The sequence below is a fragment of the Streptomyces sp. NPDC046203 genome (genome assembly GCF_040646255.1).
In the GTDB taxonomy this organism is placed as follows: Bacteria; Actinomycetota; Actinomycetes; order Streptomycetales; family Streptomycetaceae; genus Streptomyces.
On the sequence record NZ_JBEYZX010000045.1, the window covers coordinates 1 to 56,000 of the forward strand.

The window sequence follows — 56,000 nt, forward strand, 5'->3', positions numbered from 1 at the left end:
TGACGACCATGGCCGCCGAGGCGAGCAGGGCGGCGGCGCGGACGGTGGTACGGCGGGGCGAGGACTGCAGGCGGTTCACGCGGGCTCCTTCGCTGTGAAGCGTGGGGGGTGAGTGGGGGGTGGTGCGTGGTGCTGGTGCGTCGGAAGCGTGCCAGCAGACCGATCGGATTGACAGGTATGCAACAAGAATTTGACCTGCACTTATCCGAAGGGCGACCAAGTCGGTCCGTTATGCGGGGAGCTGACCGCCCTGAGGGTGCCCCCGAGGGGAGACACGAGGGTCTCCCCTCAGGGGCGGCGCGGGGGACGTACGCGGGGGACGCACGCGAGGGGCGCGGGAGGGAACTCGGCGGAGGGCGCGGGGAGTACGTACGTGAAGGACGTACGCCAGGGACGTACGCGCCGCCGCGTCAGGACACGCGCAGCGTGGCCATCATGCCCATCGCGGCGTGGTCGAACATGTGGCAGTGGTACAGGTATTGCCCCCGGTAGCCGGTGAAGGTCGCCTGGATCTTGACCGTTTCCCCGGCCCCCACCCGCACGGTGTCCTTCAGGCCGTACTCCGGCCCCGAGGTCACCGGCGTCCCGTTCCGCTCGATCACCCTGAACTGCACCAGGTGCACATGGAAGTTGTGGTTGCCCGGGCCGGGGTTGGTGACGGTCCAGACCTCGGTGGCCCCGTACGCGATCTCGGTGTCGATCCGGCCGTGTTCGTACGCGAGGCCGTTGATGGTGGCCACGCCGCCGCCCATCGCCAGCGTGAAGGACCGGTTGACCGTGGCCGCCGGCAGCGCCGGCAGGGTGCGCAGGGTGCTCGGCACCACGCTGGTGTCGGCCGCCGTGCGGTCGACCCGGAACTGGAGCACCTTGCTGATCTGGTCGATCAGACCGCCGGTCCCCTCGTTGCGGAGCTCCAGGGTCGTCCCGACCGCGTACTTCGAGAAGTCGACGACGATGTCGGCGCGTTCGCCCGGGGAGATCACCACCTGGTTGACGGTGACCGGGGCGGGGAGCAGTCCGCCGTCCGAGCCGATCTGCTGGAAGGTCGCGCCGTCCGACAGGGCGAGCGTGAAGAACCGCGTGTTCGCCGTGTTGCAGAGCCGGAAGCGGTACTTGCGCGCGGCGACGTTGAGATACGGCCACGCCTTGCCGTTGGCGAGGATGACGTTACGGCTCTGGTCGCCCATCTGGTAGACGAGTTGGGCCTGGTCGTCGAAGTGGGCGTCGCGCAGCTGGATCGGCACGTCGTACGCGCCGCTCGGCAGGTTCAGGCTCTGCTCGACGTCGTCGGTGAGCAGATACGTGCCGGCCAGACCTCGGAAGGCGCTCTCCGACTCGGCGTGGTGCGCGTGGTCGTGGAACCACAGGTTGGCGTGCGGCTGGGAGTTCGGGTACGTGTACGTCTTGCTGCCGCCGTTCGGCGGGATGAGCACCATCGGGTCGCCGTCGTTGTCCGCCGACACGTGCGCGCCGTGCAGATGGACGGAGATGCCCACGGGCAGGTTGTTGGTCTGGTCCACCACGGTGCGGACACCACTCCTGGCCTTGAGAACCGGCCCGGGGAAGCTGCCGTTGAAGGTCCAGACCCGGGTGAGCGCGCCCGGCAGGACCTCCTTGTCCGCCTCCTGGATGGTCAGGGCGTAGCAGTCCATCATCATCGGCATGGACATGTACGGCGTGGCCGTCGGAGCCAGCGGCATGGCCTGCGTGAACTTCGGTACGGAGGCCGGGTCCAGGTCCGTCACGGCGGACGCGCCGCGCGCACCGGCCGCACCGGTCGCACCGGCCGGGCTTGCCGTGGCCGAGCCCGCGGTGGCCGGGATCAGCAGGCCGGCGGCCCCGACCGCGCTGGTCGCCATGCCCGTCTTGAGCATGCTGCGCCGAGTTATCACGTAATCCCCCATAACGATCCCGGGATTGACCCCCGGAAATCCTGCGTGACCAAGAAACCGGCCGTCGGAATCGGGCCGGAACACGGCCATGATTCTTCGTCGGTTCCCGGGTCCGCTTCAACGTGCGGGGAAGTCAGAGAGCGGTGCAATTCCGCAGACCGCGCGGGCTTTCCGTGTGATTTCCGCAAGAGAATGTCAAGATTCCGTCGGGGTGGCCCGAGGGGGTCGCGACGGCGCCGGATTCCGCACGGCCGGTCGTCGTACAGGGGTTGTACGGGGGGCGCGCGGAGGTCGTACGGGATCGCGCGGCCGTCGCCGTGCCGTGGGCCGTCGCCGTGCCGTGGGCGTGCCGCCGGGGATCCGATCCGGCAGGACCCGGCCGGGCCCGCCAGGGTACGGGGAGCCCGGCGGACTACGGCGAGGCCGGGACGCGCTACTCCCTTATGGGCGCGGGCGGTTCGGCCCGCAGCGCTGCGAGCGACGGAAAACGGTGCAGTCGCGGTTCGGCCCCGGACGCGGACCCCGACGCGGAGCCGGATTCCGACTCGGGGCCGGGGCTGGTTCCGGGGGCCGGCTCCGTGCCCGTCCCAAGGGTGCGCAGGGCGACCGCGCCGTGATGGCGCGGACCGCAGAGCAGGTCGCGCACGGCCCAGCCCGCCGGATGGCGGCCGGACTCGCGGACGGGGTCGCCGCCGAGGTCGTCCAGGGCCAGGTCGCGGCCGAGGCCGGTCCCGAGGCCCTTGAGGTACGCCTCCTTGCGCGCCCAGATCCGGCCGAGGGCGGCGGCACGGGGCTCCCCCTCGGGCTCGGCCTCGATCTCGGCCCGCTCCCTCGGATGCAGCACGCTCACCAGGTCGCGCACGGACGCGGGGGTGGGGCGGTGTTCGACGTCCGCGCCGACGGGGACGGGCGCGGTCGCGACGAGGACGAGCCCGGGGGTGTGGGACAGGGAGAAGTGCAGCGGGGGCGGTCCGGGGGTGGCGAGGACCGGGCGGCCGTGCGGCGCGCCGCAGCACGGGCAGGGTTCGCGGCCGAAGACCAGATCGGCGGGGCGCGCGCCGAGCAGCCCGGCGAGGAGGGTGCGCAGGGCGAGGTGCGCCACCGTGTAGAGGTGCCGGTCGACGGGCCGACGGAACGCGGCGGCCCGCTCGCGCTCATGGGCGTCGAGCGGGGTGAGGTCGGCGGCACCGGGGGCGGATTCCTCGGTGACGTCCAGGAGCCAGGCGTCGGCCCGCATCGGTGGTGTCCTTCCCGGGGTGGGATCGCAAGAGGGGCTGGAGAGCGCGGAGTCGGAGGGGTGGCCGGGCAGGTGAAGGTCAAGTCACCGTTGGTTCCGGCCGCTTGACCGGTCAGCCGTCGCCGAGCCTGAACCCCACGCCGCGCACGGTCACGATCCAGTCCGGACAGCCCAGTTTGCCGCGCAGGCTGCTCACATGGGTGTCCACGGTCCGCCGTGACCAGGAGTCGCCCCAGATCTGCTGCATGAGCCGCTTGCGGGGAACGACGTTCCCCGGGTCGGAGGCAAGCAGATGCAGGATGTCGAACTCCTTGCGAGTAACGTCGATGTGTCTGCCGTCGAGGCTGACCTCGCGCGCGCCGACGTCGATGCGCAGCGCACCGCGCGCGATGACCCCCGTACAGCGCGGGCGGGGTCTGGCCCGGCGCATGACGGCCTGGGCGCGCGCCACGAGTTCACGGAACCCGTATGGCTTGACCAGATAGTCGTCGGCACCCGCCTGGAGGCCGAGCACCCGGTCCAGTTCGGAACCATGGGTGCTGAGCGCGATGAACGGGGTGTCGCCGGCGGCGCGGATCAGCCGGCAGACCTCCAGCCCGTCGATGTCGGGCAGTTCGAGGTCGATGAGGACGAGATCCATGTCGCCGTACGCCCGGAGCGCGGCGCCCCCGGTCTCGACGCGGCTCACCTGGTGGCCGCACCGGCGCAGGCCCGCCACGAGCGGCTCCGCGTGCGCGAGGTCGCTGTCCACCACCAGGATCCGCCAGACATCGCCACCTGCCGCGGAAAAGACGCCCGTCACATCGAGAGGTGCGGGACTATCCGGCACGCGCTGAATCATCTTCCCCCCATGGACAACTGACCGAGAGCCTAAAAACCACCCCTCGGCTATGTCAAAGGTGCCTTCCGCATGTGACTTTGGCATATTCGCCGATGTTTATCGCCACCGGATCGTACAATGCGCGATCCCCGGATAGGCGGGCGGGGAATTGGTCCGGACCGGGGCCCGCCGCGCCACCGCGGACCCTGATCGACACCTGCCGACACCCATAGACGCCCGCCGACGAGGGCCGGGGGTACGCGCCTCCGGACCGCTCCCCTGTCAAGCGCTGCGCTTGCGCGGCGCGGCCTTCCCCGACGGCTCCTTCTTCGCCGCACTCTTCTTCGAAGTCTGTTTCTTCGCAGTGGACTTGGTGCTCTTCTCCGTCGCCTTGGACGACGAGGCCGAGGCGCCCGATGTCGACTTACGGGCCGGCGCCGCCGTCGCCTTCTTCGCCGTCCTGGCCGTGGACTTCTTCGCTCCGGTCTCCTTGGGTGTGGCCCGGGAACGAGAGCCGGGACGGGGACTGGACCGGGAGCCGGACCGGGAGCCGGACCGCGTGGATACCGCCGTACGACCCGACTCCCCTCCCCTCGGCCGGAGTTCGGTCACCTCGGCGGGCTCACCCCGGGACTCCCTGGCCGCGCGGACACTGCTTTCCAGGGCGGCCATGAGATCGATCACCTTGCCGCCGCCGGGCGTCTCGGGCTCCGGCGGGGCGACCCCCTCGCCGCCGGCCGCCTTCGCGGCGATCATCTCCTCCACGGCCTCGCGGTAGTCGTCGTGCAGGGAGTCGATGTCGACCTCGCCGAGGGTGGCCATCAGGGCGTCCGCCAGGTCGAGTTCGGCCTCGCGCACGGACACCTCGGTCTCGGGCGCGACGCCCTCCGGGGCGCGGATCTCGTCCGGCCAGAGCAGTCCGTGCATGGCGATCACATCGTCGACCACCCGCAGCATGCCGAGGCGCTCCCGGCCGCGCAGCGCGTACTTCGCGACCGCCACCTTCTCGCTCCGCTTCAGCGCCTCGCGCAGCAGGATGTACGGCTTGGCGGCCGGCACGCCGTTGGCGGAGAGGTAGTACGCGGCGTCCATCTGGAGCGGGTCGATGTCACCGGCCGGCACGAAGGCCACGATCTCGATCGTCTTCGCCGTCGGCAGCGGCAGCGCGGCCAGGTCCTCGTCGGTGATCGGGATCATGGTGCCGTCGGCGTCCTCGTATGCCTTGCCGATGTCGGCCTGGACGACCTCCTCGCCGTCCAGCTCGCACACCTTCTTGTAGCGGATGCGGCCGCCGTCGGCGGCGTGGATCTGACGGAAGGAGACGGACCTGCTCTCGGTCGCGTTGACCAGCTTGATCGGGATGCTGACCAGGCCGAAGGATATGGCCCCGTTCCAGATCGATCGCACGATCCATCCCCTTTCCCATCCACCTCGTCGCAATTGCGTCAAAGATTCCGATTCCATGCGATTCTCATCGTATGACGCCGGTCACAGAGGTGGCGGGGCGGCGCCTTTCCCTCAGCAACCTGGACAAGGTCCTCCACCCGGCCACCGGCACCACCAAAGGGGAGCTGCTGCACTACTACGCCGTCGTCGAGGCCGCGATCCTGCCGCATCTGCGGGACCGGCCGGTGTCCTTCCTGCGCTATCCCGACGGCCCCGACGGCCAGCTGTTCTTCTCCAAGAATCCGCCGCCCGGCACCCCCGCCTGGGTGACGACCACCCCGGTGCCCCGCTCGGACGCGCCCCGCGCCCGCCAGGTGATGGTCCAGGACCTGCCGTCGCTGGTGTGGGCGGCGAATCTGGTGGTGGAGTTCCACACCCCGCAGTGGCGGGCGGACTCCCCCGCCGTCGCCGACCGGCTGGTCCTCGATCTCGACCCGGGGCCGCCCGCGACCGTCGTCGAGTGCTGCCGGGTCGCCCTCCACCTGCGGGAACGGCTCGCCGCCGACGGAATCACCGCCTGCCCGAAGACCTCGGGCTCCAAGGGTCTGCACCTGCTCGCGCCCCTCACCCCCACCCCGTCCGCCGAGGTCTCCGCGTACGCGCGCCGGCTGGCCGTCGAGGCCGCGGAGGAGCTGCCCGCACTGGTCGTCCACCGGATGACCAAGGCCCTGCGCCCCGGCAAGGTCTTCGTCGACCACAGCCAGAACGCCGCCGCGAAGACCACCGCGACCCCCTACACCCTGCGGGCCCGCCGGCTGCCCACCGTCTCCGCGCCTGTGACCTGGGAGGAGGTCGCGGACACCGCGGCCTCGGGCGACCCGGGACGGCTGGTGCTGCTGTTCGACGCCGTGCCGCCGCGCCTGGAACGGTACGGGGATCTGCTCGCCCCGCTCTTCGACCCGGCGGCGGCCGGAGCCCTGCCATGACGGGCACCACCGCCGGCGGGGGCGCCGACAGCTCCGGCCCGGGCCCCGGCCCCACGGACCCGGCCCACCGGACCGACGCCCCGGCCGACCCCGTCGTGCTGCGCCCACCCCTCGACGTCGTACGGCCGCGCTCCGTGGACGAGATCCCCCGGCAGGGCGGTGTCCCCGGCGGCTTCCAGTACTCCCTCAAGCTCGACGGATTCCGTGCCCTCGCCTTCGTCCTCGACGGCGGCCGGGTCGTCCTGCAGTCCCGGGCCCGCCGCGATCTGGCGCCCGAGTTCCCGCCCATCGCCGCCTATCTGGGCGAGGCCCTGCCGCCGGGCGTGGTCCTGGACGGCGAGCTGTGCGCGTACCGCGAGGGCCGGCTCAGCTTCACCGACCTGCTGCGTTCGCACCGGGACCGCGAGCGGGCCGGCGTCCCCGTCTCGTACATCGCCTTCGATCTGCTCGCCCTGCCCGGGCGCGATCTGCGCGGCCGGCCGCTGCGGGAGCGCTGGGAACTGCTCGCCGAGGCCCTCGCGGGGACCGGTCCGCCGCTCCAGCGGGTGCTCGCCACCGACGACGAGGCGACGGCCCGCGAGTGGTTCGATGCACTGCGCGCGGCGGGCGTCGAGGGGATCGTGGCGAAGGCGTGGGACTCCACGTACCGCCCGGGCCGCACCTGGGCGTGGCGGAAGATCCGGCACGCGGACACCGAAGACGCCTCGCTGGTCGGGGTGTTCGGGCCGCCGGACCGCCCGCACGCGTTGCTCGTCCGGCTCGCCGACGGCCGTACCCTGCGGACCACTCCGCGACTCACCGGTCTCCAGGCGCACCAGGTCGCCGAGTCGACGGCCGGCCGGCTCGGCGCGCCGGAGGAGGATCCGGAACACGGGACCGTACGCCCGCTCCCCGACCCCCTGCCCGTCGAACTCCGGTTGCCCGCGGGCCGCCAGGACACCGCCCGGTTCGTACGGGTACGGGACGCCACCACGCCCCCGGACTCACCCCCGGACACCCCACTGGGCCCGCCCCAGGACGACCTCTCCGACCCCCCTCCCGACGCAGCTCCGAAAGAGGAGGAAAACGGGCGGTGAAGCGGCCCCGTTGACCACCCTTTTACCATCTGGCAACCCTCCGAGACCCCTGCTGGCCGAATCCCGACTGCCTTTTCTCTGCGCTCCGTTCAGGACAAACTCCCTGTGCGCCCCTCCCGAGCGCCCCTTTCCACGCCCCCGCACACAAGTGCGCCGGTCCAGCGGGCGCGCGCGTGTGAACGGAGCGGCTCCAGAGGGCTCACGGACGCCCGTGAGCGCCGGGTCAAGGGCCGGTCGGCCCCCCTCGCCTTCCCCGGCGTGGCGCAAAGCGAGCGGCCGGGCGCGCCGCGGCGGCGCCGGTCCCGCAGGCAGGGCCTTGGAGACGGCCTATTGGTGCACACTTGCTGCCTGGTACAGCGCTCACGGGGAAGGCGGCCTGGCATGCTGACGGGGATCGAGGAGGTCGACTGGGCCTCGTTGGGGCATGCGTACGGCCCCGCGGACGATGTGCCGGAGCTGCTGCGCGGACTCGGTTCCGACGATCCCGCCGAGCGCGAACAGGCCCTGGACGACATGTACGGCGCGGTGCACCACCAGGGCGATGTGTACGACTCGACCCTCGCCTGCATCCCCTTCCTCCTCGAACTCGTCGCCGACCCCACCGTCCAAGACCGGGGCGGCATCGTCGAGTTACTCACCAGCGTCGGCGGGATCGATCTGAACGGCGACGAGGAGCTGGACGAACTCGACCCGGAGGACGAGGAGTTCATCCCCGCCGGAAACTACGCGATGGCGGCGGCCGCGATCGCCGCCGGGGCGGACGTGTTCCTCGGCCTGGTCGACGACCCCGATCTGGAGGTACGGCTCGCCACCCCCTGCGCGCTCGCCTCCCTGCACCCCGACCCGGCGCGGGTGCTCGGACTCCTGCGGGAGCGCCTGACCGTCGAGCGCGACACCGAGGTACGGCTCGCGCTGGTCGCTGCCGTGGGCCGGATCGCGCTGCGGCACGAGGCGCTGCACGCCGAGACCGTGGACTGGCTGGCCTGGCTGGTGCGCGCCGCGCAGGCGCCAGGGCTGCGGCTCGCCGCGCTCGCCCAGCTCGCCCGGTGCGCGCCGGCCGAGATCCCCGACGACGTGGTGGACCTGGTCACCGTCCTGCTCGAAGAGGTGCGCACCACCCCGCCCGACCGCCCCACCGAGACCCCGAAGACCGCCGCGCCGACGCTGATCGGCCAGGTCCGCGAACTCCTTGAGGAGCACTCGGCGGGCCGCCGCACGCCCTGGACGGAGGAGCTGCTCCGTACCCTGCACACCGCCCTGGACGACCGGGTCGACGACCGGCTCGCCCTGCTCCTCGCGCAGTTGCGCAGCCCCGACTGGGGGCAGCGCTCGGACGCGATCTGGCTGGCGGGCGGGCTGATCCGGATCTGGCGGGGGCGGTACGAGGAGGTCGTACGGCTCGTCGGGGAGCAGCTGAGCGACCCGGAACCTCGGCTGCGCGAGGCCGCCACCTCGTTCCTGGAGCGGCTCTTCGAACTGGCCGCGCCGGCGGCGGACGCGCTGGCCGAGCGGCTTGCCGCCGGCCCCGCCGGGTTCGCCGACCCCCTGCCCCTCACGCCGCACGGCCGGGACGGGCACGGCGGGTACGGCGGGCAGAACGGGTACGGCGGGCAGAGCGGGTACGACGAGCGCGGCGGGTACGACGGGTACAGCGGACGCGCCGGGCAGGGCGGGCACGGCGGACGGGACGGATGGGGCGGACCGAGCGGCCCCGGCGAGCAGGTCGCGGCCGGCTTCGGACAGAGCGCGGCGCTCCTCGCCCTCGCCCGTTCGGGGGATGCGCGGGCGGTGCCGCTGCTCGCCCGGGCCCTGGAGGAGCGGGAGGTACGGCGCGAGCTGCTGTACGCGGTGGACGCGCTCGGCCCCGCCGCGATGCCGCTCGCCCCGGTGCTGCGCCGCCGGCTCGCCGAGGTGGCGCTGGACGAGCGGCTGTACGAGCGGTCGGCGCCCCTGCTGTACGCGCTCGCGGCGGTACGGGGCGCGCAGGCGCTGCCGGAGGTGCTGCGGGTGCTGCGCGGGGCGCCGCCGAACCGGCGCGAGTGGGTGCGCGAGGCGTGTCTGCGGACACTGGCCGCGTTCGGGCCGGCGGCCCGGGAGGCGCTGCCCGACGTACGGGAGCTGCTCGACGCCCCGTCGGCGGCGGTGTCGTCGGTGGCGGCGCAGGCGCTGTGGGCCCTGGACGGCCCGCCCGAGGAGGCGGTCGCCGCGCTGGAGCAGTGGCTGCGGCCGGGGACGACGTGCGCCGAGTGGTGCGCGGCGGCGCAGGCGCTCGGCGCGATCGGCCCGGCGGCGCGCGACGCGGCTCCGGCGCTGCGGGCGGGTCTGGGCTCGCGGGACCTGTGGGTCCGGGTGCGGTCGGCGACGGCCCTGTGGCGGGTCGCCGGGGAGCCGGCGGCGGTGCTGCCGGTCCTGCTGTCCGCCTGGGAGGAGAACCGGTTCGCCCGGGTGGAGGTCGCCGAGTGCCTCGCGGAGATGGGTCCGCTGGCGGCGGAGGCGGAGCCGGTGGTCCGCGCGGAACTGTCCCGCCGACGGCGGCACAACGCGCGCGAGGACGGCGCGGGCTCGCACGACGTCCACGACGACGAGAAGCTGCTGACACTGTGCCAGGCGGCGCTGGACCTGATGACGCGCCGGGGGTTGTGAGTCCCGGCGGTGATTCCCGCGAGGGCTGCGGAGGCCCATGGGGGTCGCCCTCAGGGAGCGGGCGTAACGGGCCGGGCGTCATGGGGCGGGCGTAACGGGCCGGGCGGCGGAGCAACGGCCGGCGAGCCGAACCTCGCACCACTGCGGCGCGGCGCGCGCAAGGCCCTGACGCCCGGGCCCCTGGGCCCCGTACCCCCACGGCCGTACCCCCACCGCCGCACACCCGCCGTCACACCCCCACCGCCCGAGACCCGTCCCCCACCCCCACCCCTCCACCCCCGGACTCCCGACGGCACACCGTCACACAAAAGGGACATAAGGCTTACTGCTTGCTACGTTGCGGACCATGACCGCACCGCGCACCGAGGCCGCGGACCCGCCCCCGCCCGGGGTGCGGGTCCCCCGGCGCCGCGGTGTCGAGTTCTCGCTGCTCGTCGGCGCCGTCCTGATCTCCGTGCTCGGCTACGCGCAGGTCGGCCTCGCCCGCAGCGGCGCCGTCCCCCCGGACGCCGCCCGCTACGGCGCCGGGCTCGGCGCCCTCGCCCTGCTCGCCCATCTCGCGGTCCGGCTGCGCGCCCCGTACGCCGATCCGCTGCTCCTGCCGATCGCGGTCCTGCTCAACGGGCTCGGGCTGGCCCTGATCTACCGGCTCGACCTGGAGACCCCGGACGATCAGGCGGCGCCGACCCAGCTCGTCTGGTCGACGCTCGGCGTCGGTCTGTTCATCGTGGTCGTGCTGCTGATCCGGGACCACCGCGCCCTCCAGCGCTACGCGTATCTCTCCGTCGCCGCCGCGCTCGGCCTGATGATCCTGCCGATCTTCTTCCCCGCCGTGAACGGGGCGCGGATCTGGATCCGGCTGGGCGGACTCTCCTTCCAGCCGGGCGAGTTCGCGAAGATTCTGCTCGCGGTCTTCTTCGCCGCGTATCTCGCCGCCAACCGGGGCGCGCTCGCACACACCGGCCGCACGGTGTGGAAGTTCCGGTTCCCCACCGGCCGGGTGCTCGGACCGATCGTGGCGATCTGGCTGGTGAGCGTGGGCGTGCTGGTCCTGGAACGGGACCTCGGCACCTCGCTGCTCTTCTTCGGCCTCTTCGTGATCATGCTGTACGTGGCGACCGGCCGGACCGGCTGGATCGCGGTCGGGCTGCTGCTCGCCGCGGCCGGCGCGTTCCTCGTCGGGTCGCTGGAACCGCATGTGCACTCGCGGGTGCAGGACTGGCTGGACCCGTTCGCCTCGATCCGGGCGGGTCAGGGGCCGGGGCAGCTCGCGCAGTCACTGTTCGCGTTCGCGGCGGGCGGGATGTTCGGTTCGGGGCTCGGCCTCGGGCACTCGACGCTCATCGGCTTCGCCACGAAGTCCGACTTCATTCTCGCGACGGTCGGCGAGGAGCTGGGGCTCGTCGGGCTGACGGCGGTGTTCCTGCTGTACGCGCTGCTCGTCGGCCGAGGCTTCCGCGCGGGGCTCGCGCTGCGCGACGCCTTCGGCCGGCTGCTGGCCGTGGGGCTGTCGTCGATCCTCGCGCTCCAGGTGTTCGTCATCGCCGGCGGGGTGATGGGGCTGATCCCGCTCACCGGCATGGCGATGCCGTTCCTCGCGCAGGGCGGTTCCTCGGTCGTCACCAACTGGGTGATCGTCGCCCTCCTCGTCCGGGTCTCGGACTCGGCGCGCGCCCCGCTGCCGGAGCCGCCCGCCGCCGGGATCGTCGCCCCCGCCGTCGAGGACGTCCGGTGATCCGTCACATCCGCAGGGCCGCCGCGTTCTGCCTGGTCCTGCTGGTGGCGCTGCTCGTCAACGCGGCCCGGGTGATGGTGGTGCAGGCGGGCTCGTACGACGACAACCCGGCCAACCGGCGTACCGCGATCGCTCGTTGGGGCCAGCCGCGCGGCGCGATCCTGGTGGACGGCCGTCCGGTCACCGGCGCCCGGGACAGCGGACAGCAACTGCGCTACGAACGGACGTACACGCAAGGGCCGTTGTACGCGCCGGTGACCGGCTACGCCTCACAGACGTACGGCACCAGCCTGCTTGAGCGCACCGAGGACGATCTGCTCGCGGGCACCGACCCCCGGCTGGCGCCGCTGCCGCTGTGGAACGACCTGACCCGGAGCCGGCGGCCGGGCGGCACGGTGGTCACCACGATCCGCGCCCGGATGCAGGAGGCCGCCTACCGGGGGCTCGCGGGGCGACGCGGGGCGGTGGTGGCGGTCGAGCCGTCGAGCGGGCGGATCCTGGCGCTGGTGTCCTCGCCGTCGTACGACCCGGGGGTGCTGTCGGGGACGGGCGCGGAGGTGGCGCGGGCGTGGCAGCGGCTGAACGCGGCGCCGGACCGGCCGATGCTGGACCGGGCGATCCGGGAGACGTATCCGCCGGGTTCGGCGTTCAAGATCGTGACGGCGGCGGCGGCGCTCGACGCGGGGGTGGTGACGGACGTCGACGCGCCGACCGGGATCCCGGACCCCTTCGTGCTGCCCGGCACCCGCCAGGTGCTGCCCAACGAGGCGACGGGCTGCGAGAACGCGTCCCTCTCGTACGCGATCCAGTGGTCCTGCAACACGGTGATGGCGGGGCTCGGGGTGAAGGTCGGGCTCGCGGGGATGGTCGACGCGGCGCGCGGTTTCGGCTTCGACGACACGGGGCTGCGGATCCCGTCCTGGGTGGCGAAGTCGACGTTCGACACCCGTATGAGCGCGGACCAGTTGGCGCTGTCGTCGATCGGCCAGTTCGACACGGCGGCCACTCCGCTGCAGATGGCGCTGGTGGCGGCGGCGGTCGCGAACAACGGCGACATCGCGCAGCCGCATCTGGTGGAGCGCACCACGACCGCGCGCGGCGGCACGGTGGAGAGCGCCGTACGGCGCGGCTACCGCCAGGCCATGAGCCCTTCGACCGCGCGGGCGCTGCGGGAGCTGATGGTGCGGGCGGTCGAGGACGGCACCGGCACCAACGCCGCCATCCCCGACGCCCTCGTCGGCGGCAAGACGGGCACGGCCCAGCACGGCCTCGGCAACACCGGTACTCCGTATGCCTGGTTCATCGCCTGGGCGCAGGCCGCCGACGCCGTGCAGCCGGCGGTGGCGGTGGCCGTCGTGGTCGAGGACGCGGAGGCGGACCGCACGGACATCAGCGGGGGCGGCAACGCGGCGCCGATCGCGAAGGCGGTGATGGAGGAGGCGCTGCGGCTGGAGGAGGAGGGACGGGGATAGCCCGACCGCGTTCCGCTACCCGGCCAGGACATCCGAGCTACTGTGGATGTCATGACGACGGCCTACGAGGACGTGCCCTTCAGCGAGCTGCTCCACCATCCCGCCGCCACCGCCCGGCGCCTGGACGCGGTCCGCGCCCTGCGCCTGCGCCGACGCGACGCCAGCGACCTCGCGCTCATCCGCGCCGACCAGCTGGAGCAGGACTCCACCGTGGTCGACTTCACCGCACGCCTGCTCGCCGGCCTGGTACGCACCGAGAACACCACCGCACTGCGCCAGGTCCTGCCCGACGCCCTGCCCTGGTCGGTCTTCCTCCCCGAGGAGGACATCGAGGAGCTGCTCGGCGAACTGGCGGACACCGCCCGCGGAGCCGCCGCGCTGGAGAACCTGGCCCCCCTCGCACTCCTGCTGGCCCAGTGGCGGCACAGCGCCGAGATTCACGCCGACCCGGCCCTGCGCGCCGTCCTCACCCGCGAGCCCGAGGGCGACCTCGGCCCCGTACCCACACCCTCGGAAGAGACCACGGAGTGAGCCCCAAGCGCGGTGACCGCGCGGCACCACCCCCGATCGGCGCCGCATACGACCTGCGGTTCGCCACCACCGAGGCGGCCAAGGGCTGGGACGAGCTTTCCCGTCACGCGGCGGGAAATCTCCGCCGCGCCTTCGACAAGATCCGATCCACCCCGCGCGCCACCGACGACCCCGCGCGTCACCACCGCCTCAAGGGCAAACTCGGCTCCACGCTCTGGAAGGGGCAGGCGATGGAGCACTGGCAGTACGAGGTCACCGGCGGCGGCCGCATCTGGTACCTCGTCGACGACGCCGACCGCACCGTCTGGATCACCCACTCGGGCACCGGGCACCCCAAAGCCACCGACTGACCGGCCGGCCTTCCCCGTCCGCCCGCCCCGACGGTCGAATGCCGCGGTCGGCCGGCGGTCGGCGGTCGGCCGCACGGCCGTCGGCCTTCCGGACGGGGGGTTACGGGCTTCGCCCCGCGCGACGGCCTCGTGGACCTCGGCGACCGGGGGCGACCGGTCTTCGGGAGCCGCTCCGGGCGGCCGTGCGCAGGCGTCACCGACGGCTCCTTCCGGCGCTTTTCCCCGAGGCTCACGCGCTGATAGACGCGGCGTCAATAAGTCGTGCGCGAGGGATTGACGGCTCCGGCCGACGGGGAGTCCCATTAGGAGGCGACGGCCGTGACCGCCGGTAACCCGGCCGCGCGCGATCCGCTCCCGACCTGCCCGTGAACCGCCCGCGACCCGCTCCGCCCCCGTACGATCCGGCCGCCCGGCGGCCTCGCGACGCGGCCGCTCCGCCCGCTTCCCGTCGACGACCCCGCGCGAGGTGCCACCACCATGGCCCGTCCCATCGAGCCCGACTTCACCCTCCTCCAGGACGCCCTGGGACCGCTGCGCGACCGCGAACAGGTCGCCCAACGGCTCCTGGAGTCCTCCCTCAAGCACTCCTTCGACCCCGACACCGAGCTCGACTGGGAGGCCCCGTTCGAGGACGGCAAGTGGTTCTGGCCGCCGGAGCTGGTCTCGCTCTACGACACCCCGCTGTGGCGGCGGATGTCCGAGGAGCAGCGGATCGACCTCTCCCGCCACGAGGCCGCCTCGCTCGCGTCGCTGGGCATCTGGTTCGAGATCATCCTGATGCAGCTGCTGGTCCGGCACATCTACGACAAGCCGCTCACCAGCGATCACGTCCGCTACGCCCTCACCGAGATCGCCGACGAGTGCCGGCACTCGATGATGTTCGCCCGGATGATCAAGCGCGGCGGCTCCCCGGGCTACCCGGTGCCTCGGATGTACCACAATCTCGCCCGGGTCCTGAAGACCGTGTCCACCACGCCCGGTTCGTTCGCCGCGACCCTGCTCGGCGAGGAGATCCTGGACTGGATGCAGCGGCTCACCTTCCCGGACGAGCGGATACAGCCGCTGATCCGCGGCGTGACGCGCATCCATGTGGTCGAGGAGTCGCGCCATGTGCGGTACGCCCGCGAGGAGTTGCGCCGCCAGATGATCACGGCGCCACGCTGGGAACAGGAGTTGACCCGGCTGAGCTGCGGCGAGGCCGCCCGGGTGTTCTCCGTGTGCTTCATCAACCCGGCAGTGTACGAGAACGTGGGCCTGGACCGCCGCGAGGCCGTGGCCCAGGTGCGGGCGAGCGGGCACCGGCGCGAGGTGATGCAGTCGGGCGCGAAGCGGCTGACGGACTTCCTCGACGACGTCGGGGTGCTGCGGGGCCCGGGCCGGCGGATGTGGAAGTCGTCGGGGCTGCTGGCCTGAGGGGCGGCGGCAGGGCGCGGGCGGGGCACCCACTCGTACGGCCGAGGGGTGGGCCCGCCCGCGTGCGCGCGGTCGCGTGAGCGCCCAGGCTGGCAGGCGGCTGCCGACGGACGGCAGCCGCCGGCCGACGAGAGGAACGCCATGCCCACAGGAGCGGGAAACCTTCCGGGTCTCACCGAGGACGACGTCGTCCTGAGGTCGAAGCTCCGGGAGGCGCGCGACTACGCCGCGAACGAGGCCAAGAAGTACGACAACGCCGTGAACGACGCGGAGCGCAGCCTGCGGGTCGCCTACCGCTCGATCGCCGAGGTCCTGGGCAAGGCCCTGTAGACAAGGCTCTGTGGTCGACCGGCACGACACCGGCAGCGCCCTGCCGGGGCGCGGTCGCCGCACGGCCGTTCGTGGGACAGAGGCGAGCGATCCCGGCGGGAGCGGGGACCGATGGGACAGGCGGCCGCGTCCGGCGGCCCCTCACCCCGAAGGAGACGCATGCGCGTCCGTATCCCAGCAGCCCTCGCCTTCGCCGCCCTGGCCATCCTGGGCACCGCCACCACGGCCGCCGCCGATGGCGACGTGAACCTGGCCATGTTCAACGGAAACAGCATGATGGCCATCGGCGTGTGCGGCAACGACATCAATGTCCTGGCCATCCCCGTCGACATGCTCCCGGCCGGCCAGAACGTCGGCGCGTGCGCATCGACACCGGTATCGGAGGACTAGTCTCAGCCCGTCGGACACCACGCGGGCGACGGGGACCGCACCGGCCCGGGCGCGATCGCCCCATCCGGTACGGTCCCCACACCCACCCCGCCATCCCCGCAGGTGCGCCCCGGGCGGCCCCCTCCCCCGGTCCACCGGCGTCGGCCGCCACGCCCTGACGGACACTGGTGGGGTGAGAAGCGAGAACACCCCCTTTCGCGGCGGCCCCCTCGACGGCCGGATGCTGCCGGTCCTGACCGGTCCGACCGGGCACCCCCCGAAGTGGTACGAGGTGCCGGTCCCGGCCCACGCCGGACACCCGGCGACGGTCCACGCGTACCGCCGCGAGCCCGCCGGCTACACCAAGCGGCTGGGGCTCCAGCGCGGCTGGGTGTACGTGTACGCGCCGGACGGGCGGGAGCGCCGGGAGCTGCGCTGGCCCTGGCAGAAGCCGGCCGTCAAGGGGGACGCGGACGCGGCGGGCGGCGCGGGCACGACGGACGGCACGGGGACAACGGGCGGCACGGGAACAACGGGCGGCGCGCCCTCGGCGGGCGGGGCCGGCTCGGCTGCGCCGTCCGAGTGAGCGCGCGGGACACCCGCCCGATCATGCGCTGATCACATCATCTCTCCGGTCATCATCGTCGCCGTACAAGCGCGAAGGCGTGAAGGCGTGACGACTCGGGGCCGCGGGGCCGTGCGGCCGCCGGCGGCCGTGGAGGTGATGACGTGGCGAAACGACTGCTGCGCACGATCGGTACGGGTGTGCTCGCCCTGACGACGACTCTGGCGGCGACCGGGCCGATGGGCGGGACCGCCTTCGCGGCGCCGCTCGCGCCGGTCCCCGGTGTACCCCCCGCTCCCGGGGCGGCGGACGAACCGGCCGCGGACGCGCTCACGGACTCGGCCACCGAGGCCACCGAGGCAGCTGAAGCCGCTGAAGGCACCGACACCTCGTCCGGGGCCACCGACTCCCTGACCGGCTCCATCCCCGGCTCCGCCCCCGGCACCCTCGACGGCTCCGTCACCGGACTGCTCACCCGGCTGCGCACCCTCTACCAAGAGGCCGAGCAGGCCACCGAGGCGTACAACGCCGCCGACGAGGCCCTGAAGAAGCAGACCGCCGACACCCGCAGGACCGACGCCCTGCTGACCGCCGCCCGCCGCTCCCTCCAGCAGGGCCGCGACGAGGCAGGCCGGCTGGCCCGGCTCCAGTACCAGGGCCGCTCCGACCTCTCCCCGTACCTCACCCTGCTGCTCGCCCGGCACCCGCAGACCGCCCTCGACGAGACCCATCAGGCCGCCCGCGCGGCACGGTCGCGGTCCACGGTGGTCCAGCGGCTCCAGGCCGCCGAGCAGAAGGCGGACGGGCTGGCGACGGCCTCGCGCACCGCCCTCGCGCGCGGTCGCGCCCTGCTGGCCGACCGGAAGAAGCAGAAGGAGGCCGTCGAGGCCAAGCTCCGCGAGGTGGAGAAGCTGCTCGCGTCGCTCACCGCCGACCAGCTCGGCCGGCTCACCTCGCTCGACGCCGAGCAGACCGCGGGCGCCCAGAGCACCCTCATGGCATCCGGCGCCCTCGACGGCGCCCGCACCCCCTCGCCCCAGGGCGCGAGGGCGCTGCGTTTCGCCGTACGACAGATCGGCAAGCCGTACGAGTGGGGCGCGGAGGGCCCCGACACGTACGACTGCTCCGGTCTGACCCAGCAATCCTGGGCGGCGGCCGGGCGGGCGCTGCCGCGCACCAGCCAGGAGCAGTGGGCCAAGCTGCCGCACGTACCGCTGAACCGGCTGCGTCCCGGCGACCTGATCGTCTACTTCCCCAAGGCCACCCACATCGCGCTCTACCTGGGCCACGGCCTGGTCGTCCAGGCCCCGCGCCCCGGCACCCGGATCAAGGTCTCCCCGATCGCCGCCAATCCGCTGCTCGGCGCGGTCCGCCCGGACCCGGGCGGCGCGCCCTTGAAGACGTTCGCGCCGCCCGAACTCCCGGAGGGAGCGTCGAACGGCGCGGACACGGGCTTCGGCGGAACCCGCCCGGCGGACCTGTAGGGGCCTCCCGAGCACAGCGGACCGAGAGCGTCGGACCGAGGGCGCCGGCGGACCTCCGGGGATCAGCTCGCGGGCTCGGTCAGCGAGGCCAGGTAGGCGGCGGCCTTCTCCGGGTCGAAGAAGAAGTTCTCGAAGTCGGCCGGGTTCTCGAAGCCGTTCGCGAAGCGGTCGGCGATCGGCTGCAGCCGCGTCCCCGCGCCCAGCAGGTTCACCACGTGCTCGGGCAGGGGCGCGAGCATCGCGTTGGTCCACTTGGTGACGGGGCGCGCGATCTCCCAGTAGCGGTCGAAGGTGCTCTGCATCCACGCCTCGTCGAACGGGCGGTCGCCGTGCTCGACGATCGAGGCGAGGTACGAGGCGGCGCACTTGGCGGCCGCGTTGGAACCCTGGCCGGTGATCGGGTCGTTGGCGACGACGACGTCCGCGACGCCCAGGACCGTGCCGCCGCCGGGCAGCCGGCCGATGGGGTGCCGTACGGTCGGGGCGTAGCGGCCGGCCAGCGTGCCGCCCGCGTCGGTCAGCTCGACCTTGGTGGCACGGGCGTACTCCCACGGGGTGAAACGTTCCATCAGCTCCAGGGTGAGCCGCAGGTGCTCCGCCGGGTCCTTGATGCCCCGGAAGACGTCGAGCGGACCGCCGGGCACGCCCTCCCAGAACAGGATGTCGGCGCGGCCGGAGAGGGTGAGCGTCGGCATCACGAACAGCTCGCCGACCCCGGGCACCACATTGCACCGGACGGCGTCGAACTCCGGGTGCTCGGGGCGCGGGCCGAGCCCGTGCACGTACGCCACCGCCAGCGCGCGCTGCGGCTCGCTGTACGGCGAACGGGACGCGTCCCGGCCGAACATGGACACCAGTTCGCCCTTGCCGGCGGCGACGAGCACCAGGTCGTAGCCGCGCGCGAAGTAGTCCAGGTCGCCGACGGCCACCCCGTGGATGACCAGCCGGCCGCCGCGCCGGGCGAAGGCCTCCATCCAGCCGGCCATCTTCACCCGCTGGTCGACGGACTGCGCGTAGCGGTCGAGGCGGCCGATCCAGTCGATCGCCCGCGAGGAGTCGGGCGCGGCGACGGAGACGCCGAGGCCCTCGACGCGCGGCGCCTGGTCCTCCCAGAAGTTCAGACCCAGGTCGCGCTCGTGCTGGAGCGCGGTGTCGAACATGCACTGGGTGGACATGACCCGGCCGGAACGGATCTCGTCCGCCGTCCGGTTGGACATCAGGGTGACGTCGTAGCCGTTCGACTGGAGACCGAGGGCGAGCTGGAGACCGGACTGGCCGGCTCCGACGATGAGTATCTTCCGCATGGGCTGACCTTGAGGGGCTCGGGGGCGGCGGGTGAGGTGGGGGGTGACGCCGGCTTCGGCTCTCGGGGAGGGCGGGGCTTGTGCTGTTCCGGGCCCCGGCAGTGCGGGGCCCCGGCGGTGCGGGGCTTCGGTCGTACGGGTCCTGGGGTCCCGGGACCCCAGGACCCCGGGACCTCGGGCTACTCGGGAGTCGCGTCGAGGGAGTGCTCGACCATCGCGAGGAGCGTCTCGACCACGCTGTACCGCTTCCTCGCGTCCATGATGACGACGGGCACGCGTTCCGGCACGGTCAGCGCCTCGCGGACGTCGCTCACCTCGAAGCGCTCGGTGCCCTCGAAGTGGTTGACGGCCACCAGGTACGGCAGACCGCAGCTCTCGAAGTAGTCGAGCGCCGGGAAGCAGTCGGTCAGACGGCGCGTGTCGGCGAGCACGATGGCCCCGATCGCGCCGCGCACCAGGTCGTCCCACATGAACCAGAAACGCTGCTGTCCCGGCGTACCGAAGACGTACAGGACCAGATCGTCGTCGAGCGTGATCCGGCCGAAGTCCATGGCCACGGTGGTGGTCAGCTTGTCGGGCGTGGCGGTGAGGTCGTCCGTCTCCTCGCTCGCCCGGGTCATCAGCGCCTCGGTCTGGAGCGGGGTGATCTCCGAGATGGCACGGACGAAGGTGGTCTTGCCGACCCCGAACCCGCCCGCGATGACGACCTTGGTCGCGACGGGGGCCCGGGAGTGGTCCAGCTGCCAGTCCCGCGCGCCGTCCTCGGGATCCGGCTCGGCGCCCTCCCCGGGTTCGGAGCCGGGTCCGGAGTCGGACGCGGACGCGGAACCGGACGCGGATATGGGCCGGGTGGCGGCGGTGGGCTGGGCGGGGATGCCCGTACCCGGACGAGCGGGCGACGCGGGCGCGTCGGTGCTCGCGGCGGTGACGGACGGTTCGGCCACGACGGCGGCCTCAGAGACGGCGGAGTCCACTCAGCACCCTTTCGAGGAGCGCGCGGTCGGGCCGGTCGGTGCCGTGACCGGTCCCGTACACACGTATTTTTCCCTGGTCGGCCAGGTCGCTGAGCAGCACCCGGACGACTCCCAACGGCATCTTCAGCAGTGCCGAGATCTCCGCGACGGTGCGCATCCGCCGGCAGATCTCGACGATGGCCCGCATCTCCGGCATCAGACCGCGCGCGGCCGCCCCGCCGTCCGTGAGGACCTTCCTCTCGGGCGCGGCCTCGAGGGCGGCCACGAAGGTCTCGACGAGGAGCACGTGGCCGAAGCGGGTCCGGCCGCCGGTGAGCGAGTAGGGACGGACCCGGGAGGGGCGGCGCCCCTCCCCGCGCTTCGGCAGCCGGTGAGCGGACGCGGCGGGTATCACCGCACGCCCTCCATGGATTTGGCCAGTTCACTGCGGAGTTCGGGCGTGAGGACGTGTCCGGCCCGGCCGACGAACAGCGCCATGTGGTACGCGACCACGCTCATGTCGCAGTCGGGCTCCGCGTGCACGCCGAGCAGCGAGCCGTCGCTGATCGACATGACGAAGACGCTGCCCTCGTCCATCGCGACCATGGTCTGCTTGACCCCGCCGCCGTCCATCAGACGGGCGGCGCCGATGGTGAGGCTGCCGATGCCCGAGACGATGGTGGCGAGATCGGCGGTGGAGCCGCGCGGCCCGTCGCCCCGCGGGGGCGCGGGGGCCGCCGCCGGCGCGCTCGCGCCCTTGTTGCCGCTGCCGTTGCCGCTGGCGTTGCCGCTGCCGTTGTTCTGGATGTCCGGGTCCGACGAGAGCAGGAGGAGCCCGTCGGAGGAGACGACGGCCACGGAGTGGACCCCGGGCACCTCCTCGACCAGGTTGCCCAGCAGCCATTGCAGGTTGCGGGCCTCACTGCTCAGTCCGAATGTTCCGGTCGCAGTCAACTGCGTGCCTCCTCGACGGTGTCCCCCGTGGTCTCCTCGGTACGTGCTGTGGCTCCGGCCCGGATCTCGGCGGCCACGTCACGGCGGCCGTTCGCGGCTCCCAGCTGGAAGCCTCCGAGCCTGCGGCGCAACGCCTCGGCGTCCACGCCGCCACGGCGTATCCGCGGGTTGCCGGCCGCCGGGCCGGGTTGCCGCACTATCCGCGGGGTGCGCTTGGGCAGCCCCTTGTCGGTGACCCGGTCCCAGGCGCCCTCGCGGGGGCCGGGGCCGGTCTCCTCGGAGGCCGGCGCGGAGAGCGCCGGCTCGGGGGCCGTCGTCGGCTCGGTGGCCGGCGCGGGAGCCCGCCCGAGGGCATGCTCGGAAAGCTGCCCGGGGGTCAGTCCGGGCGTTCGTCCGGGCGTCTGTCCGGGCATCCGTCCCGAGGCGTGTCCCGGGTCCTGCTCGTGGCTCCGCTCGTGACTCCGCTCACGGCCCTGGTCATGGGCCTCTCCCGGAGTCCGGGCCTGAACCTGGACCTGGACCTCGGCCTGGTCATGGCCCTGGTCGTAGCCCTGGTCATGGGCCTGTCCCGGAGCCTGGGCCTGGTCGAAGGCCCTCTCACGGTCCCGCTCGTGGGTGGTCTCCTCCGCCGCCGCGGGCGGCGGCACGGGCAGCCGTACCTGGAGCGTGGTCTCCGACACGGACTCGCCGAACGCGGGGGTGGGCTCGGTGTCCGCTGTGCCGGGAACATCTGATGCGGCGGCTTCCGCCGCCTCTTCCTCTTCCCCCGCGTGCTCCGTGCCGCGCGCCGGGAGACCGGGGCGGGCGGGGGCCTCGTCGGGGTCGGCGTCGTGCCCGGCGGCCGGTTCGGCCGCGGGCCCGGCGCCGTACGACGGCGTCACCGGGGACGTGGCCGCGCCGTCGTGACGTACGTCGTGCGAGGCATCGTGCCGGACGCCGGCGCCGTCGGTGTCGGTGTCGGTGTCGGCATCGGCATCGGCAAGGTCGGCACCCGTACCCGCACCGGCGCCGAAGGCGTCCATCAGCCCGAACGCCGGCTCCGACGTCTCCGCCGACTCCGACCGCTCAAACGACCGCTCCGGCTCCTGCGCGGACGGCTCCGGTTCGGTCACCGGCTCCGGCTCCGCCTCGAAGGACTCCACCTCGGAGGACTCGGCCTCAGAGGGCTCGGCCTCCCGCCGCGGCCTGACGATCGGGTGCGAGCCCGACTCCTCGATCGCGCGCTCCGCCGCCTCGATGAGCGGGTCGCGGTGCCGTGGGGGAAGCCTGTTCGCGTCGGCCTCGGCGACGGCCCCCGGCAGGGTGAGCCGCGCGCCCGGGGCGGCGAGGCCCCCGGCGCGGCCGGTGGGAGCGACGGTGGCAGGAACCGCGTCCGGCGCGGCGGCGGGCAGCAGCGACAGCGGCAGGATGACCACCGCCGCGATGCCGCCCTGCTTCTGCTCGCGCAGTTCGACCCGTACCCCGTGGCGCGCGGCGAGGAGGGCGGCGACCCGGATGCCGAGGCCCTCGCCCGTCTCCTCCCCGTAGGTGACCTCGGGGTCGGCGAGGCGGGCGTTCAGCTCTTCCATGCGGTCGGCGGCGATGCCGATGCCGTTGTCCTGGATGGAGAGCATGACCTCGCCGGACTCCAGCAGCCAGCCGGAGAGCTGGACGTGGGACTCGGGCGGCGAGAAGGAGGTCGCGTTCTCCAGGAGTTCGGCGACCAGGTGGCTCAGGTCGTCGGCGGCGAAGCCCGCGATCTGGGCGTGCGGCGGCAGCGACTGGATGCTGATCCGCTCGTACCGTTCGATCTCGCTGACGGCGGCGCGCAGCACGTCGACGAGCGGGACCGGGCCGGGGTGGCCGTGGTGGTGCTCGTGGCCGGCGAGGACGAGCAGGTTCTCGCTGTGCCGGCGCATGACGGTCGCCATGTGGTCGAGCTTGAAGAGGGTGCCGAGCCGGTCGGGGTCCTGCTCGCGCTCCTCCAGCTTCTCGATGACGCCCAGCTGGCGCTCGACGAGACCGAGGCTGCGCAGCGAGAGGTTGACGAAGGTCTGCTGCACGGTGCCGCGCAGCCGCTCCAGCTCGGCGGTGAGCACCGCGGTCTGGCTCTGGAGCTCGGCGCGCTGGTCGGTCAGCTCGGCGATGACGGAGTCGCGGGCGCCGGCCAGTTCGGCGCGGTCGCCGTCGAGCTGCTCGACCCGGGCGGCGAGGGCGGCGAACTTGCCCTGGAGGGTGTTGAGGGACTGGACGACCCGCGCGAACTCGTCGTTGCGCCCGGTGAACCGGATCGGCTCCTCGCGCTGCGGCTCGGCCGCGTCGGCCAGCCGGGCGGCGCCGATGCGCACCGCGGCGAGCGGCCGGGTGAGGGTGCGGGCGACGAAGGTGGAGATGCCGACGGCGACGAGCAGACAGCCGCCGAGCAGGGCGATCCGCGTCTCCAGGCCGGTGACGTCGCCGTCGCGGAGGGCGCCGAGGCGTTCGGCGCGCTGGGTGGCGAGCGCCGATTCGACGCCGCGCATCTGCTCGATGCGGGCGGAGAGTGCGGCCTCCAGGGCGGCAGGGTCGGTGTTCAGCTCGGCCGCCGAGAGTTCGGGCCGGTCGGTGAGCTTGGACAGATACCGCTCGGCCTGCTTGACCTCGGGCCCGGTGACACCGGCGGCGAGGGCGGCGCGGGCGGTGACGGTGGCGGCCTGGTCGAAGTCGGCGAGGGCGGCGAGTTCGCGGACCCGGGCCTGCTGGGCGGCGGCGGTGAGCGCGTTCCTGGTGCGCTCGGCGTCCTCGGAGCCCGCGGGGACGTCGGCGACGTAGGTACCGGTGGCCGGGTCGTAGTGGGTGGCACCGGTGGCCTCGGGCCGGGGTACGGCGAGCGCGGCGAGCAGCAGACCGCGCTCGGCGGACGCCTGCTCGGTGGCGTGGCCGAGCGCGGCGGGCGCGCGGACGGCCTCGGCGGCGCGCGGCGGGGTGCGCTCGGCGAGCCGGTCGGAGAGGGCCTGGAGCTTGCCGATGATCTCGCCGTACGCGCGGTGGGCTTCGAGCGCGCTGCCCTTGCCGGTGAGGGCGGTACGCCGGATGGAGGGCAGTCCGGCCAGGTCGCGGCGCAGGTCCGCGGGGGCGGCGGCGCGAATCTCGTCGATCTGGCGGTCGACGCGGGCGGACTTGGCGTCCGTGATCCGTCGTTTGGTCTTGTCGGTGCCGGTCTGCTCGTCGCGGCCGGCGGCGATGTACGCGACGATCTCGTCGCGCTCGTCGGAGAGGGAGTGCGCGAGGGTGACGGCCTGGCGGTCCAGCTGCGCGAGGGCGACCAGGTCGACGGACTCGTCGAGGTCGGCGGAGGCGGCGAGGACGGCGGGGGCGCCGGCCGCGAGCACGGTGAGGCCGACGAGGGCGACCCCGGCGACGAGGCGGCTGCGGACCCGCTTCGTACGGCCGGTGGCGGCGGGCGCGGGGGCGGGGACGGCCGGGGCGGCGGCCGGTCCGGAGGCGGGAGACGTTCCGGAGACGGAAGACGGCCCGGAGGCGGGGGACGGGGCCGGGTTCAGGGCCTCGGCGGGGAGGGGGACCGGAGCCATGGAGTCCGCGCCCCGGGGTGTCTGGGGCGTCCGGGGAGCCTGCGCCTGCGATGTCCGGGGTGCCCGGGGAGCCCGGGATGCCTGAGGCGCCTGGGGTTCGGCCGGCAGGGGCCGGATGGGCAGGCCGGTGGCCTGCGGGTCACCGGGGGTCTGGCTCCGCGCGCCGTTGTTGCTCCGAGGCCGCTTCTTCTGCACCGGTGCTCGCATTCTTGACTCGTCCGCCCTTGAAGCAGAGGTGACGACCGGTCACATGGATGAGCCCCCCACCCCTGGTGTGTCCACCGACCATTTCAGCGGTTCTGGTCAGGGGACTCGCATCGGCCACTCCGCCACACGAACGAGTGAACAACACTCCGGAGTTGGTCAACAACTCCCGATGACGACCGCGGGGCACCTCGCCCACCTGTCGGTTGGATCTTCCGCGCGGCCTTTGGCAGGATGCCCGCCCGCAGCTTTCCGGACCCGCCCGATCCTCGCCTCCAGCTCATACGCCGCCGCTGGTACAGACCGTATTCGGCCGTTTGGAGGCGATGTGAAGGAGCCATGCGGGAGTCGCGCACCGGGGGCAGACTGGACGTCATGCAGACCGAAGCGGCGACCCTTCCCGGCAGCCCCGAACGCCCCAACGAGGACTGGGCGGCGACCGCCCTGCCAGCCTCGGGCCTGGGTGGCACGCTGGTGGTCCTGGACGGGGTGACACCCCCGTCGGGCGACGACGGATGTGTGCACGGTGTGCCCTGGTTCACGGCCCGGCTCGGCGGGGCACTGACCGAACTATCCGCTTCGCGAAGAGATCTGACGCTGTCCGAGATCCTTTCCCGGGCAATCCGGCGCACCGCCGACACCCACCGGAGCGCCTGTGACCTTTCTCACCCCCGTACGCCCCAGGCGACGGTCGCCCTGGCCCGCTGGGACGACCTGACGGTCGAACACCTCGTCCTGTCCGACGCGGCCTTGCTCCTGCGGTCCCCCGACGGCGCGGTACGGGCCGTGCTCGACGACCGGCTCGACCGGATCCCGGCCGACGTCCGGCGCTCGGTCGCCGCCACCGACCGCCTGCGCAACCAGGAGGGCGGCTTCTTCACCGCCGCCGCCGATCCGGCCGTCTCCGCCCGCGCGCTCACGGGCACGACCCCACGCGCCGAGGTCCGGGCCCTCGCGGGTCTCACGGACGGGGCGACCCGGTGGGTCGACCGGTTCGGGGCGGGCGACTGGGACGACTTGTTCGGGGTCCTGGAGAAGGAGGGCGTCCGCGCCCTCCTCGACCGCGTCCGGGTACTGGAGACGGCCGACGCGGAATCGGCGACCCCGCGGGGCGGCAAGCCGCACGACGACGCGACGGCGGTGTACGTGCGGCTGGGGTGAGCGGGACGGGGGCGTCGGGGGCCGTCAGGGTCGGGGTGCGGGTCCCGGGCCGGGGTACGGATACGGGTGCGGGTCCGCCGGGACACGGGGGTACGAGTCGACCCGGAGGCGGAGCCGGAACCGGGGGCCGGGATCCGGATCCGCCGGGAAGGGCGAACCGGCCGGCCCGCCCGCCACGCCGCTCCGAGCCAGGTCACGCCGAGCCAACGAGCGACCGAGCCCAACGATCCGACCGGCCCCGCGAACCGACCGGCCCCACGAACCCGAACCGGCCGAACTGGCCAAGTCGGCGAGGTCGGCCAAGCCGTCCGCCTCCCGGCGATCAGGCCGAGCGGAGGTTGAAGTGCTGGAGCAGGCGGGCTAGTTCCGCCACCTCGGAGCGGTCCCAGTCGGCGAGCTTGCGGACGTAGCTCATCCGGCGGGCGTCGCGGACCTGACGGAATCGGCCCTGGCCTTCGTCGGTCAGCCGGACCAACGAGGCGCGGCCGTCGACCGGATCCGGGTCGCGGGCGACCAGACCGAGGTCCTCCAGGGCGCGCAGCTGGCGGCTCATCGTCGCCTTGCCGACACCGATGTACGCGGCCAGGTCGGTGGCCCGCTGGGGGCCCGCCTCGTCGAGGCGGATGAACAACCCGTAGGCGGAGGGCTCCAGTTCCGGGTGGACCTCGCGGGCCATCTCGCCGGACTGGGCCCGGGCACGGCGCAGCAGGACCGCCAGCTCGCGCTCCAGCGCGAGGAACTCCTGGTCCACACAGCTCCCGCCGGCCGCCGGCGCTTCACTCCCCGTACCGCTTCCGTGCACGTCAGCACCCCTCACGCGCTTTCCGCTCGCTGAAAGTTTCCTCAGGCCGCGGGCATCGCCGCAGCTCTCTCAGTATTTCGCAGGCGTAGACCAACGGAAGCATCCGGATCCCCTTCCGTTGGCTGGTCTACGTGCGTAGCGTGCTTATCGACGCGTACATGTCACGTTCCGCAGACATGACATGAACACGTCAGGCATCGCCTTGGTCCGCGCCGGTTCGCCACCGGCGCGGGACCGACCCCATCCCCACACCCCCCCCCACTGACATCGCGGAGGCACGCAATGCGTGTGCACAGATCCGGAAAGACCCTCGCCGGCGCCGCTCTCGCGGCCCTGACGCTCCTGCTCCCCCTCACCCTCTCCGGCACCGCCGCCGCCGCGCAGGACCCGGGCCCGAGCGCCCAGAAGATCCCCACGCGCGGCACCGCCCACATGGGCATGGGCGTACTCGCCCACGACGGCCAGAGCGGACAGCCGGGCGGCGCCCCGACCGCGGCCGCCCAGACCGAGGGCGTCGACGTCGCCGGCTACCAGGGGAACGTGGACTGGCCGACCCTGTGGAACAGCGGGGTGAAGTGGACCTACGTCAAGGCGACGGAGGGCACCTACTACAAGAACCCCTACTTCGCGCAGCAGTACAACGGCTCGTACAACGTGGGGATGATCCGCGGCTCGTACCACTTCGCCACCCCCGACACCACGACCGGCGCCGTCCAGGCGGACTACTTCGTCGACAACGGCGGCGGCTGGTCCAAGGACGGCAAGACGCTGCCGGGCGCCCTCGACATCGAGTGGAACCCGTACGGCGACGCCTGCTACGGCAAGACGCAGTCCGCGATGGTCACCTGGATCCGTGACTTCCTCAACCGCTACAAGGCCCGCACCGGCCGCGACCCGGTGATCTACACGGCGACGAGTTGGTGGACCCAGTGCACCGGCAACTACTCCGGTTTCGCCACCACGAACCCGCTGTGGGTCGCGCGTTACGCCAGTGACGTCGGCACGCTGCCGGCCGGCTGGTCGTACTACACGATGTGGCAGTACACCTCCAGCGGCGCGTACGTCGGCGACCACAGCCACTTCAACGGCGACCTCTCGCGCGTGCAGGCGCTCGCGAACGGCTGAGCCGGGGGCTGCCCGTACGGAGCGGCCACCGTACGGAACTCCAGCGGGGCTCCGGGGGACGACACCCCGGGGCCCCGCCCTTGTGCGTATCGGCATCGCGGCGTCTCGGCGCTTCCGCGTATCCGTACTTCCGCGCGGGGTGCCGACCCTCACAGGGCGCCGACCCTCTCGGGGTGCCGAACACCGCGCGGGCGGGAATCCACGACTCCTTCGGCACCTGCTCTTGCCGATTGGTATGGACCAATGCGACCCTCAGGGCGGCGCACGGATCCCCGCAACTCCCGTGCGCCGACGATGTGTTGCTCCGCGCCCTCCCCCACGCACGAGAGAGAGCCCCCACATGCCGTCTTCCCGCCGTACCCCCGCCCTGGTCGCCGCCGCAGCGTCCGCGGCGGCGGCGTTCACCGCCCTCACCCCGACCGTCGCCTCGGCCCACGGCGCCGTGTTCAACCCGGTCAGCCGGATCGCGGCCTGTTACGCGGAGGGCCCGGAGACCCCGAAGTCGCAGGTGTGCAAGGACCTCGTCGCCGACTCGGGCACCCAGCCGCTCTACGACTGGAACGAGGTCAACATCGCCAACGCCGACGGCAACCACAAGGCGCTCATCCCGGACGGCAAGCTCTGCTCGGCCAACCGCGAGAAGTACCGCGCCCTCGACTGGGCCCGCACCGACTGGCCCGCCACGGCGGTCGCCCCCGGCACCTTCGGCTTCAAGATCCGGGTCACGGCGGCGCATTCCGGCACCATGACGATGTACGTCACCCGGCAGGGCTTCGACCCGACGAAGCCGCTGAAGTGGTCCGACCTCGACCCCACCCCGGTCGCCGTCTACAACACCAGCCGTACCGCGACCGACGGTTACTACGCCTTCGACGGCAACCTCCCGTCCCGCACCGGCCGTCACCTCGTCTACATGGTGTGGCAGCGCAACGACAGCCCCGAGGCGTTCTACAGCTGCTCGGACGTCACCTTCGGCGGCGGCGCGGCGAACGCGGCCCCGGGCACGGCCACGACCACCACCACTGCGGCCACGACCGCGGGCACGGCCGCGGCGAAGGCCCCGTCCGAGGCGGCGATCGCGGCGGGCGCCCCGCTCTCCACGGTCAGCCACGCGGGCCACGGCGGCGACGAGCGGCCCCCGGCCCTCTCCGCCGAAGCCGCCGGCACCCCCTCCTCCCCGCTCCCCCTCGCCCTCGCGGGCGCCGGGGCGCTGGCCGCCTTCGGTGCGGGCAGCCTGCTCCTGACCCGGCGCCGCGACCAGTCCTGATCCCGGGCAACGTACGGGTACGGCGGCGGGCGCCCCACCGAGAGGCGGGCGCCCGCCGCCGTACCGCACCCCTTCGTGTGTCCACGGATCGCCCGCTCGGCTCCCGCGAATTGCGGGTGCCCCTCCGGACGGAGAGGTTGTCTCCGGGGCCCTCGCGCCCCGTCCTCCCCGAGCACCTCACTCCCCTGGAGTCTGTATGCGACGCCTCGCGACCGCCCTTGGCGCTCTCGCCACCGCCGGGATCATGACGCTCACCCTGCCCGGCACGGCCTCGGCCGCCCACGGACGGCTCGTCATCGCCCCCAACAAGGTCATCCAGAACCCCAGCGGCTGCTACGCGGCTCCTGTCTTTCCCCTCACCGTGCAGAACGAGACCGACGAGTACGCCCTCGTCTACGACGGTGCGAACTGCACCGGAAACGCGATCGCGATCGTTCCTCCCGGCGGCCGGACGACCCAGGAATTCGGACGCAGCGTGTACATCAAGTAACGACCGCCGTGTGGGGAATCGACCCGGTCGACTCCCCACACGACCCGACACGCCACGGCACGGTGGCCCGAGTGGGCCCGGACGGCGGCCCCGCCCCTCCCGGGCCGCCGTCCGGACCGCCACCCACGCCACCATCCGGACCTCCCCTCCCCTTCCGTGTCAGGCCACCGCGCCCACCGCCACCTCCGCCGGGGCCAGCGCGATCTCCAGGACCTGGCGGACATCGGTGACCGGGTGGACCTCCAGCTTGTCGAGGATCTCGGCCGGGACGTCGTCCAGGTCGGCCTCGTTGCGCTTGGGGATCACGACGGTCGTGACGCCCGCGCGGTGGGCGGCGAGCAGCTTCTGCTTCAGACCGCCGATCGGCAGGACGCGGCCGGTCAGCGAGACCTCGCCGGTCATGGCGACATCGGTGCGGACCAGCCGGCCCGACAGGAGCGAGGCGAGGGCCGTCGTCATGGTGATGCCGGCGCTCGGCCCGTCCTTGGGGACCGCGCCCGCCGGGAAGTGGATGTGCACGCCGCGGTCCTTCAGGCCGGTGACGGGCAGTTCCAGTTCCGCGCCGTGGGAGCGGAGGAAGGAGAGCGCGATCCGCGCGGACTCCTTCATGACGTCGCCGAGCTGACCGGTGAGGGTCAGCCCCGCCGCGCCGGTCTCCGGGTCGGCCAGCGACGCCTCGACGAACAGGACGTCGCCGCCCGCGCCGGTCACCGCGAGCCCGGTGGCCACGCCGGGAACGGAGGTACGGCGCTCGGCCGGGTCCTGCGCGGACTCGGGGACGTGGTGCGGCCAGCCGATCAGCCCGCGCAGCTCGTCGGATCCGATGGTGAACGGCAGCTCGCGGTCGCCGAGTTCGTGCTGGGCGGCGACCTTCCTCAGCAGCCGGGCGATCGAGCGTTCCAGGGTGCGGACGCCCGCCTCGCGCGTGTACTCGCCGGCGAGCCGGCGCAGCGCCGCCTCCTCCAGGACGACCTCGCCCTGCTCGAGACCGGCCCGTTCCAGCTGCCTCGGCAGCAGGTGGTCACGGGCGATGACGACCTTCTCGTCCTCGGTGTAACCGTCGAGCCTGACCAGTTCCATACGGTCGAGCAGGGCTTCCGGGATGGCCTCCAGAACGTTGGCCGTGGCCAGGAACACCACGTCGCTCAGGTCGAGTTCGACCTCCAGGTAGTGGTCGCGGAAGGTGTGGTTCTGCGCCGGGTCCAGGACCTCCAGGAGGGCGGCGGCCGGGTCGCCCCGATAGTCGGAGCCGACCTTGTCGATCTCGTCGAGCAGCACCACCGGGTTCATGGATCCGGCTTCCTTGACCGCCCGGACGATACGGCCGGGCAGCGCGCCGACGTACGTCCGCCGGTGGCCGCGGATCTCCGCCTCGTCCCGGACACCGCCGAGCGCGACGCGGACGAACTTCCGCCCCATCGCGTGCGCGACCGATTCGGCGATCGACGTCTTGCCGACGCCGGGCGGGCCGACCAGGGCGAGCACCGCGCCGCCGCGCCGGCCGCCGACCACACCGAGCCCGCGCTCGGCGCGCCGCTTGCGTACCGCCAGATATTCGGTGATCCGCTCCTTCACGTCGTCCAGGCCCGCGTGCTCGGCGTCGAGGACGGCCCGGGCGCCCTGGATGTCGTAGGCGTCCTCCGTGCGCTCGTTCCAGGGCAGTTCGAGCACGGTGTCGAGCCAGGTGCGGATCCAGGACCCCTCCGGGGACTGGTCGCTGGACCGCTCCAGCTTCTCCACTTCCTTCAGGGCCGCCTCGCGGACCTTCTCCGGCAGGTCGGCGGCCTCGACGCGGGCGCGGTAGTCGTCGGACTCGTCGCCCTCGGCGTCGCCGTTGAGCTCGCGCAGTTCCTTGCGTACGGCGTCGAGCTGGCGGCGCAGCAGGAACTCGCGCTGCTGCTTGTCGACGCCTTCCTGGACGTCCTTCGCGATGGTCTCGGCGACGTCCTGTTCGGCCAGGTGCTCGCGCAGTTGCGCGGTGGCGAGCCGGAGCCTGGCGATCGGGTCGGCGGTCTCCAGCAGGGCGACCTTCTGGTCGACGGCGAGGAAGGGTGAGTAGCCGGCGTTGTCGGCGAGGGCGCCGACGTCGTCGATCTGCTGGACGCGGTCGACGACCTGCCAGGCGCCGCGCTTCTTCAGCCAGCTGGTGGCCAGCGCCTTGTACTCCTTGACCAGTTCGGTCACGGAGCCGGGCAGCGGATCGGGCAGGGTCTCCTCGACGGCGCTTCCCTCGACCCACAGGGCCCCGCCGGGCCCGGTCGTCCCTGCGCCGATCCGCACGCGGCCACGGCCGCGGACGAGAGCGCCGGGGTCGCCGTCGGACAGCCGCCCGACCTGCTCGACGGTGCCGAGCACGCCGGTCGCGGCATACGTTCCGTCGATCCGCGGCACGAGCAGCACCCTCGGCTTGCCGCCACCGCCCCGCGCGGCGGCCTGCGCGGCCTCGACCGCGGCCCGCACCTCGGTGTCGGACAGATCCAGCGGCACGACCATTCCGGGCAGCACGACCTCGTCGTCGAGCGGCAGCACGGGCAAAGTGAGCGGCGCGGACGCCACGGACTCGGAAGCCATTGATCTCCCCTTCGGCAGTCAAGTTGAGCTACACCGACTCAATGCATGTGAGCCGCCCGGTGTTCCCCGAATGCCGTTCGCTCTGAGCGATCGCCCGTTCACGGCCGTGTCCGCCGCCGTGCGGCGGGCCCCTCGGCCTGCTGCGGGCGGCGGCGTAGGGTCGCGGCCATGGCCGCGCTCTTACCGTTCCCGCCGCTCCCGCCCGTGTCCGATGCCGAGGCCGAGGCCGCGCGCCGGGGCTGGGCGGGGGCCGGCCGGTGACCGTACTGGTGTGGGTGGGCGGAGTCGTCGTCGCGCTGGGCGCCGGCGCGTTCCTCGTGGATCGCGTACTGCTCGCCCTGGAGGCGCGCGGCTGGATCTACTGGCGCAAGACCAAGGGCCTGTCGTCCCTCGGCGCCGACTTCATCCAGGAGGGCGACCCCGGGGCCCAGGCGGTCAAGCGCGCGATGGAACAGGAACGCGTACGCAAGAACGTCAAACCGGCGGAGGACCCGCCCTTCCGGGTGGACCTCGACGCCGGCACGGTCCACATCCGCCGTCCGCCCGACGACCTGCGGGAGCCCTGATCCCCGACCCCCGCTGGTGCGCGTCCGCTGTCAGTGGCGGGTGCCACGATGCCCGGACATCGACTCAAGGGCTCACAAGCTCAAGGTCCGAAGGCATCAAGGGGGAGGAAGCATGGGCACCTGGGGCACTGGTCCCTTCGACAACGACACCGCCGCGGACTGGTGCGACGGCCTCGACGACACCCTCGCCGAGAACCGTCACGCCCTTGTCCGCGGCACCCTGATCCGCGCCGCCGACGCCTCCGGATATCTCGACACGGTCATCGCCGACGAAACCGTCGCGGCGGCCGCCCTGGTGGCCGGCCAATGCGGCGGTCATACCCTCGCAGAGCCGCATGACGGTCCGGAGGCGCCGCTTCCCGATCTCACCGACCTGCGCGCCCTCGCTCTCGAAGCACTCGACCGCGTTATGGCCGATCCCTCCGAACTCCTCGAAGCCTGGGTCTCATCCGCCGATGCCCATGCCTGGCGGGCAAGCATCGATCGGATGCGTGCCGCACTCACCCCCACCTCCCCGGGTGAACAGCTCGCACTGGACCGGTCGCCCGCACCTTCCGCCGCGTCCGCCGCGTCCGCCGCGTCCGCCGCGTCCGCCGAGGGAACATCATGAGCTGGGACGTCCTTCTCTTCCGGATGCCCGCCGACATCACATCGGCGGAGGACCTACCCCTCGACTACAACCCGCCCCCACTCGGCACTCCCGGCGAGGTGTCCGCCGCCGTGCGGGCGGCCGTGCCCGAGGCCGATCCACCGAGCCCCACCAGGGGCGAACTCCTCGGCCCCACCTGGTCGATCGAGATCTACGTCGGCGAGGAGGACCCCGCGCGCTCGGTCGCACTCACGGTCCGGGGGTCCGGCGACGACCTACTCCCCTCCATATTCCGCATCGCGGACGCCCTGGGCTGCCAGGCCCTGGACCTCTCCTCCGGCGACCTGCTCACGCCCGGCGACCCCTCGGGCCGGCACGCCTTCCAGGAGTACCGCGACCGGAGCGCTCGGCGGCTCTGACCCGGTCGGCTGAGCGGCAGTCCGCTGCGGGCGCCGGGCGCGCTGGACCGGCTCGACTTCCTCCGCTGGTTCGCCGAGCGCTTCGGCGTCCGCGACATCACCACGGGCGTCAACCTGATGCTCGCCAATCCCCTCGCAGGGGTGACGGAAGATTCACGCCGTTTCTCTCCGCTGCCCGCCGACGTCACCCCGCCGGACGTTCCCGGGCCGCGCGCGGCCCCGCCGATCGATCCCACCCCGCCGTACACCTGGTCATCGACCCGGCGCACCGGCCACGGCCACCCCGGACCGGCCCGCCTCACCGCTGCCCGCGCCGCACGCGCGGGGCGCGGGCAGCGGCTGGAATACGACCCCGCGCACGACTGGCCGTCCGAGCCTCCCCCGGCGGCGAACCGAGCCGGGGCGCCCCCGTCGACCACACCCCGAACGGACGATTCGTTCGCTCTGAGCGAACAGACCTCCCCGCGCGGCACCCTGCCCCCCGCCATGCCCTCACGACATATCCAGCCATCCCATCGGCGCGGATGCCCGGCCGGCTGGACCGTCCCGCAGGACGCCCCACCCACCCGCGCCTGGGGAAACCGGATCAGCGCGGCATCGACGAGACGGCTGTGCGCCGAGGTCGACCGGCCGGGCGCCTGGCCGAAAGTAAGGGAGGTCTCCGGGGACGGACGCACTTCGGTCACCCGGGAGCGGCCGACCCCAGGCGCACAACAGCCAGGGGACTCGCCCCTCGCCTCGGCCCGCACCGCCGGACGAACGCGTCCTGCCGGGCGCGGCCCCCGCGACCGGGCAGGCTCGCCCCATGGAAACGGAAACGGAACACATGGAGCCGTACGAGCACGAGCACGGACTCACGCACGCGTACGGAGACGGCGAGCACTCCTACGGCCGCGGCCTCCGGCGCAGGCTCGGGGCCGCCACCGTCCTGGCCGTCGTCATCGCCGTGACCGGTTGCGGTCAGGCCCCGGCGGCCTCTCCCTCGACCACCCCCACCCTCACGAATCCGACCACCACGGATCCCGCTCCCACGGATCCCGGCCCCCCGTGGACCGGTCTCCCGTGGATCGGCCCCGCCCCCGCGCCCGCCCCCACGGACGAGCTGGTCGAGGTGGTCGCCAGCGGCGGCTTCGCCGGGATCACCAACCGGCTGACGGTCCGTTACGACGGCTCCTTCACGCTCACCCACGGCTCCGGGCAGCCCTCCCCCGGCACGATGACCCCCGAGGACACCGCCGCCCTGCGCGCCGCGCTGGAGAGCCCGGCCTACGCCTGCGTACCGGAGCAGCCGTACGGCAGGCCCGTGGCCGACGGGTTCACGTACGAGATCACGTACAAGCACCGGGTCGTCGTCACCCGGGACGGCGCCCCGCGCCCGCCCGCGCTCCAGCGGGTCCTCGACGCGCTCCCGGGAGGCGGCCCGCCGACCGGCCCGTGACCTCCCGCCCATGACCTCTCACCCATGGCCTCCTGCCCGCGGCACCCCTCCGGTCCACCCCGCCGGCCATCTCGCGCGAGAGCGTTCCACCGGCCCTCCGGCCGGCGATTCGGTGAGCCCTGCCCCGCCCTCCGCCCGCCAAACCCTCGTACGCACACCCCGTCGTGCCACCCCGGCCGAATAACGACCCACCCCGGCCAAAGCGGTTGTCCGGCCGCCCGCTCCCGCGCAGGATGGCCGGCGGACCCGTACCACCGAGCGCCACGGAGTGATCATGAACAGCCCCGTCACCCTCGACCGCCGCGAAGGCCCGTACGGCGAGGTCGTCCTGCGCAGACGCGAGGCGGACGGGACCGGCACCCGCACCGGCGCCAACACCGAGGCGGACGGCACCAGCACCGGCACCGGTTTCGGGAACGGCACCGAGCACTACGAGATCATCGCCAACGGCACCTTCCTGATGGACACCTCCGACGGCCGTTCCGAGCGGCTGCTGATCGACGCGGCGCGCGACGCGCTGCCCGAGGACCGGCCCGCGCCGTCCGTCCTCATCGGCGGTCTCGGCGTCGGCTTCTCGCTGGTCCACGCGGCCGCCGACGAACGCTGGGGCCGGATCGTCGTCGTGGAGCGCGAGAGCGCCATCATCGACTGGCACCGCGAGGGTCCGCTCGCCGCCGTCTCCGGCGCGGCGCTCGCCGATCCGCGCACCGTGATCCTGCACACGGACCTGGTCGAGCATCTGCGCACCACCCCCGACCACTACGACGCGCTGTGCCTGGACATCGACAACGGGCCCGACTGGACGGTCACCGAGGACAACGAATCCCTTTATTCCGCAGAGGGGTTGGCGACCTGCGCCGCCCGTCTGACGCCGGGTGGAATCCTGGCCGTGTGGTCGGCCCGGCCGTCCGCCGATTTCGAGGAGTCCTTGCGGAATGCCGGATTCAACGGGGTACGGACCGAAGAGGTGCCGGTTGCCCGGGGCGTCCCGGACGTGGTCCACCTCGCGGTCCGGCCCTCCTGATCACCTGCGTAGCCTTGGCGGCTCGGCTGCCTCTAGGCTGCTGCACCGACATCGGCGACGCGAGGCGGGGCAATGGAGCAGACACACACCACGAATCACGGTGCGGCGGCCACCCCGGGGGCGCAGCGGCGCGTGCTCGTCGTCGAGGACGACGCGACGATCGTGGACGCGATCTCCGCCCGGCTGCGCGCCGAGGGGTTCCTCGTGCAGACCGCGACGGACGGCCCGGCGGCCGTGGACGCCGCCGAGGCGTGGCAGCCGGACCTGATGGTCCTCGACGTGATGCTGCCCGGTTTCGACGGCCTGGAGGTCTGCCGCCGGGTGCAGGCCCGGCGGCCCGTCCCGGTGCTCATGCTCACCGCGCGGGACGACGAGACGGACATGCTGGTCGGTCTGGGCGTCGGCGCGGACGACTACATGACGAAGCCGTTCTCGATGCGCGAACTGGCGGCCCGGGTGCACGTCCTGCTGCGCCGGGTGGAGCGGGCCGCGCTCGCCGCGGCGACGCCGCGCAGCGGGATCCTGCGGCTCGGCGAGCTGGAAATCGACCACGCGCAGCGCCGGGTCCGGGTCCGGGCCGAGGACGTCCATCTGACGCCGACCGAGTTCGACCTGCTGGTCTGTCTGGCGAACACCCCGCGCGCGGTGCTCTCGCGCGAGCAGCTGCTCGCGGAGGTGTGGGACTGGGCGGACGCCTCCGGCACCCGGACCGTGGACAGCCACATCAAGGCGCTGCGCCGGAAGATCGGGGCGGAGCGGATCCGTACCGTGCACGGCGTCGGATACGCGCTGGAGACCCCGGCGCCGTGAGCGCGCGGGGGTGGGCGCCCGGCACCCGGCGCCGGGAACAGCGTCCGGCACGGCAGACCGGCGCCCGTCCGGCCCGGGAGGCCGAGGTGCTCCCGGAGACCCGCGCGCCCGGGAGCGGCCCCGACGGGTGCCCCGGGGACGGCCCCGGCAATATCCCCGGCGACATCCCCGAGGGGCCCCTGGGGGACGCCTTCCGGTACGTCCTCAGGGGCGACGAGCCCGGAACCGGCACCGCGACCGACACCGACACCACCGGCACCGGCACCGGCACCGGCACCGGGAGCACCCCCAAGGGCGGCCCCTGGAACAGGCTCCGGGACGCCCTGCGGGCCCGCGCCTCGGCCAGGGTGCGCGGTACCCGGGGCCCCGTCCGCGGGCGGGCCCCGGCCCACCGCGGGGACCGGTCCGGCCGACGGCCCGACGCCCACCGCCACCAGTTCCACGACCACCCGTCCCGCGACGGCCTGTTCCACGACGGCCCCCCGCGCCGCCGCCGCATCGCCGTGTCGATCAAGACGAAACTCGGCACCCTGGTCGTCGGCGCGGTACTGCTGACCTCGGGTCTCGCCCTGGTGGCGATCCGGACCTCGACCGAGTTCCGCTACATCACGATCTTCGCGATGATCGCCACCCTGCTGATCACACAGTTCGTGGCGCAGTCCCTGACCGCCCCGCTCGACGAGATGAACCATGTCGCCGGCTCGATCTCGCGCGGCGACTTCAGCCGCCGGGTGCGCGGCGCGGACCGCCGGGACGAGCTGGGCGACCTGGCCTCCACGATCAACCGCATGGCGGACGACCTGGAGGCGGTGGACCGCAACCGCAAGGAGCTGGTCGCCAACGTCTCGCACGAGCTGCGCACCCCCATCGCCGCGCTCCGGGCCGTCCTGGAGAACGTGGTGGACGGGGTCTCCGAGGCCGATCCGGAGACGATGCGGACCGCGCTGAAGCAGACGGAGCGGCTGGGCCGGCTGGTGGAGACGCTGCTCGACCTCTCCCGCCTCGACAACGGTGTCGTCACGCTCCGTGCCCGCCGCTTCGAGGTCTGGCCGTACCTGTCCGGGATTCTGCGCGAGGCGAACCTCGCCGCGTCCCAGCGCGGTCTGTCCTCCACCTCGGGTCTGCACCGCCGCACCGACGTCCATCTCCACCTGGACGTCTCGCCGCCGGAGCTGACCGCGTACGCGGACGCGGAGCGGCTGCACCAGGTCATGGCGAATCTCATCGACAACGCGGTCAAGCACTCGCCGCCGCACGGCCGGGTCACGGTGCGGGCGCGGCGCGGCCCGTATCCGGAGTCGCTGGAGCTGGAGGTCCGGGACGAGGGTCCGGGCATCCCGGAGGCGGAGCGGCACAAGGTCTTCGAGCGGTTCAACCGGGGTGTGGTCCCGGCGCAGGCGCAGCACGGTCCGGGCAGCGACGGCGGCACCGGACTGGGGCTCGCGATCGCCCGCTGGGCGGTGGATCTGCACGGCGGACGCATCGGCGTGGCCGAATCCTCACGCGGCTGCAGGATCAGACTCACTCTTCCGGGAAGCCTTCCGCCGCGCGATTGACGTAGGGTTCGAACCGGAAGAACACGTTCTGCGTGTACGTGGACAGGGCGCGCGGCCGAATGGGGTCGCAGCCGTCGTTTCTCGTACCCTGAACGAAGCGGAACCAGGCTTGTTTCCCGCCATTCCCGGCTCCGAAACACGGCGTCGAGTGTGACTTACGTGACGTTGGAGCGCCCGGCCTGCACCTCCCGGGCGGGGAGGCGTAGCCTCTATTTCCGCTGTCCATCACCTTGTGAAGCGGAAGAGGGCGGTTGCCGCCGTGTCGTCTCAGTCCCCCAGTACCCCGAGTTCCCCGGCCGACCAGGGCGCGCAGGGCAAGTCCCCTGTAGCCGCCTTCGGCGCCAATGAATGGCTCGTCGACGAGATCTACCAGCAGTACCTCCAGGACCCGAATTCGGTCGATCGCGCCTGGTGGGACTTCTTCGCCGACTACAAGCCCGGTGCCGCGGAGACTCCCGCCGCCCCGGCCGCCGCCACTTCTGGCACCCCGAGCGCGCCGGCCGCGCCGCAGGCGGGCCCCGCACAGGCCGCACCTGCCGCTCCCGCCGCCGTGCCCGCCCCGGCCGCCGCTCCGGCTCCGGCGAAGGCCGCTGCCCCGGCCCCGGCCCCGGCTGCCAAGCCCGCGGCCGCCCCGGCGCCCGCGAAGGCCGCCAAGGCCGCCGCCCCGGCCACGGAGGCCCCCGCCGGCCCCGAGCTGATCACGCTGCGCGGCCCGGCCGCCGCGGTCGCGAAGAACATGAACGCCTCGCTGGAGATGCCGACGGCCACGTCCGTCCGCGCCGTCCCGGTGAAGCTGCTCTTCGACAACCGCATCGTCATCAACAACCACCTGAAGCGCGCCCGGGGCGGGAAGATCTCCTTCACCCACCTCATCGGCTACGCGATGGTGCAGGCCATCAAGGCCATGCCGTCGATGAACCACTCCTTCGCGCTGAAGGACGGCAAGCCGACCCTGGTGAAGCCGGAGCACGTCAACTTCGGTCTGGCCATCGACCTGGTGAAGCCGAACGGCGACCGCCAGCTCGTCGTCGCCGGCATCAAGAAGGCCGAGACGCTCAGCTTCTTCGAGTTCTGGCAGGCGTACGAGGACATCGTCAAGCGCGCCCGCGTGGGCAAGCTCACGATGGAGGACTTCACCGGCGTCACGGTCTCCCTGACCAACCCCGGCGGCCTCGGCACCGTCCACTCCGTGCCGCGTCTGATGCCCGGACAGTCGGTCATCATGGGCGTCGGCTCGATGGACTACCCGGCCGAGTTCCAGGGCACCTCCCAGGACACCCTGAACAAGCTGGGCGTCTCCAAGGTCATGACCCTGACCTCGACGTACGACCACCGCGTCATCCAGGGCGCCGCCTCCGGCGAGTTCCTGCGCATCGTCGCGAACCTGCTCCTCGGCGAGGAGGGCTTCTACGACGAGGTCTTCGAGTCGCTGCGGATCCCCTACGAGCCGGTCCGCTGGTTCCGTGACATCGACACGTCGCACGACGACGACGTCACCAAGGCCGCCCGGGTCTTCGAGCTGATCCACTCCTACCGGGTGCGCGGCCACGTCATGGCCGACACCGACCCGCTGGAGTACAAGCAGCGCAAGCACCCCGACCTGGACATCACCGAGCACGGCCTCACCCTGTGGGACCTGGAGCGCGAGTTCGCGGTCGGCGGTTTCGCCGGCAAGACGATGATGAAGCTCCGCGACATCCTCGGCGTGCTGCGCGACTCGTACTGCCGCACCACCGGCATCGAGTTCATGCACATCCAGGACCCGAAGCAGCGCAAGTGGATCCAGGACCGTGTGGAGCGCCCGCACGCCCGCGTGGAGCGCGAGGAGCAGCTGCGCATCCTGCGCCGCCTGAACTCCGCCGAGGCGTTCGAGACCTTCCTGCAGACGAAGTACGTCGGCCAGAAGCGCTTCTCCCTGGAGGGCGGCGAGTCCGTCATCCCGCTGCTCGACGCGGTCATCGACTCCGCCGCCGAGTCGCGCCTGGACGAGGTCGTCATCGGCATGGCCCACCGCGGCCGGCTGAACGTCCTCGCCAACATCGTCGGCAAGTCGTACGCGCAGATCTTCCGCGAGTTCGAGGGCAACCTCGACCCGAAGTCGATGCACGGCTCCGGCGACGTCAAGTACCACCTGGGCGCCGAGGGCACCTTCACCGGTCTCGACGGCGAGCAGATCACGGTCTCCCTGGTCGCCAACCCCTCCCACCTGGAGGCGGTCGACCCGATCGTCGAGGGTGTCGTCCGTGCCAAGCAGGACGTCATCAACAAGGGCGGCACGGACTTCACCGTCCTCCCGATCGCCCTGCACGGCGACGCGGCCTTCGCGGGCCAGGGTGTCGTGGCCGAGACGCTGAACATGTCGCAGCTGCGCGGTTACCGCACCGGCGGCACGGTCCACGTGGTCATCAACAACCAGGTCGGCTTCACCGCGGCCCCCGAGGCCTCGCGTTCCTCCATGTACGCGACGGACGTGGCCCGCATGATCGAGGCGCCGATCTTCCACGTGAACGGCGACGACCCGGAGGCCTGTGTCCGCGTCGCGCGGCTCGCCTTCGAGTTCCGCCAGACGTTCAACAAGGACGTCGTGATCGACCTCATCTGCTACCGCCGCCGCGGTCACAACGAGGGCGACAACCCCTCGTTCACCAACCCGCAGATGTACAACCTGATCGACAAGAAGCGTTCGGTGCGCAAGCTGTACACCGAGTCGCTCATCGGTCGCGGCGACATCACCCTGGAAGAGGCGGAGCAGTCGCTCCAGGACTTCCAGGGCCAGCTGGAGAAGGTGTTCGCGGAGGTCCGCGAGGTCACCTCCGCCCCGGCGCCGACGCACGTCCCGGACGCCAAGGCGGAGTTCCCGGTCGCCGTGAACACCGCGGTCTCCCAGGAGGTCGTGAAGCGGATCGCCGAGTCCCAGGTGAACATCCCGGAGCGGATCACGGTCCACCCGCGTCTGCTGCCGCAGATGCAGCGCCGCGCCGCGTCGATCGACGACGGCACCATCGACTGGGGCTTCGGCGAGACCCTCGCCCTCGGCTCCCTGCTGATGGAGGGCACCCCGGTCCGTCTCTCGGGCCAGGACTCCCGCCGCGGCACCTTCGGCCAGCGCCACGCGGTGCTGGTCGACCAGGAGACCGGCGAGGACTACACCCCGCTGCTCTACCTGTCCGAGGACCAGGCCCACTACAACGTCTACGACTCGATGCTCAGCGAGTACGCGGCGATGGGCTTCGAGTACGGCTACTCGCTGGCCCGCCCGGACTCCCTGGTCGTCTGGGAGGCCCAGTTCGGTGACTTCGTCAACGGCGCGCAGACCGTCGTCGACGAGTTCATCTCCTCGGCCGAGCAGAAGTGGGGCCAGACCTCCGGCGTCACCCTGCTCCTCCCGCACGGCTACGAGGGCCAGGGCCCGGACCACTCGTCCGCCCGTCCCGAGCGCTTCCTGCAGATGTGCGCCCAGGACAACATGACGGTCGCCATGCCGACGCTGCCGTCGAACTACTTCCACCTGCTGCGCTGGCAGGTCCACAACCCGCACCACAAGCCGCTCATCGTCTTCACCCCGAAGTCGATGCTGCGTCTGAAGGCCGCGGCGTCCAAGGTGGAGGAGTTCACCACCGGCGGCTTCCGCCCGGTGATCGGCGACAGCACGGTCGACCCGGCCGCCGTCCGCAAGGTCGTCTTCTGCGCGGGCAAGGTCTACTACGACCTCGAGGCCGAGCGTCAGAAGCGCGGTGTCACGGACACGGCGATCATCCGTCTGGAGCGCCTGTACCCGCTGCCGGGTGCCGAGCTGCAGGCCGAGATCTCCAAGTACCCGAACGCCGAGAAGTACCTGTGGGCCCAGGAGGAGCCGGCGAACCAGGGTGCCTGGCCGTTCATCGCGCTCAACCTGATCGACCACCTGGACCTGGCCGTCGGCTCGGACATCCCGGCGGGCGAGCGTCTGCGCCGGATCTCCCGGCCGCACTCCTCCTCCCCGGCGGTCGGCTCGGCCAAGCGCCACCAGGCGGAGCAGGCGCAGCTGGTCGCGGAGGTCTTCGACGCCTGATCCAGGCGTACGGAGCCGACAGCGGCGATACGTACGGAGGCCCGGCACCCGAGAAGGGTGCCGGGCCTCCGGCGTGTGCGGGGGCGGGGCGCGTTGCTTACGGCGCGTGCGGGGCGTGTCCAGGCACGGCGCGTACAGGTCAGGCGTACGGGCCGGACGTACCCACCCGGCCCGCGGCCCGCCCGGTCAGCCGAGGAACGCGTCGAAGTCCCAGTACGGCCGGTTGCGCTGGCGCGCGGACAGGGTGTGCGGGTGCTGGGCGCCGAGCGTACGGGTGAGGGTGGTCAGGGCGTCCGACTCGACCTTCCCCGCCTCCTCGACCTCACGCAGCCCGCGCAGGTCGGCGGCGAGCGCGACCTGCGAGGAGAGGGTGAGCGGGTGCTCGCCGCCGAGGACGCGGCGGGCCCGGCGCAGGGTCTCCCGGCTCAGCTCCGTGGCGTCGGCGACCCGCCCGTTGAAGTTGCGGGCGGCGGCGGTGTTGAGGGCGCAGCCCAGGACCCAGGGGTGGTCGGCGCCGAGGGACGAGGTCAGTCCGGCGAGGGACGACTCCAGCAGGGCGAGGGCGTCGGAGCGTTCGCCGGCCGCCTGCATGACGAGGCCGGTGTTGGCGAGCATGCCGGTGGAGACGGGGTGCACGGGGCCGAGCAGGCTGCGGTAGGCGGACTCGGCCTCCTCGGTCAGGTCGCGGGCCTTGCTGAGGTCGCCGTGCTCGCGCAGATAGCTCGCGTAGTTGTTGATGAAGGACAGGGTCACGTAGTGGCTCCGGCCGTGCACCTGCTCGATCTGTTCCAGCAGGCTCTCCATCTGCTGCCCGATGTCCTGCTGGGAGCCGCCCTCCCGGCGCCGGCACAGGGCGAGCTGGGTACGCGCGGAGAGGGTCTGCGGGTGCTGGGCGCCGAGGACCTGGACGTGCATCCGGACGTTGGCCTCCTGGCGCACCAGGGCGTCGCGGTAGCGGCCGAGCAGGAAGAGGTCGTGGACGAGCGCGTTGACGGAGTTGAGCGTGTTGATGTGCCGGGTGCGCAGGACGGTCTCGCGCTGGGCGAGGGTGTCGACGTCGTGCTCGTACGCCTCCTGGTAGCGGCCGCGCAGCCGTAGCACCACCGCCAGGTTGTGGCGGGCGACGAGGGTGACGAACTCGGCGTCGCCGAGGAGTTCGCGGGAGGAGTCCAGGACCTCGCGCTGGAGGGTCTCGGCCTCCTGGTACTGGCCGAGGTGGCGCAGGTTCGCGGCGACGTTGCTGTTGCAGAAGAGTTCGCCGAGCGCGTTGCGCGGGGTCGCGCGGACGAGCCGGTCGAGCAGCGCCCGGTCGAGGGCGTGGGCCTCGCGGAACCGGCCGCTGGACCGCAGGATGTTGCCCTCCTGCGTGGTGAGGTCGAGCATCGGCTGGGCGAGTGGGTCCATGAAGTACGACCACTCGGCGCGGATCAGCTCGGCGAGCCGGGTGCCCGCCGTGTACTCGCCGCTGCGGTAGCAGTAGCGCAGACAGTTGAGGATGGCGTTCTGGACGCGCGTGTTGCGGCTGGCGAGCGCGCCCGAGGGGGCGAGGTGCGGCAGCAGCTCGGCGTACTGCGGCCAGTGCCGGCTGTCCATCGGATCGCCCGGGTCGGCCTCGGCGATCAGGGTGCGCACGGCCCGGCGGTGCGCGGACCGCTGCTCTCCGTCGGTGAGCCGGGACACGATGTCGTGGACGAGCCGGTGCATGTGCACGGACTCCTGGTGGGGACCGGTCTCGGAACTCGCGACCCCCCGGCTGTCGCGGGTGAGGACCGAGTAGTTGACCAGGGTGTCCAGGGCCCGGGTCCAGGCGGCGAGGTCGGTCGCCATCCAGCGCAGGTCCTCGGGCAGGTCGGCCTGGGGGTGGGTGCGGACGAGGCCGAGGGGGATGCGTCCCGGGGCGAAGGAGGCGCAGAGGCTGAGGATCTCCACGGCCTGCGGCTGGGACCGCCGGAGCCGGTTGATCAGTATCGACCAGGAGGTGAGGGAGGCGTGCGGGAAGCCGTCGCCGGTGGGCTCGTCCATGGTGGTCAGCCGTCCCTCGCGCACCATCCGCAGATACTCGTCCACTTCCATGCCGGACTCGCCGAGCCAGGCGGCGGCCTGGACGAGCGGCAGGGGTACGTCGCCGAACTCGGCGGCGACCTCGTCGGCTTCGCGGGCGGTGAGGTGCTGGGCGCGGCGCATGAGGTACGCGGTGGACTCGGCGCGGTCGAAGCTCGGGACCTCGATGACGTCGGTGTGGTCGGCCCAGGCGCGGTTGCGGGAGGTCACGAGGACGTGGCCGGGGCCCTGCGGAAGCATCACGTCGATGCCGTCGGTGTCGTCCCAGCCGTCGAAGACCACCAGCCAGCGGGAGTGCGGGGTGCCTCGGCGCAGGGCCTCGCGGACGGCGCGGATGCGTTCGCCGGGCTCGTTGCCGACGGGCAGTTCGAGGGCGGCGGCGAGCCCGCCGAGGCGGTCGCGCTGGATGTTGCGGTCGTCGGAGCTGACCCACCAGATGATGTCGTAGTCGGGGCTGAAGCGGTGGGCGTACTCGGCGGCGATCTGGGTCTTGCCGATGCCGGACATGCCGAGGAGCGTGCAGGTGGCGTTGCCCCGGTCGGCGTCCATGAGGCGTTGCTGGAGTTCGGTGAGGAGGTCGTCGCGGCCGGTGAAGCGGCGGTTGCGGCGCGGGACCTCGCCCCAGATCTCGGGCGGGGTGTCGGGGTAGCGGACGAGGGGGCCGAGGGCGGCGCGGCGGCCGCCGGTCCGGCGCGGTTCGATGGCGAGGCGGCTGAGCACCCGGGCCTCCGCCTCGTCCTCGCTGACCCCCCAGAGGCTGACGGGTTCGAGGACGGCGGTGGCGGGGAGCAGCGGCCGGTTGGTGAGGTTGACGGCGGCGAAGCGGTCGGCGTGGGCGGCGACGAAGCCGCGCAGCACGTCGTTCCATTCGCCGGCGGGGCGCGGGCCGAGTTCGAAGAACCAGTCGTTGAGGACGAGGAGGACCTGGCCTCGGGCGAGCAGCAGATCGCCGAGGGAGTCTTCGAGGGGGACTTCGCGGGGCGGGTCCCAGCGCTGCTGGGTGACCCGGACGCCGTAGGACTCCAGGCGCTGCGCGATCCAGGTGGCCCAGGGGCGGTGATAGCCCGGGAAGACCACCAGGACGTGTTCGGGTGCCGTCGTCGCACCCCGGTCCGCGACGGCCCCGCCGCCCGACCGCCCCTGCTCCGCCATCTGCGCTCCCTCGTCGCTCGTGCTCGTGCTCGTGCTCGCTGCTCGTGCGTCACGCCGTGTCATGTTTCGCGTTCACAGTGTCACCTACGGGACGCCCCGGGCGGTACTCCCGAGACTCATGTGGTGCCGCCGCATCCGTTCGGCGAACTCCCGTCCGGAGTCGGTGAGTTGATCGGATTGAAGGAGGATCGACAGTGCGTCGCCCACCTCGTCGTGATAGCGCTCGAACCGCTCCCCGGCGAGGGTCCGCCAGGCGGCGGGCAGCCCGTCCCCGTCGGCGGCCCGGCGCCACAGGTCGGTGAGGGCGAGATGGGCGTACGCGCCCTGGTAGACGCCGGAGACCGGCCGCTCGTCGGCGCGCCAGCCGACCCGGTGGAGGGCCTGGCCGCCGGGACGGTAGAGCGGGGCGAGGGCGTGCAGGGCGGCGAGTTTGCCGTGGTGCACCTCGTGCACCAGCGTCTCGGCCAGCTCCCGGGGGTTCGCGGGCGGGGAGGTGAGCACGGCGCCGGGCGCGGCGGCGAGGGTGGCACCGAAGGGGCGGGCGGGGCCGGGAGTGGGGGCGGCGATCGGGGCGGGCTCGGTGGGGCCGGAGTGCTCGCCGGGGTCGGTGGGGTCCATGGGGACGAGGGCGCGGACCGCGCGGGTGATCTCCCGGGCCCGGTCGGGGTCGGTACGGGCCAGCAGGGCACGAGCGCCCTGCCAGTGCGCCGCCCAGAGCGGATAGGCGTCGGCGGCGTGACCGGCGGCCCGGCGGCCGGACAGCCCGGTACCGTCGGGCGGGACCCGGTAGGGATCGAGGTCGTCCAGGACGGCGCATCCGCCCGGCAGGGTACGCAGCGGGCTCCACTGGGGTCCGGTGCCGCGCACCCGGGTGGGCGGCGGTCCGGCGGCGACCAGCAGGGCGTACGGGAAGGCGCGCGGGAGCGGGGCGCCGGCCGGGCCGATCCGCACGCTCCGGCCACCCCCGAAGCGGACCCGGGTGCGCTCTGCGCCGGTCAGCAGCCGCCCGACGCCGGTCAGCGCGAGAACGCCGCCCGGGGTGGCGAGCTCCCGGTCGAACGGACAGCGGGCGCGCAGGGACGCCGCCACGGCGAGGGTGTCCCAGTGGGCGAGCAGCGTCTCGAACGCCGGGCCTTCGGGGGCGGCCAGGACGGCGGCCAGCCAGGTCCCCGTGGCCGGGTAGTCGACGACCGCGCGAACGGCGCCGGCATGGTGCCGTTCCGCGCGTTCCAGCAGGGCCCAGGATGCGTCGAACCGGGTGTACGGCGCGGAGCGCGGGCCGTCGCGCCCTCGGTCGACGCGCAGCCGCAGGGCCTTGAGCAGCAGCCGCCGGCGGGCGCGGACGGCGGCCCCGAGGAGCTGTGTGCCGGTCGGTTCGGGGCGGGTGTGGGCCAGCCGGGTGAGGGCGGTGTCGGAGAGCGGCCCGGAGGTCATGACCGGCTCCGGACGGCGGGGGCGGCTCGGGCGGGCGTGTCCGCTCGGGTGGGCGTGCGGGTTCCGGTGGGCGTGCGGGTTCCGGTGGGTGTACGGGCTCCGGGGCTCGCGCGTCCCGTACGGGTGATCAGGGGCGCGTCCGGTGCGTGGCGCGCGCCCGGCGCACTTCGCGTACCCGCTCCCCGTACCTCCGCCGCACCCCGTCGATACGTACATCCGGCCGGAACGCGCCCCTCGCCGGCTCCGAAGCAGGCTTCAGGCCAGGCCATCGCCGCCCGCACCGGCCCATGCCTCGGCAAGGTCATCGGAACGGTCGAGCAGTTGCTCGGCGCGTTCCAACAGGGCGGGGTGGTCCAGGAGCCGTACGGTCCGCAGACCGGCGGCGGCCAGATCGGGCAGCCCCGGAAGTTCCGACGCCTCGGCCGGTTCGGCCGGTTCGGGCAGTTCGGGCAGTTCGGGCAGGTCGCGCAGGTCGCGCAGGTCGGACGATGCACGCAGGTCGCACGGGGCGGCCGGGCCGGTCGGAGCAGGTGGATCGAGCAGATCGAGCGGTGCGGGAAGGCCCAGCGGGTTCGGTGCGCTCGGCGGGTTCGGGGGCGTCCGTCCGGTCTCCCGGCCGTCTCCGGCCGCCGGCTCCACGTGCTCCAACACCCTCGGATCCTCCTCACCGACCTCGTCCCCCACGGCCGCAGTGGCGCAGCGGTTCTTCCCGACGCCGTGAAGGCGGAAACCCGGTTCACCTCAACTGCCCCCATTCGCGCCCCCGTTGTCGATCCGGTCGCTCGCCGCCGTACCGGCCCGCCGACGTCGCTATCCGGCCACCTCCCGCCAGGGCCACCACGGTGGCGCGATCCGGCGCCGCTCGGCGGGAGGGATCCGGCCGGGCAGCGGGCCCGGCCCGGCCTCCGCCTCGGCGAGCAGGGCGCGGGTGCGCGCGATGTCCGTCTGGTCGACCTCCATGAGCGCGGCATCGAGCCTGCGCCACTGTCCGGCGGCGGCCCGCAGGACGTCGGCGGCCCGGCCGTGCCGGCCCGTGAGCCGCAGGACGGCGCCCTCGGCGTGCAGCGCGCGGGCCAGGGTGACGGTGCCGGGGGTATCGCCGTGCGCCGTACGGGCGTCCTCGGCGGCCCGCTCGTAGGCGAGCAGCGCCTGGTCGGGCCCCTCGTCCCAGCCGGTCTCGCCCAGCCGGAGCCGTACCCAGCCCAGTTGCAGCCAGACCTCGGCGCGCTCGGCGGGGGTGCGGGCGGCGCGGACGGCCTGTTCGAGGAGATGACGGCTCTCGTACAGGTCGGGCAGGAACCCGGCCCGGTCGTAGCGGAGGGCGAGGACGCTGCCGATCAGCACCCGGGCCCGGGCGCGGGCCGGGGTGTCGGCGGGCAGAGAGGTGAGGGCCTCGCGCAGCACGGACTCGGCGCGGTCGACGGGGGCCGTGCCGGTACCGGTCGCGGCGCGGCGCAGCAGGGACTCGCCCCAGGTGAGCAGGAGCCGGCCGCGCTGTTCGCCGTCGGCGGGGGTGAGCAGGGTGGCCTGTTCGTACGCCGCGTCGGCGGCGGGCCCGTCGCCGGTGGCGTCGTACAGCCGGGCCCGGGCGGTGGTCCAGCGCAGCCGGAGCGCGGTGGAGTCGCCGAGCAGGGGCTCGGCGCGGTCGAGCGCGTCGGCCTCGGCGTCGCGGACGGAAGCGGGGGTGGGGGCGGGGACCGGGGCCAAGGCCAGGGCCGAGTCCGGGGAGGAGGCGGAGAGATGCAGGGCGTCAAAGAGGTCGAGCAGGAGCGGGCCGGTCTCGCGCACGGCCAGGGCCTCGGTGAACGCGGCCACCGCGGCGGGGCCTTCCCCGCGCGCGAGGAGCAGCCGGCCGCGCCGTGCGAACAGGGCGTGCCGGTGGCTCTCGGGCCATACGGCCGGCTCTCCGGCGAGCGCGTCGAGCGCGGCGTCGAGCCGGGCGGTGTCCCCGTTGTGCCTCCACAACGCGTGCAGGGTGGCGGCCTGTTCGAGGCGCGCCTCGGCCCAGTCGGCGCTGCCGGGCGGGGCGGCGCCCGCGGCGAGGGCGAGTTCGCCGAGGGCACGGGTCAGCAGGTCCTGGCGCTGTCCCCGGTCGCGTACGGCGGCGGTCCCGGCCTGCGCGAACAGCACCTGACCGAGCACGAGCCGGGCCCCGGCGATCTCTTCGGGGCGGACGGGCGCACCGTCCCCCGCCCCGATACCGGCGGCCCCGATCCCGTCGCCGTTTACGCCGCCGTTCCCGTTCCCGCCGCCGCTGAGCGCGGCCTCGGCCAGCTCGCGGGCGGTGGCGAGCAGCGCCGGATCCGACTGACCGCGCCACTGGGCGAACAGCCGGCGTGCGGCGGCGAACGGTTCGGGGGTGACCAGGTCGGGCTGGTAGAAGCGCAGCACGCGCGCGGGGATACGGGCGAACAGCTCCGCGGCGGCGCCGGGGGGCTGTTCGTCCTCTTCCCCCGGGCCGGCGGAGAGCAGCGAACCGGTGGGGTCGGCGGCCTCGGCGGGGACGTCCGAGGCGCCGGCCGTGGCACCGGCGGTGCCGGGGGGCTCGTTCGCCGTGTCGGCGGGGTGTCCGGCGAGGCGGGCGGCCGCGAGGGCGGGGAAGTTCCGGGTGCCCTGCCCGAAGTGGCGTTCGACGAACTCGGAGCAGTGCTTGAGGACCAGCGCGGCGGCACCCCGGTCGAGCGAGCCGAGCAGATGCGCCTGCACGCCCGGCGGATAGCTGAAGCAGGGGTACGGGGTGGCCCCGGGAAGCCGTCGGAGGAGTCCGCTGAGCAGGACCTCGGCCAGCTCCATGGGGCCGGTGTCCGGGAGCATCGCGCGCTGGACGAGCTGCATCACGGGCAGGGCGAGCGGGGCGGCCGCGAGATGGACGGCGAGCCGGACCGCGCCGGGGGAGGCTCCGGCGCGGAAGGCGCGTAACAGCTCGTCGTCCGCGCGCCGGGCGGCGCCGGGAGCGTATTCGGGGACGGGGGCGTACGTGGGGGCGGAGGTGTACGCGGGGGCGCCGGGCGCACCCCCTGCGGTGGTGCGCTCGTACGTGATCGCACCGGCCGGGGCGAAGGGACCGCCCGGCGGCGGGCCGACCCGGGCCGCCCAGCCACGCACCGCGCCCCCGCCGTGCCCGGTGAGCAACCGTGCCCAGGACGCGAACGCCTCCGGGGTCGGGGTGAGTACGGGCAGCGCCCGCCGGTCCCCGGCGACCGGCTCCCACTCCTCCTCGTCCGGCTCGAAACAGACCTGCCCGCCGGGCGTGGGAGGCCGCAGCAGCGCGCCGGGCTCGACCCGCAGCGCCGTACGGGACCACAGCCGCGGCGGCAGCGGCTGGACCAGGGCGAGCGGCGCGTGCCGGGGCCACTGGTGGACGAGCCGCTGGGCCGCGCCGCGCTGCCAGAGCGGCCCGACGCAGTCGCTGACGAGCAGGGTGAGACGGCGGCCGGTCGGGTCGTGGAGCTGGTCGGCGGGGCGCAGCCGGGGGCGGCCCTCGGGGTCCGAGGTGGTGGTGACGCACGGCGGGCCCTCGCCGGTGTCGTACAGCCGGTGCACCTGGACGTCGCGGAAGGCGCCGGACTGCTGGCACGCCTGGCGCAGCTCCTCGACCATCCGCTCCCACACGACCATGGCGGGCCCGGTGTCCATGAGCAGTTGGATGTCGGGGCGGCGGCCGGCGGCGGGGCGCAGCACGGGGGTGAGGATGCCCAGGGCGGCGCTCCGCTCGGCGGTGGCCTCCTCGTCCAGGCGCCCCTCGCCGGGCCGGGCGGGCAGTCCGGTGGCGTAACGGCGCAGCGGGCGGAGCGCCTTCTGCAGGCCGAGCAGACCGGGCAGCGCGTTGGCGCCGGGCGCGCGTACGGGCAGCGCGGCGCCCAGTCCCGCGCCCGCGCCTCCGCTCGTACGCGCGCGTGCGCCCCCGGACAGCCGGAGGTCGACGTACTCCGCGCGCCGGGGTGGCGGGACGGAGGCGGGGGTGGTGCCCGGGTCGGGGTTGGAGTCGGGGTTGGAGTCGGGGTCGGGCTCGGGTCCGGTCGGGGCGGCCGGGTCCCGGCGGTCCCCTTCGGGGTCGCGAAGGTCGCCGGAGGCGGACCTCGAACCGGATCCGGCGCCTCCGTGCGGAACCCCGTGGGAGCCGTCACCCGTGAGGGGACCGGCTGCCCCTCCCCCGTCAGGCCCCCCGCCGGGCCCCCCGCCGGCACCGGGCGACGGCAGCCACTGGGCGAGCCAGACGGCGTCCGCGACCTCCTCGGCCGTCGGATCCTGCCCGGCGGCCCGGAGCCTGCGGGTCAGCTCCGCCAGCCGCGACGGACGCCCAGGGTCCATCCGCGATCACCTCGGCCGGTCGAGCGGCTGCATGAGCATGTCCGCGATGCGTTCCCGGGTGACCCGCTCGGTGCGCGGGGCGTGCCGGGTCAGATAGAGGGCGTTGAGCAGCTGATCCGTGGCGATGACCTCGCCGGGCTCGCGCTCGAGGAATCGGGCGACGAGACCGGGTTCGGCCGTGGCCGCGTCGGGCCCCAGATGGGCCTCGATCATCGCGCCGAGCTGCTCCTCGCCGGGCGGTTCGAGCTCCAGCCGGATGCAGCGGCGCAACAGGGCGGCCGGGAAGTCCCGTTCGCCGTTGGAGGTGAGCACGATGAACGGAAAGGTCGTGCAGCGGATCCTTCCCCCGCGCACGGGGACCTTGCGCCCGTCCTCGGTGAGCACGTCGACGACCGGTTCGCGGTCGGCGAGCCGCTCCAGTTCCGGGATGGCGAACTCGCCCTCCTCCAGGGCGTTCAGGAGGTCGTTCGGCAGGTCGAGGTCGCTCTTGTCGAGTTCGTCGATGAGCAGCACCCGGGGCAGTTCGGAGGGCAGCAGGGCGGTGCCGAGGGGGCCGAGCCGCAGATACGAGCCGATGCCGGCCGTACTGGCGGCGGTGCCATCGGCATCGGCCCGGGCCCGCTCCAACTGCACGTCCTGGAGGCGGCCGATGGCGTCGTAGCGGTAGAGGCCGTCCTGGAGGGTGGAGCGGCTGACGATGGGCCAGCGCAGGACCCGGCCGAGGCCGAGTTCGTGCGCGACGGCGTGCGCGAGGGTGGACTTGCCGGTGCCGGGGTTGCCGGTGACGAGGAGCGGCCGGCGCAGATAGAGGGCCGCGTTGACGGCGTCGGTCTCGGCCGGCCGGGGGTGATGGTTCTGGACGAGGCGGCGGCGCACTCCGAGCCGCCGGTCGGAGCCCGCGAGCGTGTCGTCCGGGCCGCCGGAGGAGAAGTCCCGCCAGGGCGGGGGCGGCGGCAGCCGCCGCACCTCGTCGTGCGGATGGCCGGCCCCGCGGTAGATCCGCCAATCGTTCACGACTGAACCCTCCTGGCTCGTGACACGGTGGGGTGCACGCCGGGTCTCTCGACGGTACCGCTCGCCCGGCCGGTCTGCCGACGCCCAAACCGGCTTGTTCGCAAGAAAGTCGGGCGTCTCGAAGCACGCGCCGCTTCGCGCCTCGCGCGCGTCCCGTGTGCGCCTCGCGCGGGCCGCTCACGCGCCCTCACGGCCGCCTCGCGCGCGTGCCGTCGGGGGCGGGGGTCCCGCCGGGCCCGAGGATCCCAGGGGCCCCGGGGGTCCCGTTCGCCTCGGGGGTCCCGTTCGGCGTGTGGCTCCCGTTGCTCCCGTTACTCCCGTCGCTCCCGGGAGTCCCGTTCACCCAGCCGTTCGCGCGAGCTCCCTCGTTCCCGTGGGCCCCGCCGCTTCCATGGACCTCGCCACTCCCGTACGCCCCACCGGCCCCCTCCGCCCCACGGGTGTCGTCGAGCGGAAGCGGGCCGAGGAGCGGGGCGTCGAACAGCGCCTGGTCGGGCGGGTCGTAGAGGACCGCGAGGTCCTCCGCCCAGGCGTGCTCCGAGCGGCCCTGCGGGTCGGCCTCGGTGTCCCCGGCCAGCAGGCGCAGCACACGGAGGGGCTGGTGCATCCCGTCGGCGCGGCCGGCGTCCCGGAGGAACGCGTCGGCCTGCTTGTGGAACGCGGCGCAGTCGCCGTGATCGTCGTCCGCGCGCCGCCACAGCGCGATCGGATGCCCGGCGGCGAGGGCGGCCTCCATCGCCCGCCGGCCGTCACCGGCCGCGACCGGGCCGCAGTAGACGGGCACGCTGCCGCCGCCGGCCGCGCCGAGGCGCGCGTACACCGCCATCCTGCTCTCCCGGCGCAACTGCGGACCGTGGCCCTCGGCGCCCGGGGTGAGGACCTCTTCGCGCAGCGGTACGGCCCGCAGCGGCCCGGCCGCGCTGCCCCGCCAGCGCAGGCGCCACTCCGGGGACGGCGGGTGGTGGCTGCGATGCCGGTCGCGCAGGAAGACGGCCCGCCGCTGACCGAGCGGCAGGGAGCGCTCGCCGAAGGGCTCGTCGTCGGGGGCGAGCCGCCAGGTGTCGACGGGTTCGTCGAACAGTTCACGCGGCAGCACCACTTCGACCCACGCCAGGTGGTCGCCGCTGTCCCCGAGCGCCAGGGCTTCGGCGAGCGGGCCGCGCAGGGTTTCGCGCAGCCGCTCGCGCGGCACGCCCGTGTCGTCGCCGCGCAGCGGGCTGATGGTGCTTCCGGCTCCGTCGTGGCTCCCGTTGATCCCGTGGTTCCCGTCGACCCCGTCGATCCCGTGGTCGTCATGGCCGTCCCCGCCGCCGGTGAACCGGAGCATGACCCGCCAGGCGTAGCGCCGCGGGGTGGCCCAGGGAACGGCGTCGATCTCGATCCGGACGTCGGCCCGCGCGCCCGGTTCCCGCCCGTTCCCGGCTCCGGTGCGCGGCCCGTCGGGATCGAGGAGGGCGGCGATGTCCTCGCGTACGGCCGCGTGCGCGGCATATGCCTCCTCGCCGATCCAATCGGCCAGTCCTGCCGCGCCGGGCACGGGACCGTACCGCTCGGTGACATGACGGACGACGTGCGCCGCGTACAGCAGAACGGCGTCGCGTCCGGGGTCGGCGGAGCCGGACCGGTCCTCGCGCGCGTAGACGAGGGTTTCGGCGGCCCGCGGATCACCCGGCCGGAGGTCGGCGGTCCGCGGATCGCCCGCGTGCAGTTCGCGGAGCAGACCGGCGCCGTCGCGCCAGGTGCGGGCGTCGGTCTCCAGGACGGCCTGGTACTCGGGGTGCAGGACCCGGCGCTTGACCTGGTCGACGAGGTCCATGACCTCGCCGGGACCGGTGGGCGACGGGAGCGCCGCCAGGCGTCCGTAGAGCTGCACGCGCGTGGCGGGACTGACTCCGGCACCGGTCCACAGGTCCCGCTGGACGGCGGTCCAGGTCTGGCGGACGGTCAGCGAACGGTGCTGGGCGAGATGGAAGCCGTCGTGGGCCCGCAGCACCTCGTGCAGGATCCGGCCGCCGGGCACGTCGTACAGCTCGCGCAGCGACGCGAGCGACGTGGCGGCGCCCTGAGCCGGTCCCTGTCCGTCCCGCGCGCGTCCCTTGACGACACCGATGACGGTGCCGCGTCCGAGGTCCACTACGGGGCCGCCGGAACAGCCCTCGGTGGGCACCGCGTCCAGCAGCAGGGCCTTGCCCTCGGAGCCGCGCACCTCGCCGCTCAGGGACAGGACGGCCGGCTCGCCGGTCCGGTACGACCATCCGTACAGCCGGATCGGGGTGGGCGCGGCGGGCGCCCGCTCGCCGAGCCGGACGCAGACGGCGTCCTCGGCGCCCTCGACCCGTACCAGCGCCAGGTCGGGGAAGCTCCAGGACGCGACCTCCGTCTCGGGGGTGGCGGGGCGCGGCTTGGCCAGCACGACCCGGCCGGTGGTCCGGCCACCCGCCCAGGTGATGCCGAGGGCCGGCTCGCTCCGCCACACCGCACTACCCCCCTTGGCCACGACATGGGCACAGGTCAGCACCCAGCCGGGGGCGATGAAGTAGCCCGTGCCCCAGTACGGGTCGCCGTGCGGGTCATACCCGGAGCCGGGGGCCGCGATGCGTACGAGCGAGGGGCGCACAAGGGCGTCGAAGGCGCTCATACGGCTCCGGGGCCGTTCTCCGGCGAATCAGGGGGCGCGGGAACCCCGGAGGCCATGGGATCGGCCGAAGTCGAGCCCGAGGTCGAGCCCGGGGCCGAAGTCGAGCCCGGGTCCGGGGCTGGGGCCGGGGCCGGGGTGGCGGAGGGAGCGTACGGCGGCAGGGGCGGAGGTGCGGGCACGGGCACGGGCGGAGGTGGCGTGCGATGACCCCTGCGGCCTCCACGGCCTCCGCGACCACCACGCACGCCCCGCCTCCGCGATCACAG

The 56,000-nt window shown here is 73.4% G+C and carries 40 protein-coding genes and 1 pseudogene; 24 read left to right on the plus strand and 17 right to left on the minus strand.

All coding sequences use genetic code 11. The features are described 5' to 3' along the window. Positions 1–410: 410 nt before the first annotated feature. The 4 genes from ABZ990_RS25510 to ABZ990_RS25525 form a co-directional block, all read right to left on the minus strand. The gene (locus ABZ990_RS25510) at positions 411–1,859 is read right to left on the minus strand and encodes a multicopper oxidase family protein (RefSeq protein WP_361235972.1); all 1,449 of its coding nucleotides are present in this window, start codon (positions 1,857–1,859) and stop codon (positions 411–413) included. Between the two features lie 466 nt (positions 1,860–2,325). Beyond that, positions 2,326–3,129: a 4'-phosphopantetheinyl transferase superfamily protein gene (locus ABZ990_RS25515; protein ID WP_361235975.1), complete on the minus strand. Its 804-nt coding sequence runs from the start codon at positions 3,127–3,129 to the stop codon at positions 2,326–2,328. Positions 3,130–3,241: 112 nt separating this feature from the next. Next, positions 3,242–3,958 (minus strand): response regulator transcription factor, encoded by a 717-nt coding sequence (locus ABZ990_RS25520; RefSeq protein ID WP_361235978.1) that lies wholly within the window; start codon positions 3,956–3,958, stop codon positions 3,242–3,244. 273 nt (positions 3,959–4,231) lie between these two features. Further along, complete coding sequence (locus ABZ990_RS25525; RefSeq protein ID WP_361235981.1) at positions 4,232–5,356, minus strand: Ku protein; 1,125 nt, start codon at positions 5,354–5,356, stop codon at positions 4,232–4,234. A 71-nt stretch (positions 5,357–5,427) separates the two neighbouring features. Here ABZ990_RS25525 and ligD point away from each other — a divergent pair, with 71 nt between their 5' ends. From ligD to ABZ990_RS25585, 12 genes and pseudogenes are all read left to right on the plus strand, one after another. Continuing rightward, complete coding sequence (gene ligD / locus ABZ990_RS25530; protein ID WP_361235984.1) at positions 5,428–6,321, plus strand: non-homologous end-joining DNA ligase; 894 nt, start codon at positions 5,428–5,430, stop codon at positions 6,319–6,321. Next, entirely contained in the window at positions 6,318–7,397 is a 1,080-nt protein-coding gene (locus ABZ990_RS25535; RefSeq protein WP_361235987.1) for a DNA ligase, read from the plus strand. The genes ligD and ABZ990_RS25535 overlap by 4 nt, the downstream gene beginning before the upstream one ends. 381 nt (positions 7,398–7,778) lie before the next feature. Further along, entirely contained in the window at positions 7,779–10,040 is a 2,262-nt protein-coding gene (locus ABZ990_RS25540; RefSeq protein ID WP_361235990.1) for a PBS lyase, read from the plus strand. Positions 10,041–10,386: 346 nt separating this feature from the next. Further along, positions 10,387–11,775 carry an FtsW/RodA/SpoVE family cell cycle protein gene (locus ABZ990_RS25545; RefSeq protein WP_361235993.1) on the plus strand — a complete coding sequence of 463 codons (1,389 nt, stop codon included), beginning with the start codon at positions 10,387–10,389 and terminating at the stop codon, positions 11,773–11,775. After that, the gene (locus ABZ990_RS25550; RefSeq protein ID WP_361235996.1) at positions 11,772–13,247 is read left to right on the plus strand and encodes a penicillin-binding transpeptidase domain-containing protein; all 1,476 of its coding nucleotides are present in this window, start codon (positions 11,772–11,774) and stop codon (positions 13,245–13,247) included. Before ABZ990_RS25545 ends, ABZ990_RS25550 begins: the two co-directional genes overlap by 4 nt. A gap of 51 nt (positions 13,248–13,298) precedes the next feature. After that, entirely contained in the window at positions 13,299–13,778 is a 480-nt protein-coding gene (locus ABZ990_RS25555; protein WP_361235999.1) for a hypothetical protein, read from the plus strand. Continuing rightward, entirely contained in the window at positions 13,775–14,128 is a 354-nt protein-coding gene (locus tag ABZ990_RS25560; protein WP_361236002.1) for a hypothetical protein, read from the plus strand. Before ABZ990_RS25555 ends, ABZ990_RS25560 begins: the two co-directional genes overlap by 4 nt. A gap of 477 nt (positions 14,129–14,605) precedes the next feature. Further along, entirely contained in the window at positions 14,606–15,541 is a 936-nt protein-coding gene (locus tag ABZ990_RS25565; RefSeq protein ID WP_361236005.1) for a diiron oxygenase, read from the plus strand. Positions 15,542–15,682: 141 nt separating this feature from the next. Continuing rightward, positions 15,683–15,871, plus strand: coding sequence for a hypothetical protein (locus tag ABZ990_RS25570; RefSeq protein WP_361236008.1), 189 nt, complete (start codon positions 15,683–15,685; stop codon positions 15,869–15,871). 159 nt (positions 15,872–16,030) lie between these two features. After that, a complete protein-coding gene (locus ABZ990_RS25575) occupies positions 16,031–16,261 on the plus strand; it encodes a hypothetical protein (protein WP_361236011.1) in 231 nt (76 codons plus the stop codon). A gap of 172 nt (positions 16,262–16,433) precedes the next feature. Further along, positions 16,434–16,694: pseudogene (locus ABZ990_RS25580) on the plus strand (hypothetical protein); the annotation flags it as partial. A gap of 275 nt (positions 16,695–16,969) precedes the next feature. Next, complete coding sequence (locus tag ABZ990_RS25585) at positions 16,970–18,289, plus strand: NlpC/P60 family protein (RefSeq protein WP_361236014.1); 1,320 nt, start codon at positions 16,970–16,972, stop codon at positions 18,287–18,289. Positions 18,290–18,351: 62 nt separating this feature from the next. Here ABZ990_RS25585 and ABZ990_RS25590 read toward each other — a convergent pair whose 3' ends face one another. From ABZ990_RS25590 to ABZ990_RS25610, 5 genes are all read right to left on the minus strand, one after another. After that, positions 18,352–19,593: a styrene monooxygenase/indole monooxygenase family protein gene (locus ABZ990_RS25590; RefSeq protein WP_361236016.1), complete on the minus strand. Its 1,242-nt coding sequence runs from the start codon at positions 19,591–19,593 to the stop codon at positions 18,352–18,354. 179 nt (positions 19,594–19,772) lie between these two features. Then, the gene (locus tag ABZ990_RS25595) at positions 19,773–20,435 is read right to left on the minus strand and encodes an ATP/GTP-binding protein (RefSeq protein ID WP_361236080.1); all 663 of its coding nucleotides are present in this window, start codon (positions 20,433–20,435) and stop codon (positions 19,773–19,775) included. 112 nt (positions 20,436–20,547) lie between these two features. Continuing rightward, entirely contained in the window at positions 20,548–20,961 is a 414-nt protein-coding gene (locus ABZ990_RS25600; protein ID WP_361236019.1) for a DUF742 domain-containing protein, read from the minus strand. Continuing rightward, on the minus strand, positions 20,958–21,500 hold the full coding sequence (locus tag ABZ990_RS25605; protein WP_361236022.1) for a roadblock/LC7 domain-containing protein: 543 nt from the start codon (positions 21,498–21,500) through the stop codon (positions 20,958–20,960). Before ABZ990_RS25605 ends, ABZ990_RS25600 begins: the two co-directional genes overlap by 4 nt. After that, the gene (locus ABZ990_RS25610; protein WP_361236024.1) at positions 21,497–25,051 is read right to left on the minus strand and encodes a nitrate- and nitrite sensing domain-containing protein; all 3,555 of its coding nucleotides are present in this window, start codon (positions 25,049–25,051) and stop codon (positions 21,497–21,499) included. Before ABZ990_RS25610 ends, ABZ990_RS25605 begins: the two co-directional genes overlap by 4 nt. 579 nt (positions 25,052–25,630) lie before the next feature. Here ABZ990_RS25610 and ABZ990_RS25615 point away from each other — a divergent pair. Then, complete coding sequence (locus tag ABZ990_RS25615; RefSeq protein WP_361236027.1) at positions 25,631–26,416, plus strand: protein phosphatase 2C domain-containing protein; 786 nt, start codon at positions 25,631–25,633, stop codon at positions 26,414–26,416. Between the two features lie 322 nt (positions 26,417–26,738). On the opposite strand, the gene ABZ990_RS25620 is transcribed toward ABZ990_RS25615, so the two are convergent. Continuing rightward, on the minus strand, positions 26,739–27,218 hold the full coding sequence (locus ABZ990_RS25620; protein ID WP_361236030.1) for a MarR family transcriptional regulator: 480 nt from the start codon (positions 27,216–27,218) through the stop codon (positions 26,739–26,741). A 282-nt stretch (positions 27,219–27,500) separates the two neighbouring features. Here ABZ990_RS25620 and ABZ990_RS25625 point away from each other — a divergent pair, with 282 nt between their 5' ends. The 3 genes from ABZ990_RS25625 to ABZ990_RS25635 all read left to right on the plus strand — a co-directional run bounded on the left by ABZ990_RS25625 (position 27,501) and on the right by ABZ990_RS25635 (position 30,100). Further along, positions 27,501–28,343: a lysozyme gene (locus tag ABZ990_RS25625; protein ID WP_361236032.1), complete on the plus strand. Its 843-nt coding sequence runs from the start codon at positions 27,501–27,503 to the stop codon at positions 28,341–28,343. 340 nt (positions 28,344–28,683) lie between these two features. Continuing rightward, positions 28,684–29,610, plus strand: a complete 927-nt coding sequence (locus ABZ990_RS25630) for a lytic polysaccharide monooxygenase (protein WP_361236035.1) — start codon at positions 28,684–28,686, stop codon at positions 29,608–29,610. Positions 29,611–29,806: 196 nt separating this feature from the next. After that, positions 29,807–30,100: a hypothetical protein gene (locus ABZ990_RS25635; protein ID WP_361236037.1), complete on the plus strand. Its 294-nt coding sequence runs from the start codon at positions 29,807–29,809 to the stop codon at positions 30,098–30,100. 159 nt (positions 30,101–30,259) lie between these two features. Here ABZ990_RS25635 and lon read toward each other — a convergent pair whose 3' ends face one another. Next, a complete protein-coding gene (lon, locus tag ABZ990_RS25640) occupies positions 30,260–32,671 on the minus strand; it encodes an endopeptidase La (RefSeq protein ID WP_361236040.1) in 2,412 nt (803 codons plus the stop codon). A gap of 257 nt (positions 32,672–32,928) precedes the next feature. Here lon and ABZ990_RS25645 point away from each other — a divergent pair, with 257 nt between their 5' ends. The 8 genes from ABZ990_RS25645 to ABZ990_RS25680 all read left to right on the plus strand — a co-directional run bounded on the left by ABZ990_RS25645 (position 32,929) and on the right by ABZ990_RS25680 (position 43,124). Next, positions 32,929–33,237 carry a hypothetical protein gene (locus ABZ990_RS25645; protein ID WP_361236043.1) on the plus strand — a complete coding sequence of 103 codons (309 nt, stop codon included), beginning with the start codon at positions 32,929–32,931 and terminating at the stop codon, positions 33,235–33,237. A 112-nt stretch (positions 33,238–33,349) separates the two neighbouring features. Next, positions 33,350–33,847, plus strand: coding sequence for a DUF4259 domain-containing protein (locus ABZ990_RS25650; protein ID WP_361236046.1), 498 nt, complete (start codon positions 33,350–33,352; stop codon positions 33,845–33,847). Then, complete coding sequence (locus ABZ990_RS25655; protein ID WP_361236049.1) at positions 33,844–34,245, plus strand: hypothetical protein; 402 nt, start codon at positions 33,844–33,846, stop codon at positions 34,243–34,245. Before ABZ990_RS25650 ends, ABZ990_RS25655 begins: the two co-directional genes overlap by 4 nt. 805 nt (positions 34,246–35,050) lie before the next feature. After that, the gene (locus ABZ990_RS25660) at positions 35,051–35,683 is read left to right on the plus strand and encodes a hypothetical protein (RefSeq protein WP_361236052.1); all 633 of its coding nucleotides are present in this window, start codon (positions 35,051–35,053) and stop codon (positions 35,681–35,683) included. Between the two features lie 274 nt (positions 35,684–35,957). Then, the gene (locus tag ABZ990_RS25665; protein WP_361236055.1) at positions 35,958–36,707 is read left to right on the plus strand and encodes a spermidine synthase; all 750 of its coding nucleotides are present in this window, start codon (positions 35,958–35,960) and stop codon (positions 36,705–36,707) included. A gap of 72 nt (positions 36,708–36,779) precedes the next feature. Continuing rightward, a complete protein-coding gene (locus tag ABZ990_RS25670; RefSeq protein ID WP_361236058.1) occupies positions 36,780–37,517 on the plus strand; it encodes a response regulator transcription factor in 738 nt (245 codons plus the stop codon). 464 nt (positions 37,518–37,981) lie between these two features. Continuing rightward, on the plus strand, positions 37,982–39,073 hold the full coding sequence (locus tag ABZ990_RS25675; protein ID WP_361236082.1) for a HAMP domain-containing sensor histidine kinase: 1,092 nt from the start codon (positions 37,982–37,984) through the stop codon (positions 39,071–39,073). A gap of 259 nt (positions 39,074–39,332) precedes the next feature. After that, complete coding sequence (locus ABZ990_RS25680; RefSeq protein WP_361236061.1) at positions 39,333–43,124, plus strand: multifunctional oxoglutarate decarboxylase/oxoglutarate dehydrogenase thiamine pyrophosphate-binding subunit/dihydrolipoyllysine-residue succinyltransferase subunit; 3,792 nt, start codon at positions 39,333–39,335, stop codon at positions 43,122–43,124. A gap of 186 nt (positions 43,125–43,310) precedes the next feature. Here ABZ990_RS25680 and fxsT read toward each other — a convergent pair whose 3' ends face one another. The 6 genes from fxsT to ABZ990_RS25710 form a co-directional block, all read right to left on the minus strand. Next, entirely contained in the window at positions 43,311–46,337 is a 3,027-nt protein-coding gene (gene fxsT, locus ABZ990_RS25685; RefSeq protein ID WP_361236064.1) for an FxSxx-COOH system tetratricopeptide repeat protein, read from the minus strand. A gap of 84 nt (positions 46,338–46,421) precedes the next feature. Beyond that, positions 46,422–47,771: an HEXXH motif-containing putative peptide modification protein gene (locus tag ABZ990_RS25690; protein ID WP_361236066.1), complete on the minus strand. Its 1,350-nt coding sequence runs from the start codon at positions 47,769–47,771 to the stop codon at positions 46,422–46,424. A gap of 255 nt (positions 47,772–48,026) precedes the next feature. Beyond that, positions 48,027–48,422: a hypothetical protein gene (locus tag ABZ990_RS25695; protein WP_361236069.1), complete on the minus strand. Its 396-nt coding sequence runs from the start codon at positions 48,420–48,422 to the stop codon at positions 48,027–48,029. A gap of 159 nt (positions 48,423–48,581) precedes the next feature. Then, entirely contained in the window at positions 48,582–52,082 is a 3,501-nt protein-coding gene (locus ABZ990_RS25700; protein ID WP_361236071.1) for an SAV_2336 N-terminal domain-related protein, read from the minus strand. A 6-nt stretch (positions 52,083–52,088) separates the two neighbouring features. Further along, a complete protein-coding gene (locus ABZ990_RS25705; protein WP_361236074.1) occupies positions 52,089–53,096 on the minus strand; it encodes a MoxR family ATPase in 1,008 nt (335 codons plus the stop codon). A 187-nt stretch (positions 53,097–53,283) separates the two neighbouring features. Further along, positions 53,284–55,734 carry a trypsin-like peptidase domain-containing protein gene (locus tag ABZ990_RS25710; RefSeq protein ID WP_361236077.1) on the minus strand — a complete coding sequence of 817 codons (2,451 nt, stop codon included), beginning with the start codon at positions 55,732–55,734 and terminating at the stop codon, positions 53,284–53,286. Positions 55,735–56,000 lie beyond the last annotated feature (266 nt).

Excerpts from the sequence above, each read along its gene's own strand:
- ABZ990_RS25570 (WP_361236008.1), top strand. The coding sequence starts at position 15,683 with ATGCCCACAGGAGCGGGAAACCTTCCGGGTCTCACCGAGGACGACGTC.
- ABZ990_RS25575 (WP_361236011.1), top strand. The coding sequence starts at position 16,031 with ATGCGCGTCCGTATCCCAGCAGCCCTCGCCTTCGCCGCCCTGGCCATC.
- ABZ990_RS25690 (WP_361236066.1), bottom strand. The coding sequence starts at position 47,771 with ATGACCTCCGGGCCGCTCTCCGACACCGCCCTCACCCGGCTGGCCCAC.
- ABZ990_RS25510 (WP_361235972.1), bottom strand. The coding sequence starts at position 1,859 with ATGGCGACCAGCGCGGTCGGGGCCGCCGGCCTGCTGATCCCGGCCACC.
- ABZ990_RS25650 (WP_361236046.1), top strand. The coding sequence starts at position 33,350 with ATGGGCACCTGGGGCACTGGTCCCTTCGACAACGACACCGCCGCGGAC.
- lon (WP_361236040.1), bottom strand. The coding sequence starts at position 32,671 with ATGGCTTCCGAGTCCGTGGCGTCCGCGCCGCTCACTTTGCCCGTGCTG.
- ABZ990_RS25565 (WP_361236005.1), top strand. The coding sequence starts at position 14,606 with ATGGCCCGTCCCATCGAGCCCGACTTCACCCTCCTCCAGGACGCCCTG.
- fxsT (WP_361236064.1), bottom strand. The coding sequence starts at position 46,337 with ATGGCGGAGCAGGGGCGGTCGGGCGGCGGGGCCGTCGCGGACCGGGGT.
- ABZ990_RS25700 (WP_361236071.1), bottom strand. The coding sequence starts at position 52,082 with ATGGACCCTGGGCGTCCGTCGCGGCTGGCGGAGCTGACCCGCAGGCTC.
- ligD (WP_361235984.1), top strand. The coding sequence starts at position 5,428 with ATGACGCCGGTCACAGAGGTGGCGGGGCGGCGCCTTTCCCTCAGCAAC.
- ABZ990_RS25660 (WP_361236052.1), top strand. The coding sequence starts at position 35,051 with ATGGAAACGGAAACGGAACACATGGAGCCGTACGAGCACGAGCACGGA.
- ABZ990_RS25515 (WP_361235975.1), bottom strand. The coding sequence starts at position 3,129 with ATGCGGGCCGACGCCTGGCTCCTGGACGTCACCGAGGAATCCGCCCCC.
- ABZ990_RS25630 (WP_361236035.1), top strand. The coding sequence starts at position 28,684 with ATGCCGTCTTCCCGCCGTACCCCCGCCCTGGTCGCCGCCGCAGCGTCC.
- ABZ990_RS25545 (WP_361235993.1), top strand. The coding sequence starts at position 10,387 with ATGACCGCACCGCGCACCGAGGCCGCGGACCCGCCCCCGCCCGGGGTG.
- ABZ990_RS25710 (WP_361236077.1), bottom strand. The coding sequence starts at position 55,734 with ATGAGCGCCTTCGACGCCCTTGTGCGCCCCTCGCTCGTACGCATCGCG.
- ABZ990_RS25535 (WP_361235987.1), top strand. The coding sequence starts at position 6,318 with ATGACGGGCACCACCGCCGGCGGGGGCGCCGACAGCTCCGGCCCGGGC.
- ABZ990_RS25625 (WP_361236032.1), top strand. The coding sequence starts at position 27,501 with ATGCGTGTGCACAGATCCGGAAAGACCCTCGCCGGCGCCGCTCTCGCG.
- ABZ990_RS25635 (WP_361236037.1), top strand. The coding sequence starts at position 29,807 with ATGCGACGCCTCGCGACCGCCCTTGGCGCTCTCGCCACCGCCGGGATC.
- ABZ990_RS25655 (WP_361236049.1), top strand. The coding sequence starts at position 33,844 with ATGAGCTGGGACGTCCTTCTCTTCCGGATGCCCGCCGACATCACATCG.
- ABZ990_RS25555 (WP_361235999.1), top strand. The coding sequence starts at position 13,299 with ATGACGACGGCCTACGAGGACGTGCCCTTCAGCGAGCTGCTCCACCAT.
- ABZ990_RS25540 (WP_361235990.1), top strand. The coding sequence starts at position 7,779 with ATGCTGACGGGGATCGAGGAGGTCGACTGGGCCTCGTTGGGGCATGCG.
- ABZ990_RS25665 (WP_361236055.1), top strand. The coding sequence starts at position 35,958 with ATGAACAGCCCCGTCACCCTCGACCGCCGCGAAGGCCCGTACGGCGAG.
- ABZ990_RS25610 (WP_361236024.1), bottom strand. The coding sequence starts at position 25,051 with ATGGCTCCGGTCCCCCTCCCCGCCGAGGCCCTGAACCCGGCCCCGTCC.
- ABZ990_RS25670 (WP_361236058.1), top strand. The coding sequence starts at position 36,780 with ATGGAGCAGACACACACCACGAATCACGGTGCGGCGGCCACCCCGGGG.
- ABZ990_RS25590 (WP_361236016.1), bottom strand. The coding sequence starts at position 19,593 with ATGCGGAAGATACTCATCGTCGGAGCCGGCCAGTCCGGTCTCCAGCTC.
- ABZ990_RS25615 (WP_361236027.1), top strand. The coding sequence starts at position 25,631 with ATGCAGACCGAAGCGGCGACCCTTCCCGGCAGCCCCGAACGCCCCAAC.